We start from the raw sequence: 57,671 nt of genomic DNA, 5'->3' as shown, positions 1-57,671 counted from the left end.
CATCTGTCAGCAAGGACATTGCTGCGCTCCAGCAGGAAGTATCCCGCCTGCAAAAAATGATTTCCGCTCAGGGCGCCGAAGCCTATTACGAAGTGCGCGGCCGCGCCGGCAAGGCTTATGATGAGGCCTTGCCCCGCGCCAAGAATGCCGTCGCCCAGATCAGGGCCGAAGGGGCCGCTGCTGCCGGTGCTGCCCGTGAGCATCCAGCCGCCACGACGACGGCGCTGGTGCTTGCAGGCGCCATTGGATTCCTCGCCGGATATCTGCTTTCCGGCAGCCCGCAGCCGCAGCATCGCCATTGGTGGCGCTAGGGCCTGCCGCAGCCGCATAAAAATCATACTTTTTACGCACCCGCCGATCCGTTTTTCGGCAAGGTGCGTAAATGCTTATGTCTTAGAAAAACCAATTTTTAATGCAAGTAAGGGACCATAAAAAAATGAAAGGGAGGACAGCATGGAAAACAAGAGGGCCAATTGCATCATTGAAGTCAGCGTCGATGGCGTTAACGGCCGTTACGCGGTCGGCATCATGAACATGCGTCAGGCACTCGAACTGCCGGAAATGCCAAGCCTATCTTATACGCATCCCGACCCTGTGAAAGCCGCTGCCGGCATCGTCGTCAGCCGCAAGGAGCTGGCCGGTTTCATGGCCTGCCGCTGAGACAGCGTAACTCTTCATGCCGTGACGGTGCTTTGTCAGAAGCGCGGACGGCAGTCTGTGGCCCCATCGTTCCCTAGATATAGTTCGCCAAGCTGGAATCCTTGCGCCGTTCATGCCAAGAAACGGCATCGAAGCAGCACAAGGATAGCAGATGAGGGACCGGCGCCCATCGCATAAAACGCGCGAGCGGCCGAAACCTGCCGCCGGCGCAGGCAAGCGGGTCACCCTTCCCCGCGCCCTTTCCAAGCTCGGTTACTGCTCTCGCACCCAAGCCGAACGGCTGATTGCCGAAAGTCGCGTCGCCGTCGACGGCCGCACAATTAGCGATGCCGCTGCATGGGTCGATCTTGCGACGGCCAGGATCAGCGTCGACGGCCTCCCCATCGCCGCCGAGGCAAAAATCTATCTGATGCTCAACAAGCCGCGCGGGCTCGTCACCACCCGCCATGATCCCGAAGGCAGGCCGACGGTCTATGATTGCCTGAGAGACTTCGACATCCCGCACCTCTCTCCGGTCGGCCGGCTCGACAAGGCGAGCGAAGGCCTGCTGCTTTTCACCAACGACACGGAATTCGCCCAGATCCTGCTCGATCCGGTCACCCATGTGACCAAGACCTATCATGTCCAGATCGGCCGGCTTTTGGACGACGAGGAAATCGCCGCAATGACGTCGGGCATCCGCCACGATGGCGAGGTGCTGACGGCGACTGCAACGCGACGCCTTCGCCAGGGTGACAGGAACTCATGGATCGAGGTCGAGCTGGATGAAGGCCGCAACCGCCAGATCCGCCGGATGCTGGAGGCGCTCGGGGCCGAATGTCTGCGCCTCGTGCGGGTCGCAATCGGAGGGCTCGAACTCGGCGAACTGCCGAAAGGTGCCGTGCGCGCGCTGACCGAGGCGGAATTGCAGGCGCTGCGCCGGAGCACCGGCATGGAGAGGGCAAGACGTTGACCGATATGACGGAGATGGCGCCGCACGACTTCTGGCAGGTAATCCATCCGCCCGGCACCTTTCCCGACGATCGGGAGTTCACCTCCTTTTATATCGCCGCACTGGAAGACGGGCGCCAGCTTTGCCTGCCGATCCGCGTGCTGGCTGATGGCGAACATGCCCTCGCCTCGCTGATCGTCAACCAGGCAAGCTTCGCCGTGCTCGATGCGTTGGCCGAAGATCTCGCCGAAAAGATCAGGCCCATGCGCATCGATGTCGTCGCCGGCCTGCCGACGCTCGGCCTGACGCTTGCCGCGGCCGTCGCGCAGAAGCTCGGCCACGCCCGCTACGTCCCGCTCGGCACCTCCCGTAAATTCTGGTACCGCGACGATCTCTCCGTTGCCCTGTCCTCGATCACGACGCCGACACAGGAAAAGCGTCTTTATATCGATCCGCGCATGCTGCCGCTGCTGAGCGGACGGCGCGTTGGCCTGATCGATGACGTCATTTCCAGCGGCGCATCGATCGTCTCGGGTCTTAATCTGCTGACGGCCTGCGGCATCGAACCCGTCGTCATCGGTGCGGCCATGCTGCAATCCGAGCGCTGGCGCGAAAGCCTCGCTGCCGCCGGGCCGCAATGCATCACGCGCATCGTCGGCGTTTTCGCAACGCCCATTCTGAAGCGCAACGACGGCGGCCGGTGGCAGGCACCCGCACGACCGTAGACGTGAGGATTGTTCGATCTTTGCCGGTCAGCGCCTCTGTACAGCGGATGCGGAACGATTACAGTCCGCCCGACGCACGTCATCCGGAAGCATGCAGCGGTCCGGAATAGCGATATATATTCGTTGACGAAATACCGGATCCGCCCATGTCGTTCGAACAAGCATCCCTGCTGATCCTTCTGCTGGCAATGCTTGTTCTCTTCTCGTTCGAGCGCATCCGCATTGAAGTCGTCGCGGTCGCTGGCCTGCTTGCCGGCTATGCACTCGGGCTTTATCCCGCCGACCGGATCTTTACAGGCTTCGCCAGTCCCGTCGTCATTACTGTCATCGAAATCCTGCTGATCGTTCAGGTGCTGTCGCGCGCCAAGCTCTTCGACAATCTCGCTGCGCGTTTCACGGCCGCAAGACCGTCACACTTCAAGGTCATATCCGGCGCTTCGTCGCTTGCCGGCTTTATCTCCATCTTCATGAACAATATCGGCGCCTTTGCGATTACCTTACCGGTGGCGCTACGGCTCGGCACGGCGCTGTCGATCCCTCGCCGTCAACTCGTCATGCCCATCTCTTTTGCCGCCCTGCTCGGCGGCCTGGTCTCGCTGATCGGGACGCCTGCCAATCTGCTCGTCAGCAACGCGCTCGCCCGGACAACGGGAGCAGGCTTTCATTTCTTCGATTTCGCCTATGTCGGCCTACCGGTCGCAACCGCCGGCATTCTGCTTATCACCTTTCGTATTCGGCGCCTGTTTCCCGAACCCGACGAAGCGCGGGCATCGATCTCCCACGGCACACGCCGAATCGTCGTCGAGCGTCGCGTCCCGGACGTCTCGCCGCTGGTCCGCGTACGGCTTTCCGAGTGTCGTGCCCGCTTCGGCATCAAACCGCACGCGCTGATCCGGGGCAACAATTTCGTTTTCGGTCCGCTCGACCAGTCGGTTATCGAAGCCGGTGACGTGCTGCTTGCCGAAGGCGCCGATGCGGTCTTCGTCGAACTCGCCGCCACGCAAGCGCTGATCGCCGACGCCCATCTGCATGGTCTCTCGCCTGATTTTGCCAGCGTCGAAGCCGTCGTCATGCCGGAAAGCACACTGGTCGGTTCGCGCGTCCGCTCGCTCGAAGTCTTTCACCATCGCGGCATCGCAGTCACTGCTCTTTCCATGCGTACCCCGCGCATCGAAGGCCGCTTCCTCGACTTGCAGCTGTCGATCGGCGATATTTTGACGCTGGAAGGGCCGCGCACGGCCATTGCCGAAGCGTTGGAGGAAAGCGAGTGCCTGCCGCTCGCTCCGACGGCTTCGGCCGAACCGCCCCTCCATTCCTGGCGGCCCTTCGCGCTGTTTGCCTGCGGCGTCGCCGCGTCGGCGGCCGGATTGCATCCCGAGGTCGCCTTTGCCGGCGTCGTGCTCATCCTCGCCCTGCTCAACCATCTCAACATCCGCCAGGCGATGGCCGACATCAACTGGCCGATCATCATCATGCTCGCGGCGATGATCCCGATCGGCCAGGCGGTGGCAAGTACCGGGACAGCCGAAGCGATCGCCGGCTGGCTGAGCCTCGTCGTGCCGATCAGCGAGCCGCTCTCCGGTATCGCCCTCACCCTCTTCCTGGCCATGGTGCTGACACCCTTCGTCAACAATGCGACGGTCGCAATCGTGCTGACGCCGATGGCGCTCGAATTTGCAAAGACCGGGCGACATGCGCCCGACGCCTATCTAATCGCAGTCGCCGTCGGCGCGTCGCTCGATTTCCTGACCCCCTTCGGCCACCACAACAACACATTGGCGATGGGCATCGGCGGCTACCGCTTCAGCGACTTCTTGCGCGCCGGCTGGCCGCTCGCCGTCGTAAGTTACGGCCTGGCTCTGTTTCTCCTGGCTCTGTTCTGGCTGTAATGCGATACTGGTGCCTGACTTGACTTCCCCCGCGATGAAACTAGAGCAGGAGCCTTCACCCCAACACAAGGACAGTCGAGCGCCGTGCGAATCCTCTCCGAAGCCCATTTCCCGGAATTGCCGAATTACTATCGCGGCAAGGTGCGCGAGAATTACGATCTACCGGACGGACGCCGCATCATCATCAGCACCGACCGGCTGAGCGCTTTCGATCGAATCCTTACCTGCATCCCCTATAAGGGCCAGGTGTTGACTGAGACCGCGCGTTATTGGTTCGAAGCGACGAAGGACATCTGCCCAAACCACGTCATCGACTATCCCGATCCAAATGTCGTCATCGGCAAGCGGCTCGACATCCTGCCGGTCGAGATCGTCGTGCGCGGATACCTTGCCGGCACGACCGGCACCTCGATCTTGACGCTCTACAAGAAGGGTGAGCGCGAAATGTACGGCATGCGGCTGCCGGACGGCATGCGCGATAACCAGATTCTGCCCGAACCCGTCATCACTCCGACCAGCAAGGAATTCGACGGCGGTCATGACGAGCCATTGACGCCTGACGAGATCGTCACGCGCGGTCTTCTTACCCGGCAGCAATGGGAAACGCTGTCGCGCTACGCGCTCGCCCTCTTTGCCCGCGGGCAGGAGATCGCAGCCAAACGTGGCCTGATCCTCGTCGACACCAAATATGAATTTGGCACCGATCGCGACGGCAACATCATCCTCGCCGACGAGATCCACACGCCGGACAGCAGCCGTTACTGGCTTGCCGAAAGCTACCCGGCATGTTTTGCCGCCGGAAAGCGCCCCGACAGCTTCGACAAGGACTTCGTCCGCGCCTGGGTGGCAGAGCGTTGCGACCCCTATAAGGACGAGATCCCTGAAATTCCTACCGGGTTGATCGAGCAGACCTCGGACGTCTATATCAGAGCCTACGAGACGATCACCGGCGAGCGCTTTGTTCCCGACGACAGCGGCGAGACGCCGCTTGCCCGTGTCCGAAACAACCTCTCCCGCTATTTCCCTTGAAAAAGACGACACAAGAAGCCGCCGGGCCGAGCACCGGCATGGCAGCTTTCGTGCAAGCGCGCTAGCATCGGCAAAAAGGGATACCGGGCGCGGCCCGGCGGGGGACAGATGGCGAGAAGGCCGAGACGCAAGGCCGAGGAAACGCGAGAGGACATCCTCTCGATGGCGGAGATGCTGTTTCGCCAGCGTGGCTACGTCGCGGTGTCAATCGCCGATATTGCCGGCGCGCTCAACATGTCGCCAGCCAATGTCTTCAAGCATTTCCGATCCAAGGTGGCGCTGGCCGATGCGATCGCCGGGCGCCATCTCGACGATGCCGCCGATCGTTTCGCCGCCTTCGACCAGAAGCTTTCTCCGAGGGAGCAACTGCTCCGCTTCGTCCTGCGCCTGCTGGAAAGCCACCTGCAAGACATCCAGAAAAACCCTTACATCTTCGAAATGGTGCTTTCGACGATCGAAGCCAAACTTGAGGCCGGCAATCGCTATCGCGCCCGAATCGAGGAGAAGCTCGGCGAAATCATCCGCGAGGGCATGGCGGAAGGACGTTATCATTGCCTGAATGCTGAAAGCGCGGCGGGCACGGTCGCAGACGTCCTAGCTTGCGTGCTGCATCCTATCCTCATCGTCCGCGAGGACAAGGAAACGCTCGTGCATCGCGCCGAAGATATCGTCTGCTTTGTCGATGCGGCACTGCAAAATAACCCTTGCTAAGTGACGGTTGCTGAATTACGTCACTTCGTAAAGCTTTTCTTAAGCCCTCATAACGGGATTTGAAGCCGCGCCAATTCTGACGCTTATATAAGCCTGCGCTCGGCCAAGCCGAGCCCGTGGATTGAACGGCGATTGCCACCGCACAGGGAATTCAGCATGAGTCGGCGTGCCCTCCTCCTTTCCTCGATCCTGGCGTTCGGCGCCGTGCTCGCCGCCTGCAGCGACAGTGGCAGCAAGCCCGCCGGCAATGCCGCGGCAAGCGCGGCCCCTCAGGCTGTTCCGGTCGGCACGGTGACGCTGATGAAAGGGACGTTCCCGATCACCACGATCCTTCCTGGCCGCGCCGAGGCCTTCCAGACAGCCGATATCCGGCCGCAGGTGAGCGGCATTATCCGCGAGATCGCCTTCAGGGAAGGCGGCGAGATCAAGAAGGGCGACCTTCTCTATCAGATCGAGGATGCGCCCTATATCGCCGCCGTCGAGCAGGCCAAGGCGGCGATATCCAAGGCCGAGGCTAGCGTGCCGAGCGCTGAAAGCAATCTCGAACGCTACCAGCGCCTCGTCGGCAGCGGCGCCACGCAGATCGAATACGAGACAGCCAGGACGACGCTTCTTCAGGCGAAGGCCGAAGTCGAGTCGGCAAAGGCAGCCCTTTCCGCAGCGCAGATCGATCTCGATCACACCAAGATCGTCGCGCCCTTCGACGGCATCATCGACCAGACCGCCTACAATGTCGGCAACGTCGTCTCGGCCAACCAGACGACGGCGCTGACGACGATCCGCCAGCTCGACCCGATCTATATCTCGCTGACGGAATCGAGCACCAACCTCTTAAGGCTGCGCGATGCCATGGCAGCGGGCGATATCAAGGGCGCGGAGAACGTCGCCTTCCATCTGATTCTCGAAAACGGCAAGGAATATAACCAGCAGGGCAAGCTCGACATGTCGAAGCAGGTCGTCAGCGAGACGACCGGCACTTTCATCATCCGCGTGCTCTTCCCCAATCCCGATCGTGTCGTCCTGCCCGGCATGTATGTCCGCGCAACCGTCGAGCTCGGAGCCGAGGCCGGTTATGCGCTGCCGCAGCTGGCGACAAGCCGTGACGCCAATGGCCGGCTGACGGCGCAATTCGTTTCCGCCGACGGCAAGGTCGAAACCCGAGCCTTCGAGAACAGCTCGCCGTCCAACAATTCCTGGCTGGTGACCGAAGGCATCAAGGACGGCGATCAGCTGATCGTCACCGGCCTGCAGTCGGTGACGGCAGGCATGCCGGTGAAGCCGGTTCCGATGAAGATCAATGACAACGGTGTGGTCGTGCCTGCCGAGCAGCCCGCGGCCGGTGACGCTGAGAAGCCCGCAGCGAAGTAATCGCTCCGGGTCCGCATCGTCACCGTCTCAGCCGCACAGGAACAACCGATGGCCAAGTTTTTCATCCGACGTCCGATTTTCGCCTGGGTTATTGCGATCACCATCATGCTCGCCGGTCTGCTGGCGATCTTCACCCTGTCGATTTCGCAATATCCCGACATCGCGCCGACGACGGTCCGCATCAACGCCACCTATCGTGGCGCCAGCGCCGAGACCGTAGAGAAGTCTGTGACAACCATCATCGAGGACGGCATGACCGGCCTGGACGACCTCACCTACATGACCTCGACCTCGTCGACCGGCTCGGCCAACGTCCAGCTCACCTTCGGAACCAGCATCGATCCCGACATCGCCCAGGTACAGGTGCAGAACAAGCTGCAGCTCGTTCAATCGCAGCTTCCCGGTGATGTCATCGATGCCGGCATCAGCGTGACGCGCTCGACCTCGAGCATCCTTCTCGTCGGCTCACTCGTTTCGACCGACGGCAAGCGCAATTCGGTCGATCTCGGCAATATCATGTCGACCTCCATCGAGGATCAGATCCAGCGCCTGGAAGGCGTCGGCAGCATCAACGTCTTCGGTTCGGGGTACGCCATGCGCGTCTGGCTTGATCCCTTCAAGCTGTTGAAATATCAGCTGACGCCGAGCGACGTCACAGCGGCGATCCAGGCGCAGAACACCCAAGTCTCGGTCGGCTCGCTCGGCGCCCAGCCGACGATCCCCGGCCAGCAGCTCAACGTCACCATCACCGCGCAAAGCCAGCTGACCACCGTCGCCGATTTCGAACACATCATTCTGAAGGTCGAAAAGGACGGCGCGACAGTGCGCCTGAGCGACGTCTCACGCATCGAGATCGGTCAGGAAAGCTATGGCGGCAGTTCGCGCTACAATGGCCTGCCGTCCAGCGGTTTTGCAGTCAATCTCGCGATCGGCGCCAACGCCATCGATACCGCCGCCCGGGTACGCTCCGCCCTTGATGTCATCGGTCGCACCCTGCCGGAAGGTGTGAAGATCACCTACCCCTACGACACGACGCCCTTCGTGGAACTGTCGATCGAAAAGGTCGTGCATACGCTGATCGAGGCGATCGTCCTCGTCTTCGTGGTGCTGCTCGTCTTCCTGCAGAATCTGCGCGCGACGCTGATCCCGACGATTGCCGTTCCCGTGGTGCTGCTCGGCACTTTCGGAGTGCTGGCGGCGACCGGTTATTCCATCAATACGCTGACGATGTTCGCCATGGTTCTGGCGATCGGCCTTCTCGTCGACGACGCGATCGTCGTCGTCGAAAACGTCGAGCGCATCATGTCCGAAGAGAAGCTTTCGCCGCTCGAGGCGACGGAAAAATCGATGGGCGAGATCACCGGCGCCATCGTCGGCATCGCGCTCGTGCTGACCGCCGTCTTCATTCCGATGGCCTTCTTCGGCGGCTCGACGGGCATCATCTATCGCCAGTTTTCGATCACCATCGTCTCGGCCATGCTGCTCTCGGCGCTCGTCGCCATCGTGCTGACGCCGGCGCTCTGCGCCACGATGCTGAAGCCGGTCAGCGAGCACAGGAAGCACCGCGTCGGCGACTGGTTCAACCGCAATTTCACCCGCTCGACCAAGGGTTATGTCAGGACCATCGGCTACCTCCTGAAGCGGCCGATCCGCGTCATGCTGGTCTTCCTTATCATCGGCGCCGGCTGCGCCTATCTCTTCACCCGCCTGCCGAGCTCCTTCCTGCCGCAGGAAGACCAGGGCGTGCTGCTGACCATCGTCACCACGCCGCCGGGCTCGACCACGCAGCAGACCCAGGCGGTCGTCGAGAAGGTCGAAAACTACTATCGCGAAAACGAGAAGGATGCCGTCGAGTCCGTCTTCGGCGCCCTGGGCTTCGGCTTCAGCGGCTCCGGACAGAACAGCGCCATCGTCTTCACCAAGCTCAAGGATTTCTCGCAGCGCACCGATCCCAATCTGAGCGCCCAATCGGTCGTCAGCCGGGCCTTGCGCAGCTTCTTTGCGATGCGCGAGGCGCAGGTCTTCGCGCTTCTGCCGCCGGCAATCCAGGGCCTCGGCGTGTCGAGCGGCTTTTCCATGTATCTCGTCGATACCGGCGGCCATGGCAATGACGCTCTGACAGCGGCCTCCAAACGGCTGATTCAGATGGGCAACTCGTCAGGCAAGGTCGTGGCGCTGCGCAGCAGCAACAAGGAGGTCGAGCCGCAAATGCGCATCGTGCTCGATCAGGAAAAGATCGGCGCCATGGGCGTCGACATCGCCTCGGTCAATTCGATGCTGTCGATCATCTTCACCGGCCGCGACGTCAACGACTTCACGCTAAACGGCGAGATCAAACCGGTCTATGTTCAGGGCGATTCGCCCTTCCGCATGCAGCCGGACGACCTCAATCACTGGTATGCCCGCAACAATTTAGGCGAAATGGTACCCTTCTCCGCCTTTACTAAAACCGAATGGGTGAAGGGCGCACCTTCTCTCGCCCGTTTCAACGCCGTCAGCGCCATCCCCCTCGATGGCGCCTCGGCTCCCGGAGTGTCCTCCGGCGATGCGATGAACGAAATGGAGGCGCTGACCGAACAGCTCGGCGGCGGCTACACCGTCGCCTGGCAGGGCATCTCCTATCAGGAGCGCCTTTCCGGCTCGCAAGCGCCGATGCTCTATGCGATTTCCGTTCTCGTCGTCTTCCTCTGCCTGGCAGCGCTTTACGAAAGCTGGTCGATTCCCTTCTCTGTGATCATGGCCGTGCCCGTCGGCATTCTCGGCGCGCTGACAGCGGCAACGCTTTTTGGCCAGGCGAACGACGTCTATTTCAAGGTCGGCTTGCTCACCACGATCGGGCTTGCGGCGAAGAATGCGATTCTGATCGTCGAATTCGCCAAGGATCGGATGGAGAGTGGTATGGGCCTCTACGAGGCGACATTGGAAGCAGCGAGATTGCGCCTGCGGCCGATCATCATGACCTCGCTCGCCTTCATTCTCGGTGTCGTGCCGCTGGCGATCGCCACAGGCGCGGGTTCGGCGGCTCAGAATGCCATCGGCATCGGCGTCCTCGGCGGCATGCTGGCGGCGACGATGCTCGGAATTTTCTTCGTGCCGTCCTTTTTCGTCGTCATCCGACGCATCTTTGCCACACGCGGCAAAAATGCGGCAGCTGTGTGATATAAATGCACTGTGATAATGCTGTTCCGATTGCTACATTGCGCCCGACTGCTTCGGTGTGTGTTTTCAAGTGGGACAAGGCGCGGCGCGCCGATAGTGAAGCATGAAGCTTCGGACAAGAATTGACTTGCTCGAGTACAGGAAGAAATGAATGGTATCTCTTCGTTTTGCCACACCGGCATTGTTATTATTATTGTCGGGCTGCGTCGTGGGCCCGGATCATGCTCCTCCTGAAATGCCGTTGCCCGCCAAATTCGGAGAAGGCGGAACGAAGAGTGTCGGCGATGTTGCCACCGCAGCCTGGTGGACCGCTTTCAAGGACCCCAAGCTGAACGCCTATGTCCAGGCCGGCCTCGAGCAGAACCTGACCGTCCAGCAGGCGATCGAGCGCATCAATGCGGCGTCCGCCAACGTTACCATCGCCGGCGCAGGCGGCCTGCCGAACCTCAACGTCGGCGCCTCGCACACGATCAGCGGCCAGAAGGGCGAACTGCGCACGCAGTTCGACACGCGCAACACCAGTGCCGGCGATGTTCAGCTGAGCTGGCTGCTCGATCTCTTCGGCCTCTATAAGCGCAGCACCGAGAGCGCGGTCGCTTCGCTCGATTCGGCCTACGCATCCGCCGATGTCGCCAAGCTGACCCTCGTGCAGGATCTCGTCTCGAGCTACATCGATGTTCGTTTTTATCAGCAGCGCCTGGCGCTTTCGAAGGCCAACCTGAAGTCTCGTCAGGAAACCTATGAACTGACCAAATTCCAGCTTGAAGCCGGCGCCGCCTCGCGACTCGACGTCGTTCAGGCCGAAGGTCTGGTACAGTCTACGCTCGCCGAAATTCCCGGCCTCGAAACCAACATCCGTGTATCGGCCCATCACATCGCCACGCTGCTCGGCCTGCCGGCCTCGGCTCTTGTCAACGAACTGCTGAGGGGCGGTGGTCAACCGGTCTTCCGCGGCGGCATCAACTCCGGCATCCCGGCAGACCTGATCCGCAATCGTCCCGACATTCGCGTCGCGGAGCGTGACCTCGCCGCCGCAACAGCCAATATCGGCGTTGCCGAGGCGCAGCTTTATCCGAGCATCTCGCTCAGCGGCTCGATCTCGCCCTCCTATATCAACCAAAGAGGTGTCCATGGCGCTCTGACGCCTTGGTCCTTCGGTCCGACGCTGAACCTGCCGATCCTCGATGGTGGCCGCCTGCGCGCCAACGTCAAGTCGGCACAGTCTGAAGCCGCGACCGCTTACCTCAACTGGAAGTCGACGGTGCTGACCGCCGTTGAGCAGGTCGAGAACGCGCTCGCCGCCGTCCGGCGCGATGCCCGCACGGTCTCTGCCCTTCAGGCCCAGGTAAAGACGACGCAGGAAACGCTCGAACTTTCCACAGCATCCTATAAGGACGGCGCCTCCTCGCTGCTCGACGTTCTCGACGCGCAGCGCCAGGTTTCGCTCGCCCAGGCAAGCCTTGCCCAGGCAGTCCAGCAAATGGCCAAGGACTACGTCTCGCTGAACATCGCAGTCGGTGGCGGCTACGCGCCCGGCGGCAGGACTACCGTGTCGGTGAAGCCTGAGCCGGCAAAGGCCAAGAGCTGATCGGCTCGCCGCCTTTCTGGAAATACGAAGCCCCGCGATCGTCTCGCGGGGCTTTTTGCATGCCGGCTCTGCATTGGATAATTGCTCAACAAAGGAATTTGGATTCGACAAGCAGCGGCGGCTGATATAGGACTGATTAAACGATTAATCAGGCAGCCTGATTCATGACTTCATCGCGCCCGGGACCGAACCTCAGCAGGATAGCGACCTCGCTCGGCGTCTCCATTGCCACGGTCTCCAATGCGCTTTCCGGCAAAGGCCGGGTCTCCGGCCAGTTGGTCGAAAGAATTCGCGAGCATGCCGCCGAGCTCGGTTATGTCCCGAGCCAGGCCGGCCGCGCGCTCCGGACAGGCCGCAGCGGTGTTATCGGCCTTGTGCTGCCCGATATCGCCAATCCTCTGTTCCCGAAGATCGCGCAGGCGATCGAATTCGCTGCCTCCGCCGCGGGTTATGGCGTGCTGATCGCGGATTCCCGCGGCGATGCCGCCACCCAGGTCGAGGCGATCAACCGCCTGGTCGAACGCGGCGTCGATGGCATGGTCGTCATCCCCCGCCGCGCCACCCGCATTTCGTCTGCCGCCTGTCCGGTCGCCGTCATCGACACGCCTTCGACACCGGGCAACACGGTTTCCGCCGATCATTGGCAGGGCGGGCGTGAAATCGCCGTCCATCTGGCCGGTCTCGGCCACCAGCGCATCCTCATCATCGGCAACAACCGGGAATCCAGCGTTCAGAACGACCGCGCCGGCGGCATCCGCGCCGGTCTGCGCCCGGCTATGCAGGCTGAAACCCTGTGGATCGACGAGCTGGAGCGGGATGGCGGCAGCGGCTGTCCGCTCGGCCTTGCCGAAAGGGTGAAGCAGGGTTTCACCGCTTTCGCGGCCCTCTCCGATCTGCAGGCGCTGCGCGCGCTGACGGAACTGCAACAGGCCGGCATCAACGTTCCCGCCGATGTCAGCGTCACCGGCTTCGACGACCTTATCTGGTCGCCCGTTGTCACGCCGTCCCTGACGACGGTCAGGATGGACATGGACCGGATTGCCGGGATTGCCGTGTCAGCCCTGGCGGATACGATAGGCAAAAGCCGCGCCCGGGAGGGCATGCTCGTTACCGCGGAGATCGAACGTGTCGCCATGCAATTGATCGTCCGCCAATCATCCGGGCCTTGTGAACCTGGCATTAAAAACCTCAGAGATGGAGAACATGTAAGATGAAAGAAGCTCTCATTGCTTCGGTGGCGCTTGCGGCGCTATCGCCGTTGAGTGCGGCTGCCGCGGAACGGACGCTGACCATTTCCGTCTATGCCTTCGCCCAGGACGATTTCAAGGCGCTGGTCTACGACCCCTTCGAAGCCCAATGCGGCTGCAAGCTGGTGGTCGAGACCGGCAACAGCGTCGAGCGCCTGGCCAAAATGGAAGCCAACAAAGCCAGTCCCGTCGTCGATCTCGCCGCCGTTTCGATGGCCGATGCGCTGGCCGCCGCGCGCGCTGGCCTGATCGACAAGGTCGATACTGCAAAACTCTCCAATTTCGCCAAGCTGCACGACATCGCCAAGGACCCGAACGGCGACGGCATGAGTGTCGGCTATACCTTCTACGCCACCTCGATCGCCTACCGCTCCGACAAGATGACGATCGACTCCTGGGCCGATCTCCTGAAGCCGGAATATGTCGGCCATGTCGCCTTCCCCAATGTCACCACCAATCAGGGCCCGCCGGCACTCTATATGCTGGGCCTGGCGCTCGGCAAGGACACGCCAGATCTGAAGGGGCCGATCGAGGCACTGGGCGAGAAGAAGGACGACATTGTCACCTTCTACGAAAAATCCTCCCAGCTCGTGCAGTTGATGCAGCAGGAGGAAATTTGGGCGGCTCCCATCGGCCGCTTCTCCTGGGCTGGGTTCACCAAGCTCGATGTACCCGTTGCTTGGGCAACCCCGAAAGAGGGTCAGACCGGCGGCATGAACGTGCTAGTGCTGACCAAGGGTTCGAAGAACCAGGATCTCGCCCTGCAGTTCATGGATTTCTGGCTCTCGACCGAAACCCAGACCAAACTCGCCGAGAAGCTGATCGACAGCCCCGCCAACAGCGAGGTCAAGCTTTCCGAAGCGGCGGCCAACAATCTCACCTATGGCGAACAAACCGCCAAGAGCCTCAAGCTCATTCCGTCCGCCATCGCCCTCGACAACCGCGCCGGCTGGCTGAAGAGCTGGAACGAAAAGGTCGGCCAGTAAGCTCCCCGAGTGAAGACAGGTCCCGGCGCCCCCTGCCGGAACCGCGATCCCATCGATCGAAAGGCACCTTATGTTCCAGAACCGCGCAGAAGCCCTGGCGCTTGCCCTGCCGGCAGCCGTCTTTGCAACACTGGTCTTTCTGCTGCCCGTCGCAATCCTGCTGTCGGAGGGCTTCCGCGCCAGTGGCGGCTGGACGCTGTCGGCCTATACCGATTTCTTTTCCGGGACGCTGAACCGCACCGTTTTCCTGCGCTCCTTCCGGCTCGGCCTCGAAGTCACCGCCGCCTCGGCCGTCATCGGTTATGCCGCAGCCTTCGCCATCGTCAACCTGCCGGCGAAGGGCAAAGGGCGGATGATCGGCCTCGTCACCCTGCCGCTGATGATCTCGCCGGTGGCGCGCACCTATGCCTGGATCGTCATTCTCGGCCGCACCGGCATCGTCAACCAGGCGATCACAGGCCTGGGTTTCAGTGCCGAACCGCTGCGCCTGCTGTTCACCGAAACAGCCGTCTTCATCGGTCTGCTGCAGCTCTTCCTGCCGCTGATGATCCTGTCGCTGATCAGCGCCCTCGAAAACATGCCGAGGGATGCGATCCCCGCCGCCCGTGTGCTTGGCGCCAACTGGTTCCAGGTCTTCTGGAAGGTCGTCCTGCCGCTGACCCGCGAAGGGCTCGTCATCGGCGGCACACTTGTCTTCACCGGATCATTGACCGCCTATATCACCCCCGCCGTGCTTGGCGGTTCCAAGGTGCTGATGCTCGAAACCCTGATGTACCAGCAGGTTTCCGTCGCAAATGATTTCGTCTCGGCAAGTGTCATCGCCTTCATCCTGATCGTCATGAGCTTTGCCGCCAATATCCTGCTCAAACGCCTCGCGACGGCGAGGAACCGCCGATGACCCTCCGCCTGTTTTCGCCCATCGTGCTCTTCCTGTTGCTGGTCTTCCTGATCGGCCCGTTCCTGATCATCATTGCCGCCTCGCTCTCGGCAGGCGATACGCTGGCCTTCCCGCCGCAGGGCCTGTCGCTGCGCTGGGTGACAAAGGTCTTCACCGTTGAAAGCTTCCGCGACAGCTTCGCCATGTCGATGTTCCTCGCCGTCTTCGGAACGCTCGCAGCCCTCGTCCTCGGCATCCCCGCCGCCTACGCCCTGTCGCGTTACCGGCTGCCTGGGGCCGAGACCGTCCGCACGGTCGTTTCGCTGCCGATCATCGTTCCCGGCATTATCGTCGGCCTGGCATTGCTGCGTTATCTTGTCGTGCCCTTTGGCTTCAACATCACACTCGCCCTCTTCTTCGCCCACGCGGCCCTCGTGCTTCCCTATGCCGTGCGCGTTGTCTCCGCGAGCCTCGACAATCTGCGTTCGGATATCGAGGAAGCGGCTGTCCTGCTCGGTTCGTCCAGGCTCGGCGCCTTCTTCCGCGTGGTGATGCCGAATATCCGCGGTGGCATTCTGGCCGCCTTCATCCTCGGCTTCGTCACCAGCTTCAATCAGGTGCCGGTCTCGCTCTTCCTCTCCGGCCCCGGTGTGCGCACACTGCCGATCGACATGCTGGGTTACATGGAAACCACTTACGACCCGTCCATCGCGGCACTCTCCGCCCTTCTCGCCTTCCTCTCGATCGGCATCGTCTTCCTCGCCGAACGCTTCCTGGGATTTTCGCGTTATGTCTGATGCCTATCTCAAACTCGACAAGCTGACCCTCGCCTACGGCGATACGGTTGCGGTGAAGGATCTCGATCTCGGGATTGGCAAGGGCGAACTGGTCGCGCTCCTTGGCCCCTCCGGCTGTGGCAAGACGACGACGATGCGCGCCATTGCCGGCCTGCTGACGCCGGCTTCCGGCCGCATCGGTCTCGACGGCGCGGATATCACCCGCGTCTCCGCCAACAAGCGCGCCGTCGGCCTCGTCTTCCAATCCTACGCGCTCTTTCCGCATCTAACCGTTTATGAGAACGTCGCTTTCGGCCTGCGGCTCAAGAGCATTTCGGGCGCCGATCTCGAAGCCCGCGTCGGCGCCGGCCTGAAATCCGTCGGTCTGACCGCCTTCGCCGGCCGCAAGCCCGCCGAACTGTCCGGCGGCCAGCAGCAGCGCGTGGCACTCGCCCGCTCGATGGTCATGGAGCCGAAAGTCCTGCTGCTCGACGAGCCGCTCTCCAATCTCGATGCCCGGCTGCGCCTGGAGATGCGCGCCGAATTGCAGCGCGTGCAGAAGGAGACCGGCGTCACGATGATTTTCGTCACCCACGATCAAGTGGAGGCCCTGGCGCTCGCCGACCGCATCGTCGTCATGCTGAACGGCGGCATCGAGCAGATCGGCACGCCGGAGGAGATCTACAACAACCCGGCCTCCGCCTTCGTCGCCGATTTCGTAGGCTTCGAAAATGTCTTCGCGCTGAAGGACGGAAAGCTTAGGACGCCGAACGGCCCGGTCGCACTTTCCGGCGCGGCGCCGGATTCTGCGGCGGGCCTCGCCTGGCGTCCGCGCGCGGTGATCCTCGGCTCCGGTCAATTTCACGGCACCGTGCGCGGCACGTCTTTCGCCGGCAACACCCGTGAATACCTCCTCGATACGCCGCTCGGGCCCATCAAGGCCGAAATCGATGCGGGCCTGCCGCCGCACGACATCGGCAGTGCACTCGCCTTCGACCTGCCGGTCGCCGGCGCGGCCAACCTCAAACGGTTCGGGTGAAATCATGGGCGTCTGGATCGACACGGACATGGGCTTCGACGACATCGCCGCGATTTTGGTGGTGGGGCAGTCGGAATATGAGATCGACGGCGTCTCGCTGGTCTTCGGCAATACGCCGCTGCCGCAAGTCATAATGAATGCCGCCGGCGCCGCCAGTGCCTTCGGCTGGACGTTCCCCATTCATACCGGCCGCGCCATGCCGGTTCTCGGCAAGCTCGAAACCGCGCAGGCGATTCTCGGAAAAACCGGCATCCCGACATCAGGCAAAGGCCTGCCGGAGGCGCCTACTCTTGCCGAAAGCGATGTCTTCGCAGCACTTTGCCGCTGGCTGGAAGGCCAGGGCCGGCACCGCATCCTGGCGCTCGGGCCGCTCACCAATATCGCTGCCGTGGCGCTCGCCCGCCCCGATCTCGCCACCCGCATCGACGAGCTCGTCTGGATGGGCGGCGGCGTCACATCAGGTAATCACACGGCATCTGCCGAATTCAACGCGCTTGCCGATCCCGAGGCGCTTGCGATCGTCATTGCCCATGGCCTGCCGCTGCGCATGGTCGATCTCGACCTCTGCCGCAAGGTATTGGCAAGGCCGGAGGATGCCGAGCCGGTGCGCCATGCCGGCGGCGCCAATGCCGAACTGATCGCCGATATGTTTTCCGGTTATATCGGCATCGGCACCAGCCGCGGCCGCCCTGGAATGGCGATCTACGATCCATCCGCCGCCGTCGCCTTCATCGCCCCTGACATCGTCACCTTCCGCCCCGCGCGCATCGACGTCGAACTTCAGGGCGCCCTCACCCGTGGCCGTACCGTCGTCGAGACGCGTGCCACGCATGCGACCTGCAACGCCCAATTCGCCGCCGACATCGATGCCGATAGGGCGCGCGCCATCATTCTCGCCGCCCTGGTCAACGAGGCCCGCAAATGAACGCCACCCCTCGCCAGGAACCGGCCGATCTCAACGATCCCGCTTTGCGCGCCCGCGCCGTTGCGGCTGCGCGTGGCGATGCCGCCTTCGACGTGCTGATCACCGGCGGCCGGTTGCTCGATGCGGTGACCGGCCTGATCCGGGACGCCGATATCGGTCTCGTCGGCGCGCTGATCGCCAGCGTCCATGCCCCGGCAAGCCGCACGGATGCCCTCGAGATTGTCGATGCGACAGGCAGCATCGTGACGCCGGGCCTGATCGACACGCACATGCATGTCGAAAGTTCGATGGTGACTCCCGCCGAATATGCGAGCGCCGTGCTGCCGCGCGGCGTCACCACGGTCGTCTGGGATCCGCATGAATTCGGCAATGTCCATGGCCTCGACGGTGTGCGCTGGGCGGTCGAGGCTGCGCGCGCGCTGCCGCTGCGCATGATCCTGCTTGCCCCCTCCTGCGTGCCGTCGGCACCAGGCCTGGAAATTGCCGGCGCCGATTTCGATGCCGCTGTCATCGCCGAGATGCTGCGCTCTTCGGCCGTCGGCGGCGTTGCCGAAGTCATGAACATGCGCGGCGTCATCGATGGCGATCCCCGTATGAGCGCCATCGTCAATGCCGGCCTTGCCTCCGGCAAGCTCGTCTGCGGCCATGCCCGCGGGCTTGCGGGCGCCGATCTTAACGCCTTCATGGCGGCTGGCGTCACCTCCGACCACGAACTCATCTCCGGCGCCGATTTGGCCGCCAAACTTGCCGCCGGTCTGACGATCGAACTGCGGGGTTCGCACGATCATCTGCTGCAAGAATTCGTCGAGGTGCTGAACGGTCTCGGCCACCTACCGCCCACCGTCACGCTCTGCACCGACGACGTTTTTCCCGATGAACTCTACGAAAGCGGCGGCCTCGACGACGTCGCCCGCCGGCTGGCGCGTTACGGCATGAAGCCGGAATGGGCGATCCGCGCCGCGACCTTCAATGCGGCACAGCGGCTGAAGCGCTCCGATCTCGGCCTTGTCGCCGCCGGTCGCCGCGCCGATCTCGTGCTCTTCGACGATCTCACGGAATTCCGGGCGCGGCTGGTCATCTCAGGCGGCAGCATCGTCGCCCGCAACGGCAGCATGGAGGCGGCCGTCCAGCGGCTTGATACGGCACCGCTTGAAAATTCGCTGAAGCTCCCGCCACTCGTCGAAAATGACTTCCTGATTCCATCCGAAGGCGCGCGCGTCCGCGTCGCCACCATCGACCGCCCGCGCTTCACCCAATGGGGCGAGGCCGAAACGGAGGTCCGGGACGGCTTCGTCGTGGCGCCGGCCGGCAGCGCCATGATCGCCGTCGCCCACCGCCACGGCAAGGCCGACGGCGTCCCGCGCATCGGCTTCCTCACCGGCTGGGGCGAATGGCGCGGCGCCTTCTGCACCACCGTCTCGCATGACAGCCACAACCTCACCGTCTTCGGCGGCAATGCGCGCGATATGGCGCTCGCCGCCAACGCGGTCATATCAGCCGGCGGCGGCATGGCGGTCGCCAGGGACGGCAAGATCGAAGCGATCCTACCGCTGCCGCTCTCCGGCCTGGTGACCGGCGCCTCGCTGAAGGACACCGCTTCGGCCTTCGCCGGCATCCACAAGGCCATGGACAAGATCGTCGACTGGAAACCGCCCTACCGCGTCTTCAAGGCTTGCTTCGGCGCAACGCTGGCCTGCAATGCCGGCCCGCACCAGACGGACAGGGGGATTGCGGATGTAGTGACGGGGAGAGTGATGGAAAGCCCGGTGCTGGAGATTTTGCAGGACTTGGTGAAATAGCGAGATTCGTGCTAGGCGCCCCCTCATCCGCCCTACGGGCACCTTCTCCCCGAGGGGAGAAGAGGAATCGAGACGCCGCGGCATGTCTCTTCTCCCCTCGGGGAGAAGGTGCCGGCAGGTGGATGAGGGGGCCGCAAACGCCAGCTAACCCCTCAACTCCCGCTCCACCAACGCCACCCAATAAGCCGCGCCATAGCCAAGCGCCTCATCATTGAAATCATAAGCCGTGTTGTGATGCAGCGCCCCGTCCACCGCCGGCCCGTTGCCGAGCCAGGCATAACAGCCCGGCGCGTTCTGCGCAAAGAAGGCAAAGTCGTCGCCCGCCGTCGACGGCGGAAAGCTTGTTCGCACTTTTTCACCAAAGACCATCCCGGCAGCAGCAAGCGCCCGCGTAGTCGCATCCCGGTCATTGATCACCGGCGGAATGCGCCGCTCGAAACGGTAGTCGGCTGAAATGCCGTACATCGCAGCAGTTCCGCTGGCCAACCGGCCGACCTCGGCCTCGAGCTGACCGCGCACCTCGGGCGAATAGGCGCGTGCCGTGCCGCCGATCTCGACCACGTCGGGAATGACGTTCAGCGCCTTGGGGTCACCCGCCTGCAGGAAGCAGGCGCTGACGACGGCCGGCTGCAGCGGATCGACCACGCGCCCGACGATCGTCTGCAGTGATGACAGGAAGGTGCCGGCCGCCGTGATCGGATCACGGCCGAGATGCGGCTTGGCGCCGTGCGTGCCGATGCCGCGAAAGGTGACGCGCCAGCTGTCGGAAGAGGCAAGCTGCGGCCCCTCGACCACCGCGATCTCATCGACCGCAAGTCCAGGCATATTATGCAGTCCATAAACGGCGTCGCAAGGGAAAAGCCTAAAGAGCCCTTCATCCACCATGCGCTTGGCGCCGCCGCGCCCCTCTTCGGCCGGCTGGAAGATGAAATGCACCGTGCCGGAAAAACTCCGCGTCGCCGCAAGATGCCGTGCGGCGCCGAGAAGCATCGCCGTATGGCCATCATGACCGCAGGCATGCATCCTGCCAGGCACCGTCGACTTATAAGGCCGCTCCGCCGCCTCGGGCATGGCGAGCGCATCCATGTCAGCCCTGAGCCCGATGCGGCGGGTGCCGTTGCCGACCTGCAGCGTGCCGACCACGCCGGTGCCGCCAAGGCCGCGATGCACGGCAATACCCGCTTCCTCCAGCAGCCTCGCGACGATGCCGGCGGTGCGCTCCTCCTCGAAGCCGAGCTCGGGATGGGCATGCAGGTCACGTCGCAGGGCAGTGAGGAACGGCAGATCGTCCTTGATCCGGGCGGGGATGCTCATGGCCTGGATATCCTGTCGAGCGAACGGGCGCCCAGCCGGCGCCCGCGTCAGATCATTTCTTGTTTATCAAAACGGATCGCAAGTTCAACCCCTCAGGCTTCCTCGACGAACACCTCCTCGCGCTTCTTCTTGACGCTCGGCAGGAAGACGACGATCAGAACGGCGACCGCGATCGCCAGAAGCGTGGCGCTGATCGGCCGAGTGACGAAAGTGGTCGGATCGCCGCGCGACAGGATCATGGCGCGTCTGAGGTTCTCTTCCAGAAGAGGCCCGAGCACAAAACCGAGCAGGAGCGGTGCCGGTTCGCAGCGAAGTTTTGCCAGCACGTAGCCGATGAAGCCGAAGAAGGCGACGGCATAGAGGTCGTAGACATTGGCGTTGACGCTGTAGACCCCGATCGAGCAGAAGGCCATGATGATCGGGAAGAGCACGTAATAGGGCACGGTCAGAAGCTTCACCCAGAGCCCGATCAGAGGCAGGTTCAGGATCACGAGCATCAGATTGCCGATCCACATCGAGGCGATGATGCCCCAGAACAGCGCCGGCTGTTCGGTGGCGACATTCGGTCCCGGCACGATGCCCTGGATGATCATCGCGCCGATCATCAGCGCCATGACGGGATTGGCCGGAATGCCGAGGGTCAGCAGCGGAATGAACGAAGTCTGCGCCCCCGCGTTGTTGGCCGATTCCGGACCCGCCACGCCGGCGACCGCGCCCTTGCCGAAATCCTGCGGCGTCCTCGAGAGGCGTTTTTCCACCGTATAGGAGGCGAAGGAGGCAAGGATCGCCCCGCCGCCCGGCAGGATGCCGAGCGCCGAGCCGATCGCCGTGCCGCGAATGACCGGCGCAATCATCTCCTTGAATTCCTGGCGTGAGGGCAAGAGACCCGAAACCTTGGCCATCAGCACCGTGCGTGTCGACTCGCCTTCAAGGTTGCGCAGGATCTCCGCCACGCCGAAGACGCCGACCGCGAGCGCCACGAAGTTCAGCCCGTCGGCATATTCGCGGATGCCGAGCGTGAAGCGCGGCGTGCCGGTGTAGATGTCGGTGCCGACGAGGCCGAGCAGCAGACCCAGCGCCACCATCGCCAAGGCCTTGACGACCGAGCCGTGCGCAAGCGCGATCGAAGAGACAAGACCGACGATCATCAACGAGAAATACTCGGCAGAGCCGAATTGCAGCGCGATGTCGGTCAGCGGCGGGGCGAAGATCGCAACGAGAAAGGTGGAGACCGTGCCGGCGAAGAACGACCCGAGCGCGGCGATCGCCAGTGCCGCCCCCGCCCTGCCCTTGCGCGCCATCTGGTAGCCATCGATTGCGGTAACGGCGGAAGAGGATTCGCCCGGCATATTGATGAGGATCGCCGTCGTCGAGCCGCCATATTGCGCGCCGTAATAGATGCCGGCGAGCATGATGAGCGAGGAGACCGGCTCGAGCTGGAATGTGATTGGCAGAAGCATGGCGATCGTCGCCGTGGCGCCGATGCCGGGAAGCACGCCGATCAGCGTGCCGAGCAGCACGCCGATCAGGCAGAAGAGAAGATTGTCGAGAGTTGCCGCGGTGGCGAAGCCGAGAGCGAGATTGCTGAAAAGATCCACCGTCGCCTCCTAGAACCGGACCCAGGGGCCGAAGCGCTCGAACGGCAGCCCGAGCCCATAGCTGAAGACGGCAACCGAAAAGATCGTCAGCAGCAGCGATAGGATGATTGCAAACACAACATTCATTTTGCGCGACGCAAAGCAGGCGATGAAGGCGGTGAAGAACAGCGCCGGCGCAAATCCGAGCCCGCGCACCGTCAACCCGAAAAAGACCGGCGCCGGCAGAATGAAGAGCATGCCGCGCCAGGCGAAGACATCGACCGGCTCACCCTCGACACGCAGGGCCTGAATGAAGATGATCGCGCCGAGAAGCACGAGCACGCAGGCAAGCACCAGCGGAAAATAACCCGGTCCCATGCGTAATGCCGTGCCGAGGTCGAGCGAGATCGACTGGAAGGCGAAGAAGGCGCCGGTGCCGATGAAAAGCGCGCCGCAGATCGCATTGGTGGTATCAAAACTGATGGATTTCATGGTGTCTCCTGGAGTTGGAGATGGTTCACGTGACGCCTCATCCGCCTGCCGGCTTGGCCGCTGCCATTGAGCATGCAGTCCCCTCTCCCCGTGCACAGGGAGAGGGTTAGTGTGAGGGGTTATTCCTGGCACCCCTCACTAGTCAGCATATTCCCCGGCAGCCTCGATCACCGGCTTCCAGCGGGCGATCTCGCTTTCGAGCTTGGCCTTCAGCGCGGCCGGCGTCGCATCGGCGTCGGAGGACGGTGCCGTGCCCAGTTCGGCGAAGCGGGCGCCGACATTGGGATCCTTCAGCGCCACCTGCAGCGACTTCGACAGCCGTTCGTTGATCGCGGCGGGCGTACCTTTCGGCGTGTAGATACCGTGCCAGATACCGACTTCGAAACCCGGCAGGCCGGCTTCGACAGCCGTCGGAATGTCCTTCATGACGTCGAGGCGCTTGGGCGAGGTTACCGCATAAGCCTTGATCGTGCCGCCTTGAATCTGCTTCGTCGTGTTGGTCGTCTGGTCGCACATGATATCGACCTGGCCGCCGAGAAGGTCGGTCATGGCAGGACCCGTGCCCTTGTAGGGAACGGTCGTGAGCTGGGTCTGGATGGCGCTCATGAACATCATGCCGCAGAGATGCGAAGCGGCGCCGATGCCGGCATTGGCGACCGTCACCTTGTCCTTGTTGGCCTTGACATAGTCGATCAGGCCCTTGAGGTCCGTCGGCTCGAAGTCCTTGCGTGCGACGATCGTCATCGGCACCTCGGTCACAAGGCCGACATAGTCGAAGGCGCCGAGCGTGTCATAAGCGAGCTTGCGATAGAGCGTGGCGCTGGTAGCCATGCCGATATGGTGCAGGAGAATGGTGTATCCATCGGGATCGGCGTTCGCCACCCGGCCCGCGCCGAGCGTGCCGCCGGCGCCGCCGACGTTCTCCACGACGATCTGCTGACCGAGATCCTTAGACATGGATTCGGCGACGAGGCGTGCGACGGTATCGGTCGGGCCACCGGCCGCGAAGGGGACGACCATGGTAATGGTGCGCTCGGGATAGGTCTGCGCCAAAGCGGCGCCGGCGAGAAGAGAGACCGCGGCAGCCGCGGTCAGGCCGAGCATGGCCTTCAGGATTTTCATCGTTTCCTCCCTGATGAAACAAGCAAAGCCGCCGGCATATCCTCCGCGCCGACGATGTCCTATTTGCCGCCCGGAAAAATCGAGCCGCAATCACCGCCACCGCCTCGACAAGATGATTCTAAGACAGTGCGGTGCAGCATGGGTCGATTCTGAAACAAACGGCTATTGCGATGGGTGGAAATCCACCCATCGCCATGCTGGCAGGATCAGCCGTCAGTAAACAGCATCCGCTTGTCGAGGCCGTATTTCTGCATCTTTTCGTAGAGCGTCTTGCGGGAAATGCCGAGCGATTCATAGACCGGCCGGAGGCTTCCGCCATGCGCGACCAGTGCGCTGGCGATGACGCCCCGTTCGAATTCGGCGACGCGTTCTGCAAGGCCGGTCGCCTCCTCGGCCTGCCGCCCGCCATTGTCAAGGCCGAGCACCAGACGGTCGGCGGCGTTCCTCAATTCGCGGACATTGCCGGGCCAGTCGCGCTGGGCGATGTCAGAGATCACCTCCGGCGGCACGGTGAGCTCGTCGCGGCCGTAGCGGGCGGCCGCCTCCCGCACCAGCTGCAGGAAAAGCAGCGGAACGTCCGCCCGCCGCTGCGACAGCGACGGCACGTGCAGCGTTGCGACGTTCAGCCGGTAGAGTAGATCGGCGCGGAAACGGCCGGCTGCCACCTCCGCCTCAAGATCGACCTTGCTTGTCGCGATGAAGCGGACGTCGAGCGGCACGACCTCGTTCGATCCGAGCCTGGAGATCACCCGCTCCTGCAGCACCCGCAGGAACTTCGCCTGCAGATCGAAGGGCATGGAGCCGATCTCGTCGAGAAGGATGGTGCCGCCGCGCCCGTGTTCGAACTTTCCGTAACGCGGCCTGACCGCTCCCGGAAAGGCGCCGGGCTCATGGCCGAAAAGCTCGCTCTCGATCAGGTTTGCCGGCAGCGCGGCGCAATTGATCGCAATGAACGGCCGGCTTGCCCGGGCGCTGATGTCGTGAAGCGCGCGGGCCACCACTTCCTTGCCGGCGCCGGTCTCGCCGACAATAAGCGTATCGGCATCACTCGCCCCGATCGCACGGACGCGGTAGCGCAGGTCCACCATCGCCTGCGTGCGTCCCGGCAGCCGCGCCTCGATATCGTCGCGTTTGCCGGCGACCGCCTTCAGCAGCCGGTTTTCGAGTACGAGGCCGCGTCGCTCCATAGCCCGGCGAATGACGCCGGCAAGCATCTCCGCCGTGAACGGCTTCTCGATGAAATCATAGGCGCCCTCCCGCATCGCCTTCACAGCGAGCTGCACATCGCCATGGCCGGTGACGAGAATGACCGGCACCTCCGGATCGACCTCGCGGATCTTCTGCATCAGCGTCATACCGTCGATACCGGGCATGCGGATATCGCTGACGACGACGCCGGGAAAGCTGTAGCCGATCAGCTCGAGCACATGATCGCCATTCGAAAAGGTCTCGACGCTGAAGCCGGAGAGCTCCAGCGCCTGCGCCGTCGAGCGGCGCAGCTCCTCCTCGTCGTCGACCAGCAGAATCTTCGCTTCGTTCATTCCGCCGCCTCCGGCATCAGCCCTGCCGCCGACTGCAGCTCGATGCGGAACACCGCGCCCCCTTCAGGATGATTGGCGGCGGCCAGGCTGCCGCCGAAATCCTTGACGATGTTGTAGGAGATCGAAAGTCCCAGCCCGAGCCCCTTGCCGACGCCCTTCGTCGTGAAGAACGGATCGAAGATGCGCTCGGCGATCGCCGCCGGCACACCCGGCCCATGGTCGCGCACCGTCAGCACCACCTTGCCGGCCTCCTCGAAAGCCGAAACCTCGATGCGCCTGTCTTCCAGTCCTTCCACCGCGTCGGCGGCATTGGAGATCACATTCACCAGCACCTGCTGCAGACGCACCGAACCGGCGCGCACGACCGGCGCCCGTGTCCCGAGATCGAGCCGAAGCTCGGTGTCCGCCGCTTTCAGCCGCCATGCGACGATTTCCAGCGTATCACGCATCGCTTCGTCGAGAGGGACCGGCCCGAGCTTCTCGTTCGGCTTGCGGGCGAAGTTGCGCAGGTGCCGGCTGATCGAGGCCATCCGGTCGATCAGCCCGCCGATGCGCCTGATGTTGTCGCGCGCCTCCTCCATTCGCCCGCGGTCGATCAGCACCGTGGCGCTGTCCGTATAGGTCTTGGCGGCGGCCAGCGGCTGATTGAACTCATGCGAAAGAGCCGCCGACATTTGTCCGAGCCCGGCAAGCTTGCCGGCCTGGATCAGATCGGCCTGGGTCTGACGTAGCTGCTGTTCGGTCAGCCGCCGCTCCGAGATCTCCTCCTCGATGCGGCTGTTGACGCGGGCAAGATCAGCGGTGCGCTCCTCTACCCGCCGCTCCAGCTCGCCGCGCGCCTCGGCCTGCATCTGCATGCGCTCCGCAAGCCGCGCCCGCCGCTGGCGAAGCACGGCGACAGCAAGCACGGCGATGCAGAGGATGAGGAAAACGGCGGCCAGTGCGGTGCGCGCCTGAGCCCGGATGGAGCTCGTTTCCATCAGCACGTTCACCGTCCAGTCCTCGGCTGGCATATAATGCGACAGCACCAGATATTCGCTCGCACCCCGGTCGCTTGCCAGCGTCACCAGCTCGTGCTGTTCGAAGCGGTGACGCGTCACCGGAAGCGCCGTCAGCCTGGCATTGGCATAACGCCGCGAGGCTTCCGTGCGGGCGATGCGGTCGGCCGTCAGCGGCAGGATCGCCCCGTAAAGCCATTCCGGGCTGCCCGACATGAAGATGATACCCTCCGGATCGGAGACGAAAATCTTGTACTCCCCGCCGCTCCAGGAGGATTCGATCATGTCGATATCGACCTTGAAGACGATGACGCCACGGATGTCCGCCTCGACCCTGATCGGCGCCGAGAAATAATAGCCGCGTTTCAGCGAGGTGGTGCCGAGCGCATAAAATCGCGCTAGCCGGCCTTCGATCGCCTCCTGGAAATAGGGCCGGTAGTTGAAATTCTGCCCGACGAAGCTTCCGGGTCCATCATAGTTACTGGCGGCGATCGTCTCCCCGTCCGGCTTCACCACGTAGATGTCGGAGGATTTCAAAAGCCCGTTGATCTCTTTGAGGTAGAGGTTGGCAGCATCACGCAGCGCCATGTCGTCAGGCGCGCTGACCAGTTCCTTGATGTCGTCATGATCGGCAATCAGCGCCGGCAGCGCCTCGTAGCGGTTGAGATGACCGCTGAGCGCCGAAACCGCGAGACGCAGTGCCGTTCCCGCCTGCGCCGAGGCCTCTTCCATATAGGCGCGAGTCGCAATCGCGCTTCCATAGTTGAAGAAGGCGAAAATGACGATCGGCACCACCAAAAGCGCCGCTATCGCACGATATCTCGAAGACAGATCCGGCTCCTCCCTTTCTGCCTCCACTCCCCAGCAAGGCACGCCCGACGGGCTCCAAGTCTAATGATACGGACGGGGATTTCCAAGGGTCTGCCGAAACTTGACACCCCGTCGGCCGGATGTCCTATTGCGGCAACGCAAGGAGACCCACTCATGAGCGACGACCAGACGCCCTCCGACAGCAAACTGACCAGTTCCAAGCGCCGCTGGGCGGCGGAGGGCAAATTCCTGACCGGTCGCGTCAGCCGTCCGGAAGCCGAGCGCCTGCCGCCCGGCCAGCACCTCGTCAAAAATTGGCCGGTGCTCGACCTCGGCCAGCAGCCCGTCATCTCCACCGACAGCTGGCGGCTCGATGTCCGCGGCCTGGTCGAAACGCCGCTCACCCTCGACTGGGCCGCCTTCCAGGCGATCGAGCAGAGCACCAGGATCAGTGATATCCACTGCGTCACCACCTGGTCTCGTTATGACAACAACTGGAAGGGCGTTTCGACGCGGGATCTGCTCGATCTCGCCGTGCCGAAGCCGGATGCGGCCTACGTCCTGCTGACGAGTTATGACGGCTACACCACCAACCTGCCGCTTGCCGATTTCGCCGCCGAGGACGCGATCCTGGCGACATCATGGGAGGGCCTGCCGCTGATGCCCGATCACGGCGGCCCGATGCGCCTCGTCGTGCCGCATCTCTATTTCTGGAAAAGCGCCAAATGGCTGCGCCGGATCGAGCTGATGCCCGCCGACGAGGCCGGGTTCTGGGAAAAGAACGGTTACCACATGTATGGCGATCCGTGGCGCGAACAGCGCTATTCCGACGACTGAGCCTTCGGCCGCAAGACGCGTCTAAACACAAGGCCGGCAAGACCGAACAGGGCAGCCAATCCCGTCAACGATGCCATGCTGGCAGGATGAAGCGGCACCCTGCTCCAATTTGGCTTGACGACCTGGGCGGTGTTGAAAGCCTCGCCGCTAAACTGGCAGGTGATGAGCGCAAGCCCGCGCCGCGCCATGTCGATGTCGATGGCTGAGATGATTTCGCCCGCCGCAGTCGCCTCCCGCGGCATCTCCCGCATCGCCATCAGTACGGCTTTCGTCGCCGCGAGATAGGCATGAGCGCATTCGTTGAAAGGGCTTTCCTCGTCCGTCACGCTGCCCGGCATTCGGCCCCAGACGCAATAGGAATACTGGATCTCGGCGTAGTTCAGGACGCGGCGGAACGGTTCGTTGGTATCGACCGCCCGCGACGCCAGCGCGATAATCTCGCCGCGGTAATCGGCAATGACCGCCATCTCGCCGTGGGAAATGGCCGGGATCTCGAGGCCGGTATGGCTGCCGCCGGCGCGGCGCTCATGGGCGGACGTGTTTCCCGCAAGCAATGGGAACAGGCTTGCGATCAGAGCCAGAGCCGCAAGCCTGCCGATGGGCCGGATCACCGGAAGGCGGGCCGCAGCCCGCCCTTGAGGGCAAGCCGTCTTTCCGCCAGCGCTCCGAAGGCAAGGCCGAGCGTTGCCCAGAGAATCGCGTGCATGCCGAGCGAGGTCGTGCGGAACCGCCAGAGCACCATCGCCGAGAAATTCTCAGGCACTTCGTTGATCGGCGGTAGCAGATAAAGCACGACGCCGATAAACACGAGATAGGCGAGAGCGGCGACGATCGCGCCGTTCCAAAGCCCGAAACGCTCGGAGAGGCGGCGCGACAGCGCCACGGCGGCAATCAGCGCCCCGACCGAAACTACGATCATCAGGAAGAACAGCTCGGTCCTGACGCCGATCGTGTCGGGATTGCCGACCGCCGGCGGGTTGGCCGGATATTTGATGCCGGGGACGAGAACGATGGCCACGAAGGCGGCAATGGCGATGACGGCCGAGGTGCCACGCGCCGAAAGAGCGCTGAAGCGGCCATGCACCAAAGCAAAAGCGAGGGCAAAAAGCCCGCCGACGGCAACGCTGTAGGCCATAACGCCGGTGAAGAGGCCGAGACCGGCCTGCGTGGCGCGGCTGACGACTTCAGGTTCGGTCGCTTGCCCGGCCGCCTGCGCGCTGGCCTCTTCGAAAGCGATCGCCGCATCGACCAGCGGTTCGCCGAAGATATGGGCGAAAGCGAAAACGAGAATGCCAGCAATCACGCCCGCGAACATGCCGCGAAGCAAAAGATTTCCAACCATGTCAGGAACTCCCTTAGTGGCAGGGAAAGCCGAGGAGATGACGGCCGTCATGCAAGAATTCATGCACATACATGCCGTTGAACAGCGCCATCGCGCCCTCCTCGGTGCCGACGAAGTAGATGGCAATGAGCATCAGCAGGCCGCCGAAGATCGCCCAGGGAAGAATTTCGCCGACGGGGATCGGCGCCGGTGCCGCGATGGGCGTGAAAGTGGTGTCAGACATGTATTCCTCCGGAATGACGCGTTCAGTCGAAAGAGTGCTTGTGCGGCAGGGTCTGACTTCCAGCGCGAAGAGCTTTCGACACGCTGGTCACAGTGGCGCGACCGCGCCGGATTTCCACCGGCTTCCAAACCCGCAACAGCCCGGTTATAGCTGCACGCTGAAGAGACTGTCAACGAAACTTCGCAAGCCGGCAAAGCGTCCTTTGGCGCGGGAACAGACGCGCGGCGCTGCAGTCGTATCGAAAGGTCAGAACGATCGTGAATACGCGCCTCACCTGGATCTGCAACGGTGCGACGGCGGCGAGCCGCAAGGGCCTTTTCCCCCTCGACGAACCGCTAGAGGACAAAGCGGAAGAGGAAGCCGGCAACATCGCCGCCCTGCCCCGCGCGGATCGTATCGTCACGAGCCCCGCCTTGCGCGCCCGCCAGACCGCCGAGGCGCTACGCCTCGAAGCCCTGGCAGATCCGGCGCTTCGTGATTGCGACCACGGCCGCTGGGCCGGCAGGCCGATCGCGGCGGTCGAGGCAGAAGAACCGGAAAGCCTCATGGCCTGGATGACCGAGCCGGCGGCAGCACCGCACGGCGGCGAGAGCCTTGTTGATCTGCGAAAGCGCGTCGCCGGCTGGATGGACACCCAATCGGCCTTCGGCGGTCACGTCATCGCCGTCAGCCATGCGGCTGTCATCCGGGCGGCGGTCGCGCATGTGCTTCAGGCGCCGCCCTCCTCCTTCTGGCTGAGCGACGTCGAGCCGCTCGCCATCCTTCGCATGACCAGCAACGGCAGTCGCTGGTCTCTGCGCTTCCAGCATTAGAGATTCCTCATTCTATCCAGCCTTACACAAGCAAATTGCGTCATCCCTGCTGAACCCGGTTTTGCGGGGACTACCTTCCTTGTCCCAAGGAGATGGAAGAATGACATATGATTGGAGTGGAGAACGCACGCGGCGCCTGCGTTTCATGCGCGTCGCCACGTTCACGGTTCTGGCCGGTCTCATCGTCAGCGTTCCGCTGCTGATCGTCACCGCCTGACGCACGAGAAAGGGCGAGCATGCGACAGCACGCTCGCCTTCGTTTTTCTTCCTGATTTTTGCAGCGCCAACCACCTGCAGCATTATTCGCCTTCTGGTAGAAATCTGTGAAACAGCCGCGATGACAATCCCGGTTGCATCGCAAGCGTCATCCAGGCTCCTGACGGCGCAGCAGTGTACTTCCCCCTCTGATAGTTCGCCTTATGGTTTCAACGAACATTTCAGACTTTTGGGATATCTCGACGCGGGTGGAGATGGAGAAGGCATAATGCCGGTGTTTTTCCAGAGCAGAGCCGGAAGGCAATGCATGTCGATCGTCGGTTTGGGGATAACCCTCTGGCTTCTCGGTACGCTGCTCCGGTTCGACGACGGTCTCGCTTCATTCATGACCGATTTCGGCGCATACGGTGCCGACAAGCTCGTTCTAGGGCTCGGCATCGCCGGCGCCATGAGCTTCATCTATTCGGTGCTGCGCATTGCCGATCTGCGCAAGGAAATGGAATTGCGCGTCGCCGCTCAGGTGAAGGCCGATTGGACGGCAACTCATGATCAACTGACCAAGCTGCCGAACCGCTACGCCTTCGAGCGCAGGGCTCTCGCTCGGCCGATCAAGGACGACGAGGCCGAAATCGAGAAATGGGACGACAACGTCACCATCTTCTCTGTCGATCTCGACGGCTTCAAGAAAGTCAACGATCTCGTCGGCCACAAGGGCGGTGACGTGTTGCTGATCGAAGTCGCCAGGCGCATCTGCGCGCTCGGCAATGCCGATTGCGTCTACCGCTTTGGCGGTGACGAATTCATCATCGTCGCCTTTGCCCTGACGGCGCAGCGGGAGGAGCGTTTCGCCAAGCTGCTGATCCAGGCCGTGACCCGGCCGATCCATATCGATGGCTTTGCCGTCGAAGTCGGCGCCAGCGTCGGCTACGATCGCTGGGCTGAGGGAGCCGAACCGCTGGAAGATGCCGCCCATCGTGCCGACCTCGCCATGTACGAGGCCAAATCACGTGGCCCCAACCATTTTCTCGTCTTCGAAACCTCGATGCAGGACAAGGTAACCGAGCGCGCCGCCTTGGAAACCAGGCTGCGCGCCGCAATCGCCAATAAGGACATCAAGCCCTTCTATCAGCCGCTGATCGACCTGAAGACCGGCCAGCTCTGCGGTTTCGAAGCGCTCGCGCGCTGGACGGGCGAGGATGGCATCCGCATTCCGCCGCCGGTCTTTATCGACATTGCCGAGGAAACCGGCATGATCACCGCCTTGTTCGAGGATCTCCTCGCCCAGGCCTGCAGCGACGCGCTCACCTGGCCGGCGCATGTCATGTTGTCCTTCAACGTCTCGCCGGTGCAGATGGAAGACAAGCTCTTGACATCCCGCATCCTCAAGGTGCTGTCGGCAACCCGGCTGCCGCCGCAACGCCTGGAAGTCGAGATCACCGAGAACGCGCTGATTCAGGATCCCGCTATCGCCGCCGTCATTCTCGAAGAACTGCATGCTGCCGGCATCCAGATCGCTCTCGATGATTTCGGCACAGGCTATTCCAGCCTCGCCCAGCTCGCCCGCTATCGCTTCGACAAGATCAAGATCGACAAAAGCTTCATCGCCACCTATCGCGACGACGAGCGCCAGGAAAAGATCGTCCGCGCCATGCTTGGCCTCGGCAGAAGCCTCAATATCAAGACGACTGCGGAAGGCGTCGAGGAGCATGGCCAGCTCGCCTTCCTGCTGCAGCTCGGCTGCGACATAGGCCAGGGCTATCTTTTCGGCAAGGCGATGTCCGCCGCCGAGGCAAGCATCTTCATCCGCGATCGCAACCCCAATCTGGCGTCGACGGCCTGACCCTAGCGTAATTTAACAAAACGGCCCCAAGCTTGGCGTCGTGTCGGCCGCCACGAACCGTCAGCATGTTGCGCACGGGCGGCCATGCCTTTCCAGCGGGAGTTTCGGCGCTAAGTTCGGTCATCGTGACGACTGTGCGGAGTCTCTGAAGACATGTCATCCACCCACCTCCTCCTGACCTTCAACGCCGGCTCATCGACTGTGAAGGTCGGCGTCTTCTCGATCGATAGCGCCGAGGCACGACACCTCGGAAAGGGCGTCATCGACCTCCGCGCCGAGCCGCTCTCGCTTGGCCTGACCAGGGAATCGCAGACATTCCACATGCCGCTGAGGGCGGAGGTGACGGACGATCTGCACGGCGTCATCGACGAGACCTTCGCGCTTCTCGCCGATCAATTCGACATGGCTGCCGCAGTCGCTGTCGGCCACCGCGTCGTCCATGGCGGCGAGCGCTTCACGAGCGCCGTCGCGCTTGATGACGCCGCCACCAATGGGATCGAAGCGCTGATCCCGCTCGCGCCTCTGCACCAACCGCAAGCGCTGCGCTTCATCCGCGCGCTCCGTCACCTGAAGCCGCATCTTGTCCAGACAGCCTCCTTCGACACGGCCTTCCATGCCACGCAGGACGATCTCGTTCGCCGCCTCGCCATACCCCGTTCCCTGCATGACGAGGGCATCAAGCGTTACGGCTTCCACGGGCTTTCTTATAAGTTCATCGCCAGTGAACTCGCTCGCAAAGCGCCGCATGCGGCAAAGGTTGTGGTCGCCCATCTCGGCAGCGGCGCCAGCCTCTGTGCGATGGAAGACGGCATCAGCCGCGATTGCAGCATGGGCTTTTCGACCCTCGACGGCATCCCGATGGCGACACGCCCGGGCTGCCTCGATCCCGGCGTGATCCTGCACCTGGCAGGAGAGAGAAAACGATCCCTGGGTGAGATCGAGGATCTGCTCTATCACCGCTCAGGCCTGCTCGGTGTTTCCGGCATCAGCGCCGATACGCGCGATCTGTTGACGGACGGCCGGCCGGAAGCGCGCCAGGCGATCGATCTGTTCACGCTGCGCATCGCCGGCGAGATCGGCCGCATGGCGGCAACCCTCGGCGGCCTCGATGCCGTCGTTTTCACCGCCGGCATTGGCGAGCATCAGCCGAAAATCCGCGCCGGCGTGGCGAAACGCCTGTTCTGGCTCGGCCTTTCGATTGATGAAAAGGCCAACGCCGCCGACAGTTTCACGATCAGCACCGGGGAAAGCCGCATCGCCGCCCATGTCGTTGCCACGGACGAAGAACAGGTGATCGCCGATGAGGCGCTGTCCGTTCTTCGCGCCCGCTGATCCAGATCAACGGCGCGCCGGCGCTAACGGCTAGAACTGACGTTGAACGCGTTTTCGAACGGGAGAAGCCCATGGAAAAGCATATCTCGACCGCCGCCGCCCTGACCGATGCTGAACTCACTCTGATCGACCGCTACTGGCGGGCGGCCAACTATCTCTCGGTCGGCCAGATCTACCTGCTTGCCAATCCGCTGCTGCGCGAGCCGCTGAAGTCAAAACACATCAAGCCCCGCCTGCTCGGCCACTGGGGCACGACACCGGGCCTCAACTTCATTTATGCGCATCTGAACCGCCTCATCCGCGCCCGCGATCTCGACATCATCTACATATGCGGCCCCGGTCACGGCGGACCGGGCATGGTCGCCAACACCTATCTCGAAGGCTCCTACAGCGAAATCTATCCCGATATTTCTGAAGACACCGAAGGGATGCGCAGGCTCTTCCGCCAATTTTCCTTTCCCGGCGGCATTCCGAGCCATGCGGCTCCGGAAACACCGGGATCAATCCACGAGGGCGGCGAACTCGGCTACGCCCTCGTCCATGCCTATGGCGCCGCCTTCGACAACCCCGACCTCACCGTCGCCTGCGTCGTCGGCGACGGCGAGGCCGAAACCGGGCCGCTCGCCGCCAGCTGGCATTCCAACAAGTTCCTCAATCCCGCGCGCGACGGCGCCGTTCTGCCGATCCTGCATCTGAACGGCTACAAGATCGCCAACCCGACCGTTCTCGGCCGTGCCGGAGACGATGATCTCCGCCGCCTTTTCGAAGGCTACGGTTACGAACCCTTCTTCGTCGACGGCCACGAGCCGCGCGACATGCATCAACAGATGGCGGCGACACTGGACCGGGTCTTCGACCGCATCCGCGAGATTCAGGAGCAAGCCCGCAGCGGCAAGGCTGCGGCGGGCTGCCCGCGCTGGCCGATGATCGTGCTGCGCAGCCCCAAGGGCTGGACCGGACCGAAAGAGGTCGACGGCAAGAAGGTGGAAGGTTTCTGGCGAGCCCACCAGGTGCCGGTCTCCAACTGCCGCGAGAATGAAGGCCATCGCAAGATTCTCGAGGACTGGATGCGCAGCTACGGGCCGGAGGACCTGTTCGGCGCCGATGGCCGGCTGAAACCCGAGCTGCGGGCGGTGGCGCCTGCCGGCAAACGCCGCATGGGCGCCAACCCGCATGCCAATGGTGGTTTGCTGCGACGGGAACTCGATACCCCCGATATAAGCGACTATGCTGTCGAGATCGGCAAGCGCGGCAGCGTCGCGGCCCAGTCTACGGAAATTCTCGGCCATTACTTGCGCGACACGATGAAGCGCAACGCCGCGGCGGCGAATTTCCGGATCTTCGGCCCCGACGAGACGGAATCGAACCGCCTCGGCAGCGTCTTCGAGGTCACCGACCGCGTCTGGATGGAGGATATCGAGCCGTATGATATCCATCTCTCCCGCGATGGACGCGTCATGGAGGTGCTCTCCGAACATCTCTGCCAGGGCTGGCTGGAAGGCTACCTCCTGACCGGCCGCCACGGCCTCTTCTCCTGCTACGAGGCCTTCATCCACATCATCGACTCGATGTTCAACCAGCACGCCAAATGGCTGAAGGTGACGCGCGAGCTTGAATGGCGAGAACCGATCTCGTCGCTGAACTACCTGCTGACTTCGCATGTCTGGCGCCAGGACCACAACGGCTTCAGCCACCAGGATCCCGGTTTCGTCGATCTCGTCGCCAACAAGAAGGCCGATATCGTCCGCATCTATCTGCCGCCGGATGCCAATACCCTGCTCTGGGTCGGCGACCATTGCCTGCGCACCTATGACCGCATCAACGTCATCGTCGCCGGCAAGCAGCCGGAACCGCAATGGCTTTCGATGGACGAGGCGGCGAAACATTGCGAGGCCGGCATCGGGGTCTGGCACTGGGCAAGCAACGAGGAAGACGCAGTCGCCCCCGACCTCGTCATGGCCTGCGCCGGCGACGTGCCGACGATGGAGACGCTTGCCGCCGTCGACCTGTTGCGCAAGGCCGTGCCGGCGCTGAAGATCCGCACCGTCAACGTCGTCGATCTGTTGGCACTGCAATCCCGGGACCAGCATCCACACGGCCTGGCCGACGAGGCCTTCGACGCCATCTTCACGCCGGACAAGCCGGTGATTTTCGCCTATCACGGCTATCCCTATCTCATTCACCGCCTGACCTATAAGCGCACCAATCACGAGAACATCCACGTCCGCGGCTTCATCGAAGAGGGCACGACGACGACGCCCTTCGACATGACCGTCCTCAATGAGCTCGATCGTTACCATCTCGCGATCGAAGCGATCGAGCGCGTACCGGGCCTGAAGGAGAAGGCGACGGACGCGCTTGCCGCCTTCCGCCACAAGCTTGCCGAGCATCACGATTATGTCAGGGAACACGGCGAGGACATGCCGGAGGTGCGGAACTGGACATGGCCGGCGACGTGAGACATCGGTGACTGACCTCTGCGAATGCGGCGTCGCCGGATGCCTGAGCCCTAATGCATGTCGCCCGGAAGTGTGCAGCGGTTCCAGGACGACGACATGCATAAAAACAAAAGGCTAAAGCGCGTCGCATGAATCACATTTGACGACGCGCTTTATGCGCGGTCGAGTCGGGCCTTTTCCGTCATGCGCCAGACCCGCGGCGTTTCGCCGGCATATTTCAGGAAGAAGCGTGAGAAATAGGCGGGGTCGGCAAAGCCGAGGCGGAATCCGATCTCTTGAACGCTGCCGAGCGTGAAGACAAGCTGACGCTTGGCCTCCTCGACGAGTTTGGCGGCGATCAGCTCGTGCGGCGTGCTGCCGGTCATCGACCGGACGATCCGGGTGAGATGCGTCGGCGAAACCCCGAGCTCCCTGGCATAGAAGGATGCCGGCTTGTGGGATCGAAAATGCTGCTGAATAAGCTCGCCCAGCATGTCCATCCGTCGCTCGTTTTCGGTCGACGCAAGCTGCCCCGAGTTCCCCTCATGAGAAATCCGCGCCGTCAGCCGCAGCGCCAAACCGACGTAGGCTGCCAAGACCTCGTTGCGGCCGCTGCGACGATTTTCGAACTCGTCGCCCAGCCTTCGCAAAGTCTGCATCACATGGGCAGCCTCGGCATTATCAGGATCGAGCGGCGTCAGATGCGGCGTGGCCAGCCATTCGCCGGGATGGCTCCGCTCGCCGGGTGGATGGCTGAGATGGGATCGCAATATGGTGATGACAAGACCGTCGATATCGCGGGAAAAACGAAAGCCGTGATTGAACCCCGGGGGAACCGTAATGACCGCCGGCGGCCGGATGGCATGGCTCCTCTCGCCGAAGATCGCATCGCCCGAACCGGCTTCGATGTACAATATCTGAAAGAAGCTTTCGTGGCGGTGCAGTCGGATTTCCCATTGATGCCGGCTGCTACGCGAGCGAATTGTTTCGCAATGCAACCAAAACTCCGGCGATCGTCCGACGTTTTCGCCGTAGAGTTCGTAGGTCGGTATATGTCTGCTCATCGGCTCTCTCCCGCGCCAATGTTCGATTAGTGCAATTTTTAGGCTGGAATGTCCATTGTGGCGATCCGGTCGGCGCGACAGAATCTCACAAAACGCAGAAATGCGAGGGAGGAAGCATTTGCGAACTCAGGTCGCCATCATCGGTTCGGGACCATCCGGCTTGCTGCTCGGTCAGCTTCTGACCGAAGCCGGCATCGACAATGTCATTCTCGATCGCGTCAACAAGGATTACATCCTCGGCCGGGTGCGCGCCGGCGTTTTGGAGGAAGGCACTGTCGGCCTGCTGGACCAGGCCAAAGCCGGCGCCAGGCTGCACGCCGAAGGCCTGCCGCATGACGGCTTCTCGCTCGCCTTCGACGGACGCGACCATCACATCGATCTGCATGAACTCACCGGCGGCAGGCGCGTCACCGTCTACGGCCAGACCGAGGTGACGCGCGACCTGATGGAGCGGCGGGAAGCAAGCGGCGCCCTGTCGATCTACAATGCCGCCGATGTCGCACCGCATGATTTCGACGGCCGCTCTCCTTTCGTTACCTATATGAAAGACGGCGCTGCCAGGCGCATCGATTGCGATTTCATCGCCGGCTGCGACGGCTTTCATGGCGCAAGCCGCAACGCGGTCCCCGAAGGAGCGATCAAAAGTTTCGAGAAGGTCTATCCGTTCGGCTGGCTAGGCCTGCTTGCCGACGTGGCGCCCGTCAGCCATGAACTGATCTACGCCAACCATCCGAGGGGCTTTGCCCTCTGTTCGATGCGCTCGGCGACGCGCAGCCGCTATTATCTCCAATGCGCGCTCGACGAGAAGGTCGAGGACTGGAGCGACGACCGCTTCTGGGACGAGCTGAGACGGCGTCTGCCGGCACACCACGCCGAGGCGCTGAAAACTGCGCCGTCCTTCGAGAAATCGATCGCGCCTTTACGCTCCTTTGTCGCCGAGCCGATGCGTTTCGGCCGGCTTTTCCTTGTCGGCGACGCCGCCCATATCGTGCCGCCGACCGGCGCCAAGGGGCTGAACCTTGCAGCCAGCGACGTCCACTATCTATTCTCCGGGCTGCTCATGCATTACCGCGAAGGCTTGGATCATGGCATCGACGACTATTCGCAGGTTGCACTTGCCCGTGTGTGGAAAGCGGTGCGGTTTTCCTGGTGGATGACGACGATGATGCATCGTTTCCCCGATACCGGTGATTTCGATCAGAGGATTCAGGAGGCCGAGCTCGACTATCTCACGCATTCCCGCGCCGCCTCGACGGTCCTTGCCGAAAATTATGTGGGGTTGCCGTTCTGAAGGATTGCGGATGAAGGCTGCGCGCACTCGCAGCGAACCGGGTGTTCGGGACGCAGAACCATAACCAGCAGATCATGTATTTGAAGTTTTATTTCATTTTACATCACCATTTCGCATGACAAGCTAACCTGAAATTCAATACGGCGCTGGAGTACGCCGAAAAGGGAGAGAGAAGAATGAGGAAGCTGTTTCTGGCCGCCGCTGCGGCAATTGTTATGGGCACCAGCGCCTATGCCGACACCATCAAGGTCGGCGTCATCGGGCCGTTCTCCGGTCCCTTCGCGCTCCAGGGCAAGAACTTCAAGGCCGGCATCGACGCTTATATGGCTGTCAACGGCAGCAAGGTCGGCAGCGACACGGTCGAGATCGTCTACCGCGACGTGCCGCAGGCCGACCCGGCCCAATCCAAGGCGCTGGCGCAGGAACTGATCGTCAAGGAAAAAGTCCAGTATCTCGCCGGCTTCTATTTCACCCCCGACGCCATGGCGGTGACGCCGATCCTGAAGCAGGGCAACGTGCCGATGGTCGTTATGAACGCCGCGACCTCGGCGATCGTCACCAAGAGCCCGCTTGTTGTGCGCACCTCGTTCACGACCTGGCAGACCTCGACTCCGATCGCAAAAGTCGCCTTCGACGCCGGCGTCAAGAAGGTGATCTCTGTCGTCAGCGATTACGGCCCCGGCATCGACGCCGAGAATGCCTTCAAGACCGGCTTCGAAAAGGCCGGCGGCCAGGTGGTCGAGGCGATCCGAATGCCGCTTGCGACCAACGATTTCAGCCCGATCATGCAGCGCATCAAGGACTCCGGCGCTGAGGGCGTCTTCGCCTTCCTGCCGTCGGGACCGACGACCCTCGGCTTCGTCAAGGCTTACAACGAAAACGGTCTGAAGGCCGCCGGCATCAAGTTCTTCGCACCGGGCGACCTGACGCAGGAATCCGACCTGCCCGCGCTGGGTGACGCCGCGCTCGGCATTCAGACGACCTTCCACTATGCCGTGTCGCACGATTCTCCCGAGAACAAGGCTTTCGTCGAGGCGGCCACCAAGGCGATCGGCAACAAGGCCGAACTCTCCTTCCCCGCAGTCAGCGCCTATGACGGCATGTATGTCATCTACAAAATGATCGAGGCGACGGGCGGCAAGCAGGATGCCGAGAAGGCTGTCCATGCGGTAAAGGGCCTTGCCTGGGTGAGCCCGCGCGGCCCGGTTTCGATCGATCCGGAAAGCCGCCACATCACGCAGAACATCTATCTGCGCGAAGTCGCCAAGGCCGACGACGGGACCTACATCAACAAGGAGGTCCAGACCTTCGAGAAGCAGGGCGATCCGGGCCTGGCAGCGGCCAAGTAACATCGGGCGTCAGAACATGCGGCGGACCTGGAATCCCAGGCCCGTCGCATTCAAGTAGGTAGTTCCATGCAAACAGTCTTCAGCATAGCCGTCGACGCGCTAGCCTATGGCATGGTGCTCTTCGTGATATCGATCGGCCTTTCCGTCACCATGGGGCTGATGCGCGTCGTCAACCTCGCGCACGGCGCCTTCGCCATGATCGGGGGCTACATCGCCTCCTATGCCGCGCGTGACCTCGGCCTCGGTTATGCCATGGCAATCATTGCTGCCGTGGTCGCCACGATCATCATTGCAATCCCTCTCGAGCGCTTCCTCTATCGTCGGATCTACGGCGCGCCGGAACTGACCCAGGTGCTGATGACGATCGGCATCACCTTCTGCATCATCGGCATGTCCAATTACCTGATGGGACCAACGCTGAAGACCATACCGCTTGCCGCAGCGCTGCAGGGTTCGGCCGATCTCGGATTTCGCACCATTCCCGTTCACCGGCTTTTCGCCATCCTCTGCGGCCTCGCCGTGGCGCTGGCGCTCTGGTTCGCAATCGAAAGGACGAACTTCGGCGTCAAGCTGCGCGCCTCGGTGGACGATGCGGCGATGGCGGCGGCACTCGGCGTGCGCACCGAGATCATCTATGCGGTGAGCTTTGCCATCGCCGTCGGGCTTGCCGCCTTGGGCGGCGTGGTCGGCGCCGAACTCTTGCCGGTCGAGCCCTATTATGCGCTGCGCTACATGGTGACCTTCCTGGTCGTCGTCTCCGTCGGCGGCGCCGGCTCCATTCCCGGCGCGCTGATCGCCTGCCTGCTGCTCGGCGCGATCGATACAACGGGCCGCTATCTGATGCCGGAGTTCGGGGAATTCTTCTTCTATCTTGCCGTGATCGCGATCATCTGCGTCTTCCCGCGCGGCCTTGCCGGGAGGGCGAAGTGAGATGGCGCTTGTGTTGAACAACGAAAACGGACGTCTCCAGCATCGGCGCGGTTATGTCAGCCGCGATCTCGCCGGCATCATCGTGATCATCGCCGTTGCCGCCATCGGCTATTTCGCCTTCCCCGATAATCTCGCGCTTCTGACGCGGATGATCACCATCGCGCTGCTCGTGCTATCGCTCGATCTCGTGACCGGTTATTGCGGCGTTGCGACGCTCGGCCATGCAGCCCTGTTCGGCTCCGGCGCCTATGCCGCCGGCATCCTGTCGGCGCATTACGGCATCAATGATCCGCTGCTGATGCTGCTTGCCGGCATTGCCGGCGGCGTAGCTGCCGGGCTGCTCAGCGGCGCGATCATTCTGCGCGCGCACGGCCTGCCGCAACTCGTGCTGTCGATTGCCCTCATCCACCTCTTCCACGAATTCGCCAACAAGGCCTCCTCATGGACAGGAGGCAGTGATGGACTTTCCGGCATCGCGCCCGACCCGGTCCTCGGCTTTTTTGAATTCGATCTTTATGGCCGCACCGCCTTCTTTTTCGGAATGACGCTGCTGCTTATTGTCTTCGTGCTGCTGAGATTGCTGGTGCGTTCACCCTTCGGCATGCTCTGCCGCGCCATCAAGCAGGACCCGTTGCGTATCCGCGCCATGGGTGGTTCGCCGAAGGGCGCACTCATCAGGATGTACGCCATCTCGGGCGCGGTTGCCGGGGTCGGCGGCGCCTTGAACGCGATCTCGACGCAGGTCGTCGGCCTGGACAGCCTGTCCTTCACCCAGTCGGCCGAGGCGCTCGTCATGCTTGTGCTCGGCGGCACCGGCTCTCTTTTTGGGGCGCTCTCCGGCACGATCATCTTCATGCTCTTCGAGGACTATGTCTCGGCCGCCAATCCCTTCCACTGGCTGACCATGGTCGGTGCGCTCTTGATCGCCGTCGTGCTCTTCGCGCCGAAAGGGCTTTACGGAACGGCCGCAAATTTCATTGACCGCCGCAGGGAGCAGCGCTCATGAGCCATGTCTTTGAAGTCGCCAATCTCCGGAAAGCCTTCGGTGGCCTTGCCGTCACCAATGACGTTTCGCTGGCGATGGCGCCCGGCGACCGCGTCGCGCTGATCGGCCCGAACGGCGCCGGCAAGACCACCTTCGTCAACCTCGTCACCGGCAATCTCCCCCCCGATTCCGGCGAGGTCCGCCTTGGCGGCGAAACGGTGACGGCAGTCAATGCGATCGGCAGGGTCAAACGCGGCCTCGTCCGCTCCTTTCAGGTGACGCGGCTTTTCCAGGACATGACGCCCGCCGAACATGTCGGGCTCGCTGTCCTGCAGCGGGACGGAAAGACCTGGAACATGTTCGGAAATTTCCTCTCGATGCCCGATGTCATGGCCGAGATCGACCACCTCCTGGGAAAGCTCGGACTGACGCCGCTGATGCATCGCAAGGTCAGCGAGATTGCCTATGGACAGCAGCGGCTTCTCGAACTTGCCGTGGCGCTGGCGCTGAAGCCGAAGGTGCTGCTGCTCGATGAACCGGCCGCCGGCGTCCCGCAAAGCGATACCGGCCGCATCGAGCAAGCGCTGGCTGATCTGCCCGCCGATCTCGCCGTGCTGATGATCGAACACGACATGGATCTTGTTTTTCGTTTTGCCAAACGTGTCATCGTGCTGGCCGCCGGCGCGATCATCTTTGACGGCCAGCCTGAAGATGTCACCAGGGATGCGCGTGTGCGCGAGGCCTATCTCGGGAGTTATGCCAATGCCAGCCCTGTCGCTTGAAGTCGAAAATCTGTCGGCCGGATACGGGCCGACGCGGGTGTTGGAAGGCATTTCCTTCGCAGTGCCGGCAGGCGCAAGGCTTGCCGTGCTCGGCCGCAACGGCATGGGCAAGACGACGCTGCTGGCAACGCTCGCCGGCCAGACCAGACGCTACGAGGGCCGCATCACCCTTGGCGATACCGATGTCACAACAGCACCAAGCGCAACACGCGCGCACAAGGGTCTCGGCTATGTGCCGCAGACACGTTGCGTCTTCCCGACGCTGACCGTCGAAGAGAACCTTTTCGTCGGCTTGAAGGTGCGACCAAAGACGGCGCTGGAGGAAGCCTATGCGCTGTTTCCGCGCCTGAAGGAGCGCCGCCGCAACCTCGGCAACCAGCTTTCCGGCGGCGAACAGCAGATGCTTTCGACGGCCCGCACCATTCTCGGCCGCCCGTCGGTGCTGCTGCTCGACGAACCGCTCGAGGGTCTCGCCCCCGTTATCTGCGAGGAACTGATGGCAGCCTTCGCCGATCTCGCCAAGTCAGGCGACATGACCATTCTGCTTGTCGAACAGCGCATCCAGAGCGCGCTCGATTTCGCCGATCAGGTCATCATTCTCGAACGAGGGCGGCTGGCCTGGGCGGGAACGCCGGCAGGCCTATCCAAGGACCACGAAGCCGTCGAAAGCTTGCTCGGAGTGGGCGGCCTGCATTGAATCAATCAACGCCGTGTATCGTCATGATGACGTCATCATGAGCCCTGGCGTTATTACGCTGCCTGAAATATTTCAGCTGGAAGAAATTGATCGAAGCTTGAACAGGCAGAAAATCCCGCCCTCCCCAAAGCGGCACTAGCGTAAGACAGCGCATAAATCTTCATTTCCGAGGGAATAGACGCCGGCGTCAGTCCCTCTACTTGGATCTTCGAGCTGCAGACAAATTGCCCCTTTCGGATTTGATAGGATGAATTGATGTGACGCTCCGCAAAATCTCGTCGCCAAGCACTCGATAGAGTTGCATGTTCGAACAGAACTTCAGACTGGAGGTAGAAATGGTAAACCACAAGCCGGTTGCAGCGGACGTATACCAGCCCATTTTCGACATCGAAAAGCCGGTTGACGGCAACATCCTGGACGGTTCCACGGATGCCGACGGAGATCTTGTGCGTCTCAACTTCGTGAATGGGCAGCGAATTCCGCAACCGGCCAATCCCGACGGACCGGCCACGACGACGACGATCGAGGGAAAATACGGCACGCTGACCGTCTATTCCGACGGCTACTACACCTATGAACTCGATCACTCCAATTCGGAGGTATCAGCGCTCGGCCCGGGAGATCAACTCGTCGATCAGTTCAATTTCAAGATCTCGGACGGCAAAGGCGCCACCGATTTCGGATTGATCAATATCGCTGTCGATCTGCCGGAGCATGGCGACATTTTCGTCAATTTCGAGGATGTCGGCAAATATGATTTCCCCACAGGCTACAAGGGCTTCGATTGGGGCGCTTGGCACGATGGTGACGATGCAGCGATACAAAGGGAAGCCGACGGCAACCATTATCTGTCAGGCGGCGTCTTCTGGACACCCATCCATGCCGCTGATGGCGGCACCTTCCAGATCGAGCAATTCAGCGTGGCAAATGGCACATCTGACTATGACAACGTTCTCACGATCGAAGGTAGGCTGAACGGCGATGCTGTGTTCTTGGTTACGGTCAACGTGACCGCCGACAGCATTCATGACCCGCAAGTGATTGATCTCAGCGCCTATGGCCAGATCGACTATCTCGTGCTCGACACCGAGCCCGTCATTACCGAAACGAGCGGCCCCGATGATTATGGCGCGCAATACGACAACTTCCACTTTGTCGTTTGAGAGAGAGGAAAAGGGCGCCGCGCGCCAAACATTGCCTCTTTCCGATCCCGCGCTGCAGCGGCGATCCACTAGCGATTTCTTGCGATAGCTGATCGACCTGCGCCCTGCTAGCAATAAATCGTCCGAGGAGGGACGATTATGCTGGAATGGAGGAACTGATGCAGTCAATGGGAATCAGGTTAGCCGCGGTCATGTTCTCGCTGGCCTTATGGGCGATCATTATCGCTGCTGCATCCCATCTTTGGGCGATGAAAATACCCATATTGCATTTTATGCTCTACAGATAGTGCTGGCCTCGGCGTCAGCGAAATCCCGAGGTTATTTTGTCCTGTCGCCGCGCCTTTTGGCGGGGGGACGCGCTACCGCGCCCGTCGGAACCGGCTCAAAATCGAGCCGCCGGAATTGCCCATTCCGCAATGAAGAGATGGTAGCGGAGGAGGGATTTGAACCCCCGACACAAGGATTATGATTCCTCTGCTCTGACCTACTGAGCTACTCCGCCACTGGTCAAACGATACCTGCTCGCGAAGCGCTGCGGGCTCGTGGGATGAGCGGCTTATAAGGTGCGCTTCGGCGTTGTGTCAAGCGCATGAATAGAGAAAAACGCTGGGCTTGGCCGCCCGCCCTCTCCATCGGTTTCAGGCGGCGACGGGGCCGGCGAGCAGCGCCTTGAGCGAAGCCTCGGCCGAGGGTTCGCGCTCGGAGCGTTCGATGAAGCCGCCGCCGAAGACGCGGGCGTCGTCGCCGGGTGCGGAATAGAGCGCGCAGGCCTGGCCGGGAGCAATGCCGGCCTCGCCGACCGTCAGATCGACATAGGTGCCGGTGGAATCGACATGCAGCACGGCCGGCGCCGGCGCCCTGGTCGAGCGGACCTTGGCGTAACAGCCAAAGCCTTCGCCGGACGCTGCTTCCGCAAGCGTCTCGTCGCCGAGCCAGTTGACGTCGCGCAGATAGACGCGGTGGGTTTCCAGCGCCTCCTTCGGGCCGACGATGACGCGGCGCGACCGAGCGTCGAGATAGACGACATAGAGCGGTTCGCCGGTGGCGATGCCGATGCCTCGGCGCTGGCCGATGGTGAAATGCAGGATGCCTTCATGGCTTCCCAATATGCGGCCGTCGAGATGGACGATCTCGCCGGCAAGCGCCGCATTCGGCTTCAGCTTGGTGATGATGTCGGAATATTTGCCCTGCGGCACGAAGCAGATGTCCTGGCTGTCGGCCTTCTTCGCGACGACGAGGCCCATCTCTTCGGCCAGCCGGCGGGTCTCGGCCTTCGGCAAGCCGCCGAGCGGAAAGCGCAGATAATCGATCTGCTCCTGCGTCGTGGCGAACAGGAAATAGCTCTGGTCGCGGTCGGCGTCGGCCGGACGGAACAGCGCGCGGCGGCGGGGATGTTCGGGCGAAGGGTTCGGCCGCGAACGGATATAGTGGCCGGTCGCCAGCGCATCGGCGCCGAGCTCCTTGGCGGTCGCCAGAAGATCGGCGAACTTGACGGTCTGGTTGCAGGAAACGCAGGGGATCGGCGTTTCGCCGGCCACATAGCTTTCGGCGAAGGGATTGATCACCGTCTCGCGAAAGCGCTTTTCGTAATCGAGCACGTAATGCGGAATGCCGAGCGTCTCGCAGACGCGGCGGGCATCGTCGATATCCTGGCCGGCGCAGCACGACCCGGCGCGATGAACGGCGGCGCCATGATCGTAAAGCTGCAGCGTAATGCCGAGCACGTCGTAACCCTGCTGTTTGAGAAGGCCGGCCACGACGGAGGAATCGACGCCGCCCGACATGGCGACGACGACGCGGGTCTCTTCCGGCTTCTTGTCAAAATCCAGTGTGTTCAACGGTAGTGCCAAATTCTGCGCGCTCATCATCCGCCCTTGCGCTGGAATTGCGGCGGATTGCTGTATCAGGCGGGATCGGCCGCCTTTCGATCAGCGATCGATATAGAAAGGATTGTATCGGGACGCAAGGGGCGGCGTTCGGGAGGCCGATCGGTTTCGCCAGTGAGAAAGGAAGGCGCGGCCGAAGCCGCGCCTTGAAAGCGGGGGTGCGGCTCAGGTGCCGATCAGCTTGTTGCAGGCGAATGCGATGCCTGGATTGGCGATCACGGCGGTCATGAGCGCCAGTCCTATTATCGAGAATGAATAGGGTTTCATATGCATCCTCCTTCCAGCCAATGCCAATTATGCCGCTCCGGCCGCCGTTCTCAAAATAACGAATGCTTGAGCACCAGCCGGCTCAACCGCAAATCGTCGAGCAAATAATTATCGCCCTATGGAACTATTCTTTCGATCATGCGTTGCCGGTGATCAATGTCGCAATCGAATGCTGCGGAGGGTTTCATGGTCAGGTTCGGCACGACGGCGGATTACAATAGGATCAGACACTGGATCGAAGAGCGAGGCGGCCATCCCGCACGCATCAAGGACGCGAGCGACAGCGAAACCGTTCGCGTCGATTTTTCCTCGGATACCCAGGAGGAGATTTCCTGGGACGAATTCTTCCAGGGTCTCGACGGCAGCAGGCGCGCCTTCCTTCATCGCACCAAGGCTGAGGACGATAGAGCCCGTTTCGGCAAGATCGTTCGCCGCAAGTGCTTGCCTCACTGAAATATACCCATTGCTGACGCAGAAAACTCGGCGCCATTTCCGGCGCCGGGTTCTCCTGCTTCCTTGGGAGGAAGGAAACTCACTCTATGTTGAATGTCAGCAGCTTTGCCTGGCGGATTGCCTGGTGCGCCGTCAGCCGTTCGAGGACGCCGTCCTCCACCTCGCCGTCGACATAGAGCAGCGCGATGGCGTCGCCGCCCTGCTTGTCGCGGCCGAGCTGGAAGTTGGCGATGTTGACGCCGGCAGCACCGAGCGTCGTGCCGATGAAGCCGATCATGCCGGGAACGTCGGTATTGGTGATGTAGATCATGTGCGAGCCGACATCGGCATCAAGATTGATGCCCTTGATCTGGATAAAGCGCGGCTTGCCGTCCGAAAACACCGTGCCGGCGATCGAACGCGTCATGCTCTCGGTCGTCACCGTCAGCTTGATATAGCCGTCGAAGACGCCTGTCTTATCGCGCTTGACCTCGGAAAGCACGATGCCCTTTTCCTTGATCATGATCGGCGCCGAAACCATGTTGACGTCGGCGACCTGCGGGCGGATGAGACCAGCGAGCACCGCGCTCGTCAGCGCCCGCGTGTTCATGTTGGCAGTGACGCCGTCATAAAGGATCTCGATTTCCTTGATCGGCTCCTCGGTGACCTGGCCGACGAAAGCGCCGAGAACGTCGGCAAGACGGATGAAGGGCTTGAGGATCGGCGCTTCTTCCGCGGTGATCGACGGCATGTTGATAGCGTTGGAGACCGCACCCTTGACGAGATAGTCCGACATCTGCTCGGCCACCTGCAGAGCGACGTTTTCCTGCGCTTCGGTCGTCGAAGCGCCGAGATGCGGCGTGCAGACGACGTTTGGCAGGCCAAAGAGCGGGCTTTCCTTGGCGGGCTCGACCTCAAAGACGTCGAAGGCGGCACCGGCGACATGGCCGGACTTGATGGCTTCGGCGAGAGCTGCTTCATCGACCAGTCCGCCGCGGGCGCAATTGATGATGCGCACGCCGGGCTTGGTCTTCGCCAGCGCTTCCTTGTTGAGGATGCCGCGCGTCTTGTCGGTCATCGGCACGTGCAGCGTGATGAAATCGGCCCTGGCGAAAAGCTCGTCCAGCTCGACCTTGGTGACGCCCATCTCCTCGGCGCGCTCCTTGGAGAGGAACGGGTCATAAGCGACGACATGCATCTTGAGGCCGATGGCGCGGGCGCAGACGATCGAGCCGATATTGCCGGCGCCGATGACGCCGAGCGTCTTGCCGGTGATCTCGACACCCATGAATTTCGACTTCTCCCATTTGCCGGCCTGCGTCGAGGTATCGGCTGCCGGAAGCTGGCGAGCAACAGCGAACATCAGCGCAATCGCGTGCTCGGCCGTCGTGATCGAATTGCCGAAGGGCGTGTTCATGACAATGATGCCGCGGCGCGAGGCGGCCGGAATATCGACATTGTCGACGCCGATGCCGGCGCGGCCAACGACCTTGAGGTTCTTCGCCCCTTCGATGATCTTTTCAGTCACCTTGGTGGCGGAACGGATGGCGAGGCCATCATATTTGCCGATGACTTCGAGCAGACGGTCCTTGTCCTTGCCGAGCTGCGGTTCGAAATCGACTTCGACGCCGCGGTCGCGGAAGATCTGGACGGCGGTTTCCGACAATTCGTCGGATACGAGAACGCGAGGTGCCATGAGGGACTCCTTCAAAAATGTTCAGCGATGGATGAAATCAGGGGCTCCGCCCTGTGGCGGAGCCGGATGCGATCACGTCAGGCAGCAGCCTGAGAGAGCTGCGCCTTCTGCGTTTCGAATGCCCACGAAAGCCAGGGCATCAGCTTCTGCATGTCGGATGCCTCGATCGTGGCGCCGGCCCAGATGCGCAGACCGGACGGCGCGTCGCGGTAATGGCCGATGTCATAGGCGACACCTTCCTTTTCCAGCAGGCCGACCAGACCCTTGGCGAAATTCGCCTGACCATCGTCGTCCAGCGCCGCGATGTCCTTGTCGATGATCTTCAGGCAGACGGAGGTGTTGGAGGCGGTTTCCGCCTTGACGGCGAGATTGGCGATCCAGTCATTCGCCGCGACAAAATCGTGGATGACCTTGGCATTGGCATCGGCGCGCGCGATCAGCGCCTTGAGACCGCCGAGCTCTTTGGCCCAGAGCAGCGCATCGATATAGTCCTCGACGCAGAGCATCGACGGCGTGTTGATCGTCTCGCCCTGGAAGATGCCTTCCGTCAGCTTGCCGCCCGAGGTCATGCGGAAGATCTTCGGCAGCGGCCAGGCCGGCGTGTAGGTGGTGAGGCGCTCGACGGCGCGCGGCGAAAGAATGATGACGCCGTGCGCGCCCTCGCCGCCGAGAACCTTCTGCCAGGAGAAGGTGACGACATCGAGCTTGGCGAATTCGAGTTGCTGGGCGAAAGCGGCCGAGGTGGCGTCGCAGATCGTCAGGCCCTTGCGGTCGGCGGGGATGAAATCGCCGTTCGGCACGCGCACACCTGATGTGGTGCCGTTCCAGGTGAAGACGACGTCACGGTCGAAATCGACAGCCGAGAGATCGGGAAGCTCGCCGTAACCGGCTTCGAGCCTTCGCACATCCTTGAGCTTCAGCTGCTTGACGACATCGGTGACCCAGCCGGCGCCGAAGCTTTCCCAGGCGAGCATGTCGACGCCGCGCTCGCCGAGGAGCGACCACAGCGCCATTTCGACGGCGCCGGTGTCCGAGGCCGGAACAATGCCGATGCGGTAATCCGCCGGCACTTCGAGAATTTCACGGGTAAGGTCGATGGCCTGCTTGAGCTTGGCCTTGCCGACCTTCGCGCGGTGCGAACGGCCGAGGGCCGCGTCGGAAAGGGCTTCGAGCGACCAACCGGGGCGCTTCGAGCAGGGGCCAGAAGAAAAATGGGTATTATGCGGACGGATGTCCGGCTTTGCGGTCTTCGCCATGATGCTATCCTCTCAGATAGAAAGCCCTTCGTTGGGGAAGGGTGTCCCGCCGCCGTGTGTATGGATCGGCGGCGTCATAGTCAAGGTCGAAGTGTCGCAAGCGGTAGATATTTTGACGCAGGCGGAGTGGCGAAACTGAAAAAGCCGCCCCACCGGGGGCGGCTCTTTGATGCAAGCGGATTGAATTTACTTGTAGACCGGCTGCTGCAGCGGAATTTCCGGAGGCGGCTCGTAGCTTGCCTGGGCGCATCCGCCGAACAGATAGCGGGCGCCGACGCGAGCTTCGTGGACGCTCAGACCCTTGTCGCGGCCCGGGCCGCCGTTTTCGGCATAGCCGAACATGTTGCCGCCGTCGATATGCAGGTAGCGGTAGCCGACATCGGCCTTGATGTTGCAGGTAACGTCGACCGAGGCGCCGGCCATGAGTGCATAGGTGAAGCGCCAGTTGCCCTTGCCGCCATGGGTGACCTCGTCATCGCAGAAGCTGCCGTCATCGGCGCAGGCGACGTTGCGCAGGTTTTTCCACTTGACGTAGGAGCCGCCGATACCCGCGCCGACATAAGGCGTGACGTAGCCGTAGGTGCCGAGATCGACATAGGCGTTGGCGAGCAGCGTATAGGCCGTCAGCGACGAGCGGTCGCGCGAAGTGCAATCCACCAGCGGGAAGCCGCACTGACCAACCGTCGAGCCGCGGAAGTCGGCCTGGGTGAGATAATCGAAGGTCAGATCGGTGCGCAGATAGCTGTTGATCTGGTAACCGACACCGCCGCCGATCGTCCATGCGTCGTCGAGGTCAGCATCGTCGAAATCGACTTCGGTAGCATTGCTGCCCTGGAAATAACGGGCACCGCGCAGATCGGTAAAGGCATAACCGACATCGCCGCGCAGGTACCAGCCCGTCGCTTCACTGACCGTCACCTCGGGCGGCTGCTCCGGGATGGGCTCGGCCGGAGCGAAGTCCGCGGAATAGGCATTTGTCGCGATCAACAATGCCGCGAAGATGCCGGACAAGCTTCTTTTCATGGATCCCACTCCAAAATCCGTTACATCGGCAGGCTCAAGTCGCCGCCAATCTGATACGCTTCGTATGGATAATGAACCGGAAACGTTAAAAGCTGCTTAACCACGATTATTTACTGTAGATCTTGAAGCTTCATGTAGAGGAAACTTCGATTGTCGCGGTAACGTCCTTTGAAGTTATGACGTGACGAGGCGTTTGGGCTGCTTTGCGTGCTAGCTCTTCCCATATCCTCGTCCGGCTGTGACGCGGCATGCAATATCATCCGGCTAGGACGCTCACCCCAGCCTCATTCCTCTGCTCGTCACAGCAATCCAATGCGCCCAAGTCCTTGGCGCGGGAAACTCCCTTAATCGTATAGGAGTCATTCCCGGCGGCGACACGCCGTGGCTCGATTCCTGTGACGAGCACAGGATGATGGAGCGTGTAGTAGGTGCCGGCGTGATGAACCACCCGTTGTGGTATCCCTCTGTACGCTGACAGCGAGTTTGACCAAAACGCCAACCACACTCTCCGTCATCCCAGGCCTTGAGCCTGGGATCCATGGCACTGTTGCTGATGGATCCGGCGTGGATGCTCGGCTCAAGGCCGAGCATGACGGTGGTGGGGTTGGGCCGAAGGAGCCACTCGCACCGTAGACGCGGGTGTAGGGAGGTCATCCGCTAGCGAAACCAGACAATGCCATTCCCCGCATAAACTGACTCGGTCAGGTTGGATGGGCACTTGCGCTAGATTTTCTGCCGTAGAGCGTAGTGTCGAACGAATCTTCACGAGCAAAGCACGCCGGTCTATCCTTCAGCCACACGGCACACCGATTAGCCCTCATCCTGAGGTGCCCAGCAGGGGCCTCGAAGGACGGGGGCGGGCGGCTGGGCACTTACAGCCCGCCGAATTTGGATAGCGCCCGGTGGCCGACCTCCCCCTTCGGGGCACCTCAGGATGAGGGCGGAGGGAGGGGCCTCGTTCATTCTCTGAGTATCGGTGCAAACGCCCAACCATGTCGCCGAGCCCGATCTGCCCTCAGAAAATCAGGCAGCGGTACGGACGTTTGAAATGGTGCCGATCAACTCGTTGACGATGCGCTCGATCTGGGCGCGATCGTCGCCCTCAGCCATGACGCGGATCAGCGGCTCGGTGCCGGAGGGGCGGATGACAAGCCGTCCCGTCTTCGCAAGCTCGGCTTCGGCATCGGCGATCGCCTTCTGCACCTGGATATCCTCCAGCGGCTTGCCCCCGCTGATGCGGACATTGCGCAAGAGCTGCGGCACCGGCTCGAAGCGGCGGCAGACCTCGCTGACGGTCCTGCCGGTGCGTTTGACGGCGGCAAGGATTTGAAGCGCGGCAACCAGGCCGTCGCCCGTCGTGCCGTAATCCGACAACACGATATGGCCCGACTGCTCACCGCCGACATTGTAATTGTGCTGGCGCATATGCTCGACGACATAACGGTCGCCGACCTTCGTGCGGGCGAGCGCCATGCCGCGCTCGTCAAGAAAGCGCTCGAGGCCGAGGTTGGACATGACAGTGGCGACGATGCCATTACCACGCAGCTGCTGGCTCTCGGCCCAGCTCTCGGCAATGACGGCCATCAGCTGATCGCCGTCGACGATCGAACCATTCTCATCGATGATGATGACGCGGTCTGCATCGCCATCGAGCGCGATGCCGATATCGGCACGCACCTCGTCGACCTTCTTCTGCAGCGCGACCGGGCTGGTGGAGCCGCAATTGAGATTGATATTGGTGCCGTTCGGCTCGTTGCCGATGGTGACGACGTCGGCGCCGAGCTCCCAGAGCACGGCAGGCGCCACCTTATAGGCAGCGCCGTTGGCGCAGTCGATCGCGATCCGCAGGCCCTGCAGGGTCACGTCGCGCGGCAGGGTGCGTTTGGCGTGTTCGATATAACGGTCATGCACGCCGTCGACGCGCTTGGCGCGGCCGATGTCATCGGACTTGGCGAGCTGCGTGCTTAGGTCCTTTTCGAGCAAATCCTCGATCTCGGCCTCGATGTCGTCGGACAGCTTATAGCCATCGGGGCCGAACAGCTTGATGCCGTTGTCCTCGTAGGGATTGTGCGAAGCCGAGATCATCACGCCGATATCGCAGCGCAGCGAACGGGTCAGCATGGCGACCGCAGGCGTCGGGATCGGGCCGAGAATGAAGGCATCGAGGCCGGCGGCGGTGAAACCCGCGACCATGGCGTTTTCGAGCATATAGCCGGAAAGGCGCGTATCCTTGCCGATCACAACGCGATGGCGATGGTTGCCGCGACGGAAGATCGTGCCGGCGGCGATGCCGACCCGCATGGCGAGATCCGGTGTCATCGGGAAGACATTGGATTGGCCGCGAATGCCGTCGGTCCCGAAATAGCGTCTTTTCATCTACACTCCTGCACTTTCCGCGCGCCATTCAAGGCAGCGCACCGTTCCAAGCGAATCTGGCTTCAATGGAATGTCGTCAATCCAGGAGCGTGATTCATGCTTGCCTTAATTCAGCGGAATGCCACAAAATGCGGCGATCGGCACGTAAATTAGCAAGAAAAATGATTATATCCCGTTACCAATAGAAAAGGCCGGATCTCCCGCTTGGGAAATCCGGCCTTGTTCAATATGGCGTTGGCGGCTCAATGCGGCTGCGGTTCGAGGCCGGCTTCGGGCTCGTCGCCCTTGGTCGCAGGCCGCGCGCCGGCCTTCGGCACGGCCGAACCACGGCTCGGCGGTGAGTCGTCGCCGAGATCGCGAGACGGCTTCTCGCCGCGAATCAGCGCCTTGATCTCTTCGCCGGTCAGGGTCTCATATTCCAGCAGGCCTTCGGCGAGAGCGACGAATTCGTCGTGCTTTTCCGTCAGGATCGTACGGGCCTGCGTATAGGCCTCGTCGATCAGGCGGCGGACTTCATTGTCGATCTTCTGCGCGGTCGCTTCCGACACGTTCTTCGACTGCGAAACCGAGTGGCCGAGGAACACCTCCTGCTGGTTCTCGCCATAGGCGACCTGACCGAGCTGATCGGAGAAGCCCCACTGGGTGACCATGGCGCGGGCAAGCTTGGTCGCCTGCTCGATGTCGGAGGAGGCACCCGACGTGATGTTCTCCTTGCCGAAGGTGAGTTCTTCGGCGACACGGCCGCCCATCATGATGCAGAGGCGCGACACCATCCACTTGTAGCTCATCGAGTAGCGGTCGCCCTCGGGAAGCTGCATGACCATGCCAAGCGCACGGCCGCGCGGAATGATCGTCGCCTTGTGCAGCGGATCGGCGACAGCGACATTGAGCGCGGTGATGGCGTGGCCTGCTTCGTGATAGGCGGTGAGCTTCTTCTCCGCCTCGGTCATCGCCGAGGAGCGGCGCTCGGCGCCCATCATGATCTTGTCCTTGGCGTCCTCGAATTCCTGCATGGTGACCACACGCTTGTTGCGGCGGGCGGCCATCAGGGCGGCTTCGTTGACGAGGTTCATCAGGTCGGCGCCGGAGAAACCGGGCGTGCCGCGGGCGAGAACCTTGAGATCGACATTCGGCGCCAGCGGCACATTGCGGGCATGCACCTTGAGGATGCGCTCGCGCCCGACGATGTCAGGGTTCGGCACCACGACCTGCCGGTCGAAACGGCCGGGACGCAGCAGCGCCGGGTCGAGAACGTCGGGACGGTTGGTGGCGGCGATCAGGATTACGCCTTCATTCGCCTCGAAGCCGTCCATTTCGACCAGCAGCTGGTTCAACGTCTGCTCGCGCTCGTCGTTGCCGCCGCCGAGACCGGCGCCGCGATGGCGGCCGACCGCATCGATTTCGTCGATGAAGATGATGCAGGGCGCATTCTTCTTCGCCTGTTCGAACATGTCGCGTACGCGGCTTGCGCCGACGCCGACGAACATTTCGACGAAGTCGGAACCGGAAATCGTGAAGAATGGCACATTGGCTTCACCGGCGACCGAGCGGGCGAGCAGCGTCTTGCCGGTACCCGGAGGGCCGACGAGCAGCACGCCGCGCGGGATCTTGCCGCCGAGACGCTGGAATTTCTGCGGATCACGCAGGAATTCGACGATTTCTTCGAGATCCTGCTTGGCCTCGTCGACGCCGGCGACATCATCGAAGGTCACGCGGCCATGCGCTTCGGTCAGAAGCTTGGCCTTGGACTTGCCAAAGCCCATCGCGCCGCGTGAGCCCCCTTGCATCTGCCGCATGAAAAACAGCCAGACCCCGAGAATGAGAAGCATCGGCAGGAGCGTGCCGAGATAGCTCAGAAACCCCGAGGAACCATCCGTTTCCGGACGGGCGGAAACCAGGACATTCTTCTGCTGCAGGCGATCGAGCAGGCTGTCGTCGATTACAGGGGAGTAGGTCTGAAAGGTGGTGCCGTTTTCAACATAGCTTCCGGAAACACGGTTGCCCGTGACCACGACATCCTTCACCCGGCCCGCATCGACCTCACGCAGAAACTGCGAATAAGGGATTTCGCGGGAGCCCGTCTGCGCCGGCGCCGTCTGAAACATACTGAACAGGGCGATCAGCAGAAGCGCGATGATCGCCCACAAGGCAAAATTACGTAAGTTAGGGTTCATTGAACTCCCCAGCACTGGGACAGCCGCCTCATGGCGACCGTCTTATTCATTCTAACATAGGGTTGCGCCGTGCTGTTGCCAAGGCAATCCCCCAGGTCAGATGGTTTTTCCGTCAATACTTCTTAAAGGCAGTCCCGCATAGGGCGCCATCGCGAAAACCGCCGAAAGCCTATCGGCAAAGATGAAATCAAATCGTGTCAAAAAGCGGTCGAAGGGTGCGAAATAGGACGTCAGATGGATCGAGCCGACAGATTCCCGAGATAGGGGGTCTCCATCGACGGAAAAAGCCGGCGCTGAGGCGACGGCACGTTTCCATGCCGCCTTGGGCAGGCCCCTGCTCCACTCCCCCTCATTCCTGTGCTCGTCACAGGAATCCAGGGCGCCCAGGTCCTTGGGCGCGGAAGACTCACTACTTATTGTCGAGTCATTCACCGCGGCGACGCGCGGTGAATGGATTCCTGTGACATCCCTCGGGCGAAGCCCTGAGGACACAGGAATGAGGGAGGAGCTGGTGGCCTGCGCTTCTATCCTTACGGTCGCTCCGGAACCGTTTACGACTTCAAACCTCCCATCCCACACCCCCGCCTCTCCCGGCCGCAAAATCATCGGTACAATCCCCCGGCTCTCCCGCGCCAAATAAATCCCGTCACGCCTGCGATCGAACACGACTCGACCGGTAGTCATCCGCCCCGGTTCCCCGCCGGTGACAAACGAGAGAAGGCGCTCCATATGCGCCCTCCCCGGCACGAATGCCTGCCCGCCGAAGACGGCTGTCAGACGGCCGAGCGCATAGTCCAGAACTGCGCGATCCTGCCGCAAACCATCAACAGATACCTGCCCAAGCAGGCCGCCATGAAGCCTGAAATGGCGGTCCAGCCATTCGGCGGCGCGCAACGACAGAGCCAGCCGCGCTTCCCAGGCCGCGCGAATATCCGTCTCCGTCGCTCGATCGGCGGATAGCTGCCGGCGCACCCGCACGCGCTCGTATTTCACATCCTCATTGCTGGGGTCGTCGATCCACGAAACACCCTGATCTTTGAGAAAAGCGCGGATATCTGTCCGGCTGGAAAAGAGAAGCGGCCGCAAAATCCAGAACCGCCGATCGAAAAGCACCGCATCGGCGATGCCTGATGAAAGCTGCTCCGTTCGCACGCCGCGCATGTGCAATGTTTCGCGCTGATCGTCGAGCGTATGGCCGGTGACGATGAGACTGGCGCCGAGCCTCTCTGCCGATTCCGCCAAGAGGTCGTAGCGAGCCCCGCGGGCCGCGGCCATGATGCCGGTTTTCGGCTTTTCGCCCTGCCAGACTGCGATGATATGGGGAATGCCGAGCGATGCACAGAGCGCGGCGACCTGTTGCGCTTCGTCCGCGGAGCCGGCCCGCAGCCGGTGATCGACAGTGGCAGCACAGAGTGAAATCTTGCGATGAGGCGCGGCCTTCACGGCTTCGTCGAGGAGGAGAAGCAGGCCGGTGGAATCGCTGCCGCCCGATATCGCGACGAGAAGGCGCGCAGGACTTTGAAGCGATTCGAGGAGCTGGAGGATTGCCGCTTGAGGCGATGCGGCTTCCGGAGACATTCCGGAAGACCTTAGCAGGCGAGGCGTTTTTGTTCGCTCGCAACCTTGCTTATGACGGCGCGTGACGCCTTCGGATAGCGCTTCGAGACCTCGCGCAGCGTCGCGCAAGCCGTCTCCTT

47 protein-coding genes, 1 tRNA gene and 1 pseudogene (2 of these 49 only partly in view) are annotated in these 57,671 nt (G+C 62.2%); 30 read left to right on the top strand and 19 right to left on the bottom strand.

Translation table 11 applies throughout. The features are described from left to right. The 17 genes and pseudogenes from PYR71_RS18865 to PYR71_RS18785 all read left to right on the top strand — a co-directional run. Positions 1-311, top strand: partial view of a hypothetical protein gene (locus PYR71_RS18865; RefSeq protein ID WP_097583847.1) — the 3' portion only. Its footprint begins 28 nt before the window's first position; 311 of the gene's 339 nt are visible here — the last part of the coding sequence; its start codon lies beyond the left edge, outside the window; it ends in the stop codon at positions 309-311. Between the two features lie 142 nt (positions 312-453). Then, the gene (locus PYR71_RS18860) at positions 454-660 is read left to right on the top strand and encodes a hypothetical protein (RefSeq protein ID WP_009987986.1); all 207 of its coding nucleotides are present in this window, start codon (positions 454-456) and stop codon (positions 658-660) included. Positions 661-811: 151 nt separating this feature from the next. Next, on the top strand, positions 812-1,612 hold the full coding sequence (locus PYR71_RS18855; protein ID WP_275620413.1) for a pseudouridine synthase: 801 nt from the start codon (positions 812-814) through the stop codon (positions 1,610-1,612). Positions 1,613-1,626: 14 nt separating this feature from the next. Continuing rightward, the gene (locus tag PYR71_RS18850) at positions 1,627-2,316 is read left to right on the top strand and encodes a phosphoribosyltransferase (RefSeq protein WP_275620426.1); all 690 of its coding nucleotides are present in this window, start codon (positions 1,627-1,629) and stop codon (positions 2,314-2,316) included. 146 nt (positions 2,317-2,462) lie between these two features. Beyond that, a complete protein-coding gene (locus PYR71_RS18845; protein WP_275620412.1) occupies positions 2,463-4,205 on the top strand; it encodes an SLC13 family permease in 1,743 nt (580 codons plus the stop codon). An 84-nt stretch (positions 4,206-4,289) separates the two neighbouring features. Then, a complete protein-coding gene (locus tag PYR71_RS18840) occupies positions 4,290-5,234 on the top strand; it encodes a phosphoribosylaminoimidazolesuccinocarboxamide synthase (protein WP_275620411.1) in 945 nt (314 codons plus the stop codon). Between the two features lie 108 nt (positions 5,235-5,342). Continuing rightward, a complete protein-coding gene (locus tag PYR71_RS18835; protein WP_275620410.1) occupies positions 5,343-5,945 on the top strand; it encodes a TetR family transcriptional regulator in 603 nt (200 codons plus the stop codon). Between the two features lie 156 nt (positions 5,946-6,101). Next, positions 6,102-7,313 (top strand): efflux RND transporter periplasmic adaptor subunit, encoded by a 1,212-nt coding sequence (locus PYR71_RS18830; RefSeq protein ID WP_275620409.1) that lies wholly within the window; start codon positions 6,102-6,104, stop codon positions 7,311-7,313. A gap of 48 nt (positions 7,314-7,361) precedes the next feature. Beyond that, on the top strand, positions 7,362-10,472 hold the full coding sequence (locus PYR71_RS18825; RefSeq protein WP_275620408.1) for an efflux RND transporter permease subunit: 3,111 nt from the start codon (positions 7,362-7,364) through the stop codon (positions 10,470-10,472). Positions 10,473-10,623: 151 nt separating this feature from the next. After that, a complete protein-coding gene (locus tag PYR71_RS18820) occupies positions 10,624-12,060 on the top strand; it encodes an efflux transporter outer membrane subunit (RefSeq protein ID WP_183918186.1) in 1,437 nt (478 codons plus the stop codon). Between the two features lie 164 nt (positions 12,061-12,224). Further along, positions 12,225-13,269 (top strand): annotated as a pseudogene (locus tag PYR71_RS18815) (LacI family DNA-binding transcriptional regulator). 1 nt (position 13,270) lies between these two features. Then, the gene (locus PYR71_RS18810; RefSeq protein ID WP_275620406.1) at positions 13,271-14,293 is read left to right on the top strand and encodes an ABC transporter substrate-binding protein; all 1,023 of its coding nucleotides are present in this window, start codon (positions 13,271-13,273) and stop codon (positions 14,291-14,293) included. A gap of 70 nt (positions 14,294-14,363) precedes the next feature. Then, the gene (locus PYR71_RS18805; RefSeq protein WP_275620405.1) at positions 14,364-15,191 is read left to right on the top strand and encodes an ABC transporter permease; all 828 of its coding nucleotides are present in this window, start codon (positions 14,364-14,366) and stop codon (positions 15,189-15,191) included. After that, on the top strand, positions 15,188-15,967 hold the full coding sequence (locus tag PYR71_RS18800; RefSeq protein ID WP_183918178.1) for an ABC transporter permease: 780 nt from the start codon (positions 15,188-15,190) through the stop codon (positions 15,965-15,967). Before PYR71_RS18805 ends, PYR71_RS18800 begins: the two co-directional genes overlap by 4 nt. Beyond that, a complete protein-coding gene (locus PYR71_RS18795; RefSeq protein ID WP_275620404.1) occupies positions 15,960-16,985 on the top strand; it encodes an ABC transporter ATP-binding protein in 1,026 nt (341 codons plus the stop codon). The genes PYR71_RS18800 and PYR71_RS18795 overlap by 8 nt, the downstream gene beginning before the upstream one ends. A 4-nt stretch (positions 16,986-16,989) precedes the next feature. Continuing rightward, complete coding sequence (locus tag PYR71_RS18790; RefSeq protein WP_275620403.1) at positions 16,990-17,910, top strand: nucleoside hydrolase; 921 nt, start codon at positions 16,990-16,992, stop codon at positions 17,908-17,910. Beyond that, entirely contained in the window at positions 17,907-19,709 is a 1,803-nt protein-coding gene (locus PYR71_RS18785) for an adenine deaminase (RefSeq protein ID WP_275620402.1), read from the top strand. The genes PYR71_RS18790 and PYR71_RS18785 overlap by 4 nt, the downstream gene beginning before the upstream one ends. A gap of 144 nt (positions 19,710-19,853) precedes the next feature. Here the strand turns inward: PYR71_RS18785 and PYR71_RS18780 are convergent, their stop codons facing one another. From PYR71_RS18780 to PYR71_RS18755, 6 genes are all read right to left on the bottom strand, one after another. Further along, the gene (locus PYR71_RS18780; protein ID WP_275620401.1) at positions 19,854-21,023 is read right to left on the bottom strand and encodes a M20 aminoacylase family protein; all 1,170 of its coding nucleotides are present in this window, start codon (positions 21,021-21,023) and stop codon (positions 19,854-19,856) included. A gap of 92 nt (positions 21,024-21,115) precedes the next feature. Further along, positions 21,116-22,621 carry a tripartite tricarboxylate transporter permease gene (locus tag PYR71_RS18775; RefSeq protein ID WP_275620400.1) on the bottom strand — a complete coding sequence of 502 codons (1,506 nt, stop codon included), beginning with the start codon at positions 22,619-22,621 and terminating at the stop codon, positions 21,116-21,118. A 9-nt stretch (positions 22,622-22,630) separates the two neighbouring features. Further along, the gene (locus PYR71_RS18770) at positions 22,631-23,092 is read right to left on the bottom strand and encodes a tripartite tricarboxylate transporter TctB family protein (RefSeq protein WP_183918165.1); all 462 of its coding nucleotides are present in this window, start codon (positions 23,090-23,092) and stop codon (positions 22,631-22,633) included. 138 nt (positions 23,093-23,230) lie between these two features. After that, complete coding sequence (locus PYR71_RS18765) at positions 23,231-24,214, bottom strand: tripartite tricarboxylate transporter substrate-binding protein (protein WP_275620399.1); 984 nt, start codon at positions 24,212-24,214, stop codon at positions 23,231-23,233. Between the two features lie 206 nt (positions 24,215-24,420). Then, positions 24,421-25,755 carry a sigma-54-dependent transcriptional regulator gene (locus PYR71_RS18760; protein WP_275620398.1) on the bottom strand — a complete coding sequence of 445 codons (1,335 nt, stop codon included), beginning with the start codon at positions 25,753-25,755 and terminating at the stop codon, positions 24,421-24,423. After that, positions 25,752-27,626 carry a sensor histidine kinase gene (locus PYR71_RS18755; RefSeq protein WP_275620397.1) on the bottom strand — a complete coding sequence of 625 codons (1,875 nt, stop codon included), beginning with the start codon at positions 27,624-27,626 and terminating at the stop codon, positions 25,752-25,754. Before PYR71_RS18755 ends, PYR71_RS18760 begins: the two co-directional genes overlap by 4 nt. 111 nt (positions 27,627-27,737) lie before the next feature. Between PYR71_RS18755 and PYR71_RS18750 the strand changes: the two genes are divergently transcribed. Further along, the gene (locus PYR71_RS18750; RefSeq protein ID WP_275620396.1) at positions 27,738-28,400 is read left to right on the top strand and encodes a sulfite oxidase-like oxidoreductase; all 663 of its coding nucleotides are present in this window, start codon (positions 27,738-27,740) and stop codon (positions 28,398-28,400) included. Here the strand turns inward: PYR71_RS18750 and PYR71_RS18745 are convergent. Genes PYR71_RS18745 through PYR71_RS18735 form a run of 3 tightly spaced genes read right to left on the bottom strand, consistent with a single transcriptional unit; the run spans position 28,385 to position 29,965 of the window. Beyond that, entirely contained in the window at positions 28,385-29,008 is a 624-nt protein-coding gene (locus PYR71_RS18745; RefSeq protein ID WP_416340300.1) for a hypothetical protein, read from the bottom strand. The two genes, PYR71_RS18750 and PYR71_RS18745, sit on opposite strands and share 16 nt — an antisense overlap. Further along, on the bottom strand, positions 29,008-29,742 hold the full coding sequence (locus PYR71_RS18740; protein ID WP_275620394.1) for a CbtA family protein: 735 nt from the start codon (positions 29,740-29,742) through the stop codon (positions 29,008-29,010). Before PYR71_RS18740 ends, PYR71_RS18745 begins: the two co-directional genes overlap by 1 nt. A 13-nt stretch (positions 29,743-29,755) precedes the next feature. After that, on the bottom strand, positions 29,756-29,965 hold the full coding sequence (locus tag PYR71_RS18735; RefSeq protein ID WP_275620393.1) for a CbtB domain-containing protein: 210 nt from the start codon (positions 29,963-29,965) through the stop codon (positions 29,756-29,758). A gap of 257 nt (positions 29,966-30,222) precedes the next feature. Here PYR71_RS18735 and PYR71_RS18730 point away from each other — a divergent pair, with 257 nt between their 5' ends. The 4 genes from PYR71_RS18730 (at position 30,223) to PYR71_RS18715 (ending at position 36,624) form a co-directional block, all read left to right on the top strand. Continuing rightward, positions 30,223-30,777, top strand: coding sequence for a histidine phosphatase family protein (locus PYR71_RS18730; RefSeq protein ID WP_275620392.1), 555 nt, complete (start codon positions 30,223-30,225; stop codon positions 30,775-30,777). Positions 30,778-31,261: 484 nt separating this feature from the next. Further along, positions 31,262-32,833, top strand: coding sequence for a putative bifunctional diguanylate cyclase/phosphodiesterase (locus tag PYR71_RS18725; protein ID WP_275620391.1), 1,572 nt, complete (start codon positions 31,262-31,264; stop codon positions 32,831-32,833). Between the two features lie 153 nt (positions 32,834-32,986). Continuing rightward, on the top strand, positions 32,987-34,165 hold the full coding sequence (locus PYR71_RS18720; RefSeq protein ID WP_275620390.1) for an acetate/propionate family kinase: 1,179 nt from the start codon (positions 32,987-32,989) through the stop codon (positions 34,163-34,165). 71 nt (positions 34,166-34,236) lie between these two features. Then, a complete protein-coding gene (locus tag PYR71_RS18715; RefSeq protein WP_275620389.1) occupies positions 34,237-36,624 on the top strand; it encodes a phosphoketolase family protein in 2,388 nt (795 codons plus the stop codon). 152 nt (positions 36,625-36,776) lie between these two features. Here PYR71_RS18715 and PYR71_RS18710 read toward each other — a convergent pair whose 3' ends face one another. Continuing rightward, a complete protein-coding gene (locus tag PYR71_RS18710; protein WP_275620388.1) occupies positions 36,777-37,667 on the bottom strand; it encodes a helix-turn-helix domain-containing protein in 891 nt (296 codons plus the stop codon). A 118-nt stretch (positions 37,668-37,785) separates the two neighbouring features. Here PYR71_RS18710 and pobA point away from each other — a divergent pair, with 118 nt between their 5' ends. The 7 genes from pobA (at position 37,786) to PYR71_RS18675 (ending at position 44,864) form a co-directional block, all read left to right on the top strand. Further along, on the top strand, positions 37,786-38,958 hold the full coding sequence (gene pobA / locus PYR71_RS18705) for a 4-hydroxybenzoate 3-monooxygenase (protein ID WP_275620387.1): 1,173 nt from the start codon (positions 37,786-37,788) through the stop codon (positions 38,956-38,958). 176 nt (positions 38,959-39,134) lie between these two features. Further along, complete coding sequence (locus PYR71_RS18700; protein ID WP_275620386.1) at positions 39,135-40,307, top strand: ABC transporter substrate-binding protein; 1,173 nt, start codon at positions 39,135-39,137, stop codon at positions 40,305-40,307. 66 nt (positions 40,308-40,373) lie between these two features. After that, positions 40,374-41,237 (top strand): branched-chain amino acid ABC transporter permease, encoded by an 864-nt coding sequence (locus PYR71_RS18695; protein ID WP_183918139.1) that lies wholly within the window; start codon positions 40,374-40,376, stop codon positions 41,235-41,237. Between the two features lies 1 nt (position 41,238). Beyond that, a complete protein-coding gene (locus PYR71_RS18690; protein ID WP_275620385.1) occupies positions 41,239-42,243 on the top strand; it encodes a branched-chain amino acid ABC transporter permease in 1,005 nt (334 codons plus the stop codon). After that, positions 42,240-43,004: an ABC transporter ATP-binding protein gene (locus tag PYR71_RS18685; RefSeq protein ID WP_275620384.1), complete on the top strand. Its 765-nt coding sequence runs from the start codon at positions 42,240-42,242 to the stop codon at positions 43,002-43,004. The genes PYR71_RS18690 and PYR71_RS18685 overlap by 4 nt, the downstream gene beginning before the upstream one ends. Further along, the gene (locus PYR71_RS18680; protein WP_275620383.1) at positions 42,985-43,701 is read left to right on the top strand and encodes an ABC transporter ATP-binding protein; all 717 of its coding nucleotides are present in this window, start codon (positions 42,985-42,987) and stop codon (positions 43,699-43,701) included. Before PYR71_RS18685 ends, PYR71_RS18680 begins: the two co-directional genes overlap by 20 nt. A 335-nt stretch (positions 43,702-44,036) precedes the next feature. Further along, positions 44,037-44,864 carry a cadherin-like domain-containing protein gene (locus tag PYR71_RS18675; protein WP_489686402.1) on the top strand — a complete coding sequence of 276 codons (828 nt, stop codon included), beginning with the start codon at positions 44,037-44,039 and terminating at the stop codon, positions 44,862-44,864. A 425-nt stretch (positions 44,865-45,289) separates the two neighbouring features. On the opposite strand, the gene PYR71_RS18670 is transcribed toward PYR71_RS18675, so the two are convergent. Together PYR71_RS18670 and mnmA are read right to left on the bottom strand one after the other, a co-directional pair. Beyond that, positions 45,290-45,366 (bottom strand) — tRNA-Met (locus PYR71_RS18670). Between the two features lie 136 nt (positions 45,367-45,502). Beyond that, positions 45,503-46,702 carry a tRNA 2-thiouridine(34) synthase MnmA gene (gene mnmA, locus PYR71_RS18665; RefSeq protein ID WP_275620381.1) on the bottom strand — a complete coding sequence of 400 codons (1,200 nt, stop codon included), beginning with the start codon at positions 46,700-46,702 and terminating at the stop codon, positions 45,503-45,505. 501 nt (positions 46,703-47,203) lie between these two features. Here mnmA and PYR71_RS18660 point away from each other — a divergent pair. Further along, positions 47,204-47,470, top strand: a complete 267-nt coding sequence (locus PYR71_RS18660) for a hypothetical protein (RefSeq protein ID WP_275620380.1) — start codon at positions 47,204-47,206, stop codon at positions 47,468-47,470. A 79-nt stretch (positions 47,471-47,549) separates the two neighbouring features. Here PYR71_RS18660 and serA read toward each other — a convergent pair whose 3' ends face one another. From serA to ybgF, 7 genes are all read right to left on the bottom strand, one after another. Continuing rightward, positions 47,550-49,145, bottom strand: coding sequence for a phosphoglycerate dehydrogenase (serA, locus tag PYR71_RS18655; protein ID WP_275620379.1), 1,596 nt, complete (start codon positions 49,143-49,145; stop codon positions 47,550-47,552). 77 nt (positions 49,146-49,222) lie between these two features. After that, positions 49,223-50,401, bottom strand: a complete 1,179-nt coding sequence (locus tag PYR71_RS18650) for a phosphoserine transaminase (protein WP_275620378.1) — start codon at positions 50,399-50,401, stop codon at positions 49,223-49,225. A 186-nt stretch (positions 50,402-50,587) separates the two neighbouring features. Beyond that, positions 50,588-51,424, bottom strand: coding sequence for an outer membrane protein (locus PYR71_RS18645; protein ID WP_183918123.1), 837 nt, complete (start codon positions 51,422-51,424; stop codon positions 50,588-50,590). Positions 51,425-52,447: 1,023 nt separating this feature from the next. Beyond that, on the bottom strand, positions 52,448-53,800 hold the full coding sequence (gene glmM, locus PYR71_RS18640) for a phosphoglucosamine mutase (RefSeq protein ID WP_064683357.1): 1,353 nt from the start codon (positions 53,798-53,800) through the stop codon (positions 52,448-52,450). A gap of 242 nt (positions 53,801-54,042) precedes the next feature. Next, complete coding sequence (ftsH, locus tag PYR71_RS18635; RefSeq protein ID WP_038691074.1) at positions 54,043-55,974, bottom strand: ATP-dependent zinc metalloprotease FtsH; 1,932 nt, start codon at positions 55,972-55,974, stop codon at positions 54,043-54,045. A 96-nt stretch (positions 55,975-56,070) separates the two neighbouring features. Beyond that, positions 56,071-57,552 (bottom strand): tRNA lysidine(34) synthetase TilS, encoded by a 1,482-nt coding sequence (gene tilS, locus PYR71_RS18630; RefSeq protein ID WP_275620377.1) that lies wholly within the window; start codon positions 57,550-57,552, stop codon positions 56,071-56,073. A gap of 11 nt (positions 57,553-57,563) precedes the next feature. Then, positions 57,564-57,671 carry the final stretch of a tol-pal system protein YbgF gene (gene ybgF / locus PYR71_RS18625; RefSeq protein ID WP_183918118.1) on the bottom strand. It continues 882 nt past the right edge of the window, so 108 of the gene's 990 nt are visible here — the last part of the coding sequence; the start codon falls outside the window, past its right edge — the gene reads right to left on this strand; it ends in the stop codon at positions 57,564-57,566.

This window comes from Rhizobium mulingense (genome assembly GCF_029194105.1).
Classification (GTDB): domain Bacteria; phylum Pseudomonadota; class Alphaproteobacteria; order Rhizobiales; family Rhizobiaceae; genus Rhizobium; species Rhizobium mulingense.
This window is presented reverse-complemented; position numbering and strand designations above follow the sequence as displayed.

Bases quoted from the DNA above. Each gene is read 5' to 3' on its own strand.
- PYR71_RS18830 (WP_275620409.1), top strand. From the start codon at position 6,102: ATGAGTCGGCGTGCCCTCCTCCTTTCCTCGATCCTGGCGTTCGGCGCC.
- serA (WP_275620379.1), bottom strand. From the start codon at position 49,145: ATGGCACCTCGCGTTCTCGTATCCGACGAATTGTCGGAAACCGCCGTC.
- PYR71_RS18760 (WP_275620398.1), bottom strand. From the start codon at position 25,755: ATGAACGAAGCGAAGATTCTGCTGGTCGACGACGAGGAGGAGCTGCGC.
- PYR71_RS18695 (WP_183918139.1), top strand. From the start codon at position 40,374: ATGCAAACAGTCTTCAGCATAGCCGTCGACGCGCTAGCCTATGGCATG.
- PYR71_RS18645 (WP_183918123.1), bottom strand. From the start codon at position 51,424: ATGAAAAGAAGCTTGTCCGGCATCTTCGCGGCATTGTTGATCGCGACA.
- PYR71_RS18735 (WP_275620393.1), bottom strand. From the start codon at position 29,965: ATGTCTGACACCACTTTCACGCCCATCGCGGCACCGGCGCCGATCCCC.
- PYR71_RS18770 (WP_183918165.1), bottom strand. From the start codon at position 23,092: ATGAAATCCATCAGTTTTGATACCACCAATGCGATCTGCGGCGCGCTT.
- PYR71_RS18675 (WP_489686402.1), top strand. From the start codon at position 44,037: ATGGTAAACCACAAGCCGGTTGCAGCGGACGTATACCAGCCCATTTTC.
- PYR71_RS18680 (WP_275620383.1), top strand. From the start codon at position 42,985: ATGCCAGCCCTGTCGCTTGAAGTCGAAAATCTGTCGGCCGGATACGGG.
- PYR71_RS18725 (WP_275620391.1), top strand. From the start codon at position 31,262: ATGCCGGTGTTTTTCCAGAGCAGAGCCGGAAGGCAATGCATGTCGATC.
- PYR71_RS18790 (WP_275620403.1), top strand. From the start codon at position 16,990: ATGGGCGTCTGGATCGACACGGACATGGGCTTCGACGACATCGCCGCG.
- PYR71_RS18825 (WP_275620408.1), top strand. From the start codon at position 7,362: ATGGCCAAGTTTTTCATCCGACGTCCGATTTTCGCCTGGGTTATTGCG.
- PYR71_RS18850 (WP_275620426.1), top strand. From the start codon at position 1,627: ATGGCGCCGCACGACTTCTGGCAGGTAATCCATCCGCCCGGCACCTTT.
- ftsH (WP_038691074.1), bottom strand. From the start codon at position 55,974: ATGAACCCTAACTTACGTAATTTTGCCTTGTGGGCGATCATCGCGCTT.
- PYR71_RS18800 (WP_183918178.1), top strand. From the start codon at position 15,188: ATGACCCTCCGCCTGTTTTCGCCCATCGTGCTCTTCCTGTTGCTGGTC.
- tilS (WP_275620377.1), bottom strand. From the start codon at position 57,552: ATGTCTCCGGAAGCCGCATCGCCTCAAGCGGCAATCCTCCAGCTCCTC.
- PYR71_RS18710 (WP_275620388.1), bottom strand. From the start codon at position 37,667: ATGAGCAGACATATACCGACCTACGAACTCTACGGCGAAAACGTCGGA.
- PYR71_RS18835 (WP_275620410.1), top strand. From the start codon at position 5,343: ATGGCGAGAAGGCCGAGACGCAAGGCCGAGGAAACGCGAGAGGACATC.
- PYR71_RS18785 (WP_275620402.1), top strand. From the start codon at position 17,907: ATGAACGCCACCCCTCGCCAGGAACCGGCCGATCTCAACGATCCCGCT.
- PYR71_RS18700 (WP_275620386.1), top strand. From the start codon at position 39,135: ATGAGGAAGCTGTTTCTGGCCGCCGCTGCGGCAATTGTTATGGGCACC.
- glmM (WP_064683357.1), bottom strand. From the start codon at position 53,800: ATGAAAAGACGCTATTTCGGGACCGACGGCATTCGCGGCCAATCCAAT.
- PYR71_RS18685 (WP_275620384.1), top strand. From the start codon at position 42,240: ATGAGCCATGTCTTTGAAGTCGCCAATCTCCGGAAAGCCTTCGGTGGC.
- PYR71_RS18820 (WP_183918186.1), top strand. From the start codon at position 10,624: ATGGTATCTCTTCGTTTTGCCACACCGGCATTGTTATTATTATTGTCG.
- PYR71_RS18805 (WP_275620405.1), top strand. From the start codon at position 14,364: ATGTTCCAGAACCGCGCAGAAGCCCTGGCGCTTGCCCTGCCGGCAGCC.
- PYR71_RS18795 (WP_275620404.1), top strand. From the start codon at position 15,960: ATGTCTGATGCCTATCTCAAACTCGACAAGCTGACCCTCGCCTACGGC.
- PYR71_RS18855 (WP_275620413.1), top strand. From the start codon at position 812: ATGAGGGACCGGCGCCCATCGCATAAAACGCGCGAGCGGCCGAAACCT.
- PYR71_RS18650 (WP_275620378.1), bottom strand. From the start codon at position 50,401: ATGGCGAAGACCGCAAAGCCGGACATCCGTCCGCATAATACCCATTTT.
- PYR71_RS18660 (WP_275620380.1), top strand. From the start codon at position 47,204: ATGGTCAGGTTCGGCACGACGGCGGATTACAATAGGATCAGACACTGG.
- PYR71_RS18845 (WP_275620412.1), top strand. From the start codon at position 2,463: ATGTCGTTCGAACAAGCATCCCTGCTGATCCTTCTGCTGGCAATGCTT.
- PYR71_RS18810 (WP_275620406.1), top strand. From the start codon at position 13,271: ATGAAAGAAGCTCTCATTGCTTCGGTGGCGCTTGCGGCGCTATCGCCG.
- PYR71_RS18860 (WP_009987986.1), top strand. From the start codon at position 454: ATGGAAAACAAGAGGGCCAATTGCATCATTGAAGTCAGCGTCGATGGC.
- PYR71_RS18750 (WP_275620396.1), top strand. From the start codon at position 27,738: ATGAGCGACGACCAGACGCCCTCCGACAGCAAACTGACCAGTTCCAAG.
- PYR71_RS18720 (WP_275620390.1), top strand. From the start codon at position 32,987: ATGTCATCCACCCACCTCCTCCTGACCTTCAACGCCGGCTCATCGACT.
- PYR71_RS18690 (WP_275620385.1), top strand. From the start codon at position 41,239: ATGGCGCTTGTGTTGAACAACGAAAACGGACGTCTCCAGCATCGGCGC.
- PYR71_RS18740 (WP_275620394.1), bottom strand. From the start codon at position 29,742: ATGGTTGGAAATCTTTTGCTTCGCGGCATGTTCGCGGGCGTGATTGCT.
- PYR71_RS18780 (WP_275620401.1), bottom strand. From the start codon at position 21,023: ATGAGCATCCCCGCCCGGATCAAGGACGATCTGCCGTTCCTCACTGCC.
- PYR71_RS18765 (WP_275620399.1), bottom strand. From the start codon at position 24,214: ATGAAAATCCTGAAGGCCATGCTCGGCCTGACCGCGGCTGCCGCGGTC.
- PYR71_RS18715 (WP_275620389.1), top strand. From the start codon at position 34,237: ATGGAAAAGCATATCTCGACCGCCGCCGCCCTGACCGATGCTGAACTC.